The organism is Acidiphilium sp. C61 (assembly GCF_905116885.1).
Taxonomy (GTDB): Bacteria; Pseudomonadota; Alphaproteobacteria; order Acetobacterales; family Acetobacteraceae; genus Acidiphilium.
On the sequence record NZ_CAJHNI010000005.1, the window covers coordinates 172460 to 230130 of the forward strand.

The 57671-nt window shown below is 63.8% G+C and carries 43 protein-coding genes and 3 tRNA genes (2 of these 46 running past the window's edge); 12 read left to right on the top strand and 34 right to left on the bottom strand.

The genetic code is table 11. The annotated features are described in order from the left end of the window. From HUW10_RS03730 to mutS, 28 genes are all read right to left on the bottom strand, one after another. On the bottom strand, positions 1–1360 hold the 5' portion of the coding sequence (locus HUW10_RS03730; protein WP_174502274.1) for a ribonuclease J. The gene continues 287 nt to the left of window position 1, outside the view; the window shows 1360 of its 1647 coding nt (coding positions 1–1360); its start codon is at positions 1358–1360; its stop codon lies beyond the left edge, outside the window. A gap of 35 nt (positions 1361–1395) precedes the next feature. Beyond that, positions 1396–2196, bottom strand: a complete 801-nt coding sequence (locus HUW10_RS03735) for a type III pantothenate kinase (protein WP_174502275.1) — start codon at positions 2194–2196, stop codon at positions 1396–1398. A 23-nt stretch (positions 2197–2219) separates the two neighbouring features. Then, the gene (locus HUW10_RS03740) at positions 2220–2948 is read right to left on the bottom strand and encodes a biotin--[acetyl-CoA-carboxylase] ligase (RefSeq protein ID WP_174502276.1); all 729 of its coding nucleotides are present in this window, start codon (positions 2946–2948) and stop codon (positions 2220–2222) included. Continuing rightward, complete coding sequence (gene nuoN, locus HUW10_RS03745) at positions 2945–4381, bottom strand: NADH-quinone oxidoreductase subunit NuoN (protein ID WP_174504738.1); 1437 nt, start codon at positions 4379–4381, stop codon at positions 2945–2947. The genes HUW10_RS03740 and nuoN overlap by 4 nt, the downstream gene beginning before the upstream one ends. An 8-nt stretch (positions 4382–4389) precedes the next feature. Further along, positions 4390–5907, bottom strand: a complete 1518-nt coding sequence (locus HUW10_RS03750; RefSeq protein WP_174502277.1) for an NADH-quinone oxidoreductase subunit M — start codon at positions 5905–5907, stop codon at positions 4390–4392. 13 nt (positions 5908–5920) lie between these two features. Beyond that, positions 5921–7849 (bottom strand): NADH-quinone oxidoreductase subunit L, encoded by a 1929-nt coding sequence (gene nuoL / locus HUW10_RS03755; protein ID WP_174502278.1) that lies wholly within the window; start codon positions 7847–7849, stop codon positions 5921–5923. Positions 7850–7855: 6 nt separating this feature from the next. Next, a complete protein-coding gene (gene nuoK / locus HUW10_RS03760) occupies positions 7856–8167 on the bottom strand; it encodes an NADH-quinone oxidoreductase subunit NuoK (RefSeq protein ID WP_011941875.1) in 312 nt (103 codons plus the stop codon). After that, positions 8164–8814, bottom strand: a complete 651-nt coding sequence (locus HUW10_RS03765; RefSeq protein ID WP_174502279.1) for an NADH-quinone oxidoreductase subunit J — start codon at positions 8812–8814, stop codon at positions 8164–8166. The genes nuoK and HUW10_RS03765 overlap by 4 nt, the downstream gene beginning before the upstream one ends. Positions 8815–8820: 6 nt before the next feature. Further along, the gene (nuoI, locus tag HUW10_RS03770) at positions 8821–9309 is read right to left on the bottom strand and encodes an NADH-quinone oxidoreductase subunit NuoI (protein WP_174502280.1); all 489 of its coding nucleotides are present in this window, start codon (positions 9307–9309) and stop codon (positions 8821–8823) included. Positions 9310–9324: 15 nt separating this feature from the next. Continuing rightward, entirely contained in the window at positions 9325–10341 is a 1017-nt protein-coding gene (nuoH, locus tag HUW10_RS03775) for an NADH-quinone oxidoreductase subunit NuoH (protein ID WP_174504739.1), read from the bottom strand. Between the two features lie 5 nt (positions 10342–10346). Then, a complete protein-coding gene (gene nuoG / locus HUW10_RS03780; RefSeq protein ID WP_174502281.1) occupies positions 10347–12407 on the bottom strand; it encodes an NADH-quinone oxidoreductase subunit NuoG in 2061 nt (686 codons plus the stop codon). Positions 12408–12474: 67 nt separating this feature from the next. Beyond that, positions 12475–13770, bottom strand: a complete 1296-nt coding sequence (gene nuoF, locus HUW10_RS03785; RefSeq protein WP_174502282.1) for an NADH-quinone oxidoreductase subunit NuoF — start codon at positions 13768–13770, stop codon at positions 12475–12477. A gap of 1 nt (position 13771) precedes the next feature. Further along, positions 13772–14383, bottom strand: coding sequence for an NAD(P)H-dependent oxidoreductase subunit E (locus tag HUW10_RS03790; RefSeq protein ID WP_174502283.1), 612 nt, complete (start codon positions 14381–14383; stop codon positions 13772–13774). Positions 14384–14386: 3 nt separating this feature from the next. Beyond that, on the bottom strand, positions 14387–15607 hold the full coding sequence (locus tag HUW10_RS03795) for an NADH-quinone oxidoreductase subunit D (RefSeq protein ID WP_174502284.1): 1221 nt from the start codon (positions 15605–15607) through the stop codon (positions 14387–14389). Further along, positions 15604–16245, bottom strand: coding sequence for an NADH-quinone oxidoreductase subunit C (locus HUW10_RS03800; RefSeq protein WP_174502285.1), 642 nt, complete (start codon positions 16243–16245; stop codon positions 15604–15606). Before HUW10_RS03800 ends, HUW10_RS03795 begins: the two co-directional genes overlap by 4 nt. After that, the gene (locus HUW10_RS03805; protein WP_174504740.1) at positions 16238–16798 is read right to left on the bottom strand and encodes an NADH-quinone oxidoreductase subunit B family protein; all 561 of its coding nucleotides are present in this window, start codon (positions 16796–16798) and stop codon (positions 16238–16240) included. The genes HUW10_RS03800 and HUW10_RS03805 overlap by 8 nt, the downstream gene beginning before the upstream one ends. Before the next feature lie 76 nt (positions 16799–16874). Continuing rightward, the gene (locus HUW10_RS03810) at positions 16875–17240 is read right to left on the bottom strand and encodes an NADH-quinone oxidoreductase subunit A (RefSeq protein ID WP_174504741.1); all 366 of its coding nucleotides are present in this window, start codon (positions 17238–17240) and stop codon (positions 16875–16877) included. Between the two features lie 164 nt (positions 17241–17404). Continuing rightward, positions 17405–17481, bottom strand: a tRNA-Asp gene (locus HUW10_RS03815). Positions 17482–17815: 334 nt separating this feature from the next. Then, positions 17816–17887, bottom strand: a tRNA-Val gene (locus tag HUW10_RS03820). A 78-nt stretch (positions 17888–17965) separates the two neighbouring features. After that, positions 17966–18229 (bottom strand): HU family DNA-binding protein, encoded by a 264-nt coding sequence (locus tag HUW10_RS03825; protein ID WP_283770803.1) that lies wholly within the window; start codon positions 18227–18229, stop codon positions 17966–17968. 163 nt (positions 18230–18392) lie between these two features. Next, entirely contained in the window at positions 18393–20834 is a 2442-nt protein-coding gene (gene lon / locus HUW10_RS03830) for an endopeptidase La (RefSeq protein ID WP_174502287.1), read from the bottom strand. Between the two features lie 161 nt (positions 20835–20995). Then, entirely contained in the window at positions 20996–22252 is a 1257-nt protein-coding gene (gene clpX / locus HUW10_RS03835) for an ATP-dependent Clp protease ATP-binding subunit ClpX (RefSeq protein WP_174502288.1), read from the bottom strand. Positions 22253–22384: 132 nt separating this feature from the next. Then, positions 22385–23014, bottom strand: coding sequence for an ATP-dependent Clp endopeptidase proteolytic subunit ClpP (gene clpP / locus HUW10_RS03840; RefSeq protein WP_174502289.1), 630 nt, complete (start codon positions 23012–23014; stop codon positions 22385–22387). Positions 23015–23172: 158 nt separating this feature from the next. Then, positions 23173–24495 (bottom strand): trigger factor, encoded by a 1323-nt coding sequence (gene tig / locus HUW10_RS03845; RefSeq protein WP_174502290.1) that lies wholly within the window; start codon positions 24493–24495, stop codon positions 23173–23175. Positions 24496–24562: 67 nt separating this feature from the next. Beyond that, positions 24563–24644, bottom strand: a tRNA-Leu gene (locus tag HUW10_RS03850). Between the two features lie 118 nt (positions 24645–24762). Next, positions 24763–26625, bottom strand: a complete 1863-nt coding sequence (locus HUW10_RS03855) for an autotransporter domain-containing protein (protein ID WP_236656192.1) — start codon at positions 26623–26625, stop codon at positions 24763–24765. 277 nt (positions 26626–26902) lie between these two features. Continuing rightward, complete coding sequence (locus HUW10_RS03860; RefSeq protein WP_174502292.1) at positions 26903–29719, bottom strand: [protein-PII] uridylyltransferase; 2817 nt, start codon at positions 29717–29719, stop codon at positions 26903–26905. Between the two features lies 1 nt (position 29720). After that, entirely contained in the window at positions 29721–32369 is a 2649-nt protein-coding gene (mutS, locus tag HUW10_RS03865) for a DNA mismatch repair protein MutS (protein ID WP_174502293.1), read from the bottom strand. A 136-nt stretch (positions 32370–32505) separates the two neighbouring features. Between mutS and carA the strand changes: the two genes are divergently transcribed. The 4 genes from carA (at position 32506) to HUW10_RS03885 (ending at position 38853) form a co-directional block, all read left to right on the top strand. Next, entirely contained in the window at positions 32506–33849 is a 1344-nt protein-coding gene (gene carA / locus HUW10_RS03870) for a glutamine-hydrolyzing carbamoyl-phosphate synthase small subunit (protein WP_174502294.1), read from the top strand. A gap of 2 nt (positions 33850–33851) precedes the next feature. After that, entirely contained in the window at positions 33852–37097 is a 3246-nt protein-coding gene (carB, locus tag HUW10_RS03875) for a carbamoyl-phosphate synthase large subunit (protein WP_174502295.1), read from the top strand. 81 nt (positions 37098–37178) lie between these two features. Further along, entirely contained in the window at positions 37179–37652 is a 474-nt protein-coding gene (gene greA / locus HUW10_RS03880) for a transcription elongation factor GreA (protein ID WP_174502296.1), read from the top strand. A gap of 4 nt (positions 37653–37656) precedes the next feature. Then, positions 37657–38853, top strand: a complete 1197-nt coding sequence (locus HUW10_RS03885; protein ID WP_174502297.1) for a threonine ammonia-lyase — start codon at positions 37657–37659, stop codon at positions 38851–38853. 119 nt (positions 38854–38972) lie between these two features. On the opposite strand, the gene HUW10_RS03890 is transcribed toward HUW10_RS03885, so the two are convergent. The 3 genes from HUW10_RS03890 to HUW10_RS03900 are packed head-to-tail and all read right to left on the bottom strand — an operon-like array spanning position 38973 to position 41748. Further along, positions 38973–40178 carry an aminopeptidase gene (locus tag HUW10_RS03890; protein WP_174502298.1) on the bottom strand — a complete coding sequence of 402 codons (1206 nt, stop codon included), beginning with the start codon at positions 40176–40178 and terminating at the stop codon, positions 38973–38975. Next, positions 40175–40978, bottom strand: coding sequence for an MBL fold metallo-hydrolase (locus HUW10_RS03895; protein ID WP_174502299.1), 804 nt, complete (start codon positions 40976–40978; stop codon positions 40175–40177). Before HUW10_RS03895 ends, HUW10_RS03890 begins: the two co-directional genes overlap by 4 nt. Then, positions 40975–41748, bottom strand: a complete 774-nt coding sequence (locus HUW10_RS03900) for a TatD family hydrolase (protein ID WP_174502300.1) — start codon at positions 41746–41748, stop codon at positions 40975–40977. Before HUW10_RS03900 ends, HUW10_RS03895 begins: the two co-directional genes overlap by 4 nt. A gap of 96 nt (positions 41749–41844) precedes the next feature. Here HUW10_RS03900 and gpmI point away from each other — a divergent pair, with 96 nt between their 5' ends. The 8 genes from gpmI (at position 41845) to HUW10_RS03940 (ending at position 51302) form a co-directional block, all read left to right on the top strand. Beyond that, complete coding sequence (gene gpmI / locus HUW10_RS03905; RefSeq protein ID WP_174502301.1) at positions 41845–43362, top strand: 2,3-bisphosphoglycerate-independent phosphoglycerate mutase; 1518 nt, start codon at positions 41845–41847, stop codon at positions 43360–43362. After that, the gene (locus HUW10_RS03910) at positions 43362–44555 is read left to right on the top strand and encodes a murein hydrolase activator EnvC (RefSeq protein ID WP_174502302.1); all 1194 of its coding nucleotides are present in this window, start codon (positions 43362–43364) and stop codon (positions 44553–44555) included. The genes gpmI and HUW10_RS03910 overlap by 1 nt, the downstream gene beginning before the upstream one ends. A gap of 82 nt (positions 44556–44637) precedes the next feature. After that, on the top strand, positions 44638–45996 hold the full coding sequence (locus HUW10_RS03915; RefSeq protein ID WP_174502303.1) for a S41 family peptidase: 1359 nt from the start codon (positions 44638–44640) through the stop codon (positions 45994–45996). A 3-nt stretch (positions 45997–45999) separates the two neighbouring features. Then, a complete protein-coding gene (locus HUW10_RS03920; RefSeq protein ID WP_174502304.1) occupies positions 46000–46956 on the top strand; it encodes a divergent polysaccharide deacetylase family protein in 957 nt (318 codons plus the stop codon). Next, positions 46953–47447 (top strand): RNA pyrophosphohydrolase, encoded by a 495-nt coding sequence (locus tag HUW10_RS03925; RefSeq protein WP_174502305.1) that lies wholly within the window; start codon positions 46953–46955, stop codon positions 47445–47447. Before HUW10_RS03920 ends, HUW10_RS03925 begins: the two co-directional genes overlap by 4 nt. Before the next feature lie 2 nt (positions 47448–47449). Next, positions 47450–48115, top strand: coding sequence for a dienelactone hydrolase family protein (locus HUW10_RS03930; RefSeq protein ID WP_174502306.1), 666 nt, complete (start codon positions 47450–47452; stop codon positions 48113–48115). A gap of 72 nt (positions 48116–48187) precedes the next feature. Beyond that, entirely contained in the window at positions 48188–49750 is a 1563-nt protein-coding gene (gene guaA, locus HUW10_RS03935; protein WP_174502307.1) for a glutamine-hydrolyzing GMP synthase, read from the top strand. 295 nt (positions 49751–50045) lie between these two features. Further along, complete coding sequence (locus HUW10_RS03940) at positions 50046–51302, top strand: tyrosine-type recombinase/integrase (RefSeq protein WP_174502308.1); 1257 nt, start codon at positions 50046–50048, stop codon at positions 51300–51302. Here the strand turns inward: HUW10_RS03940 and HUW10_RS03945 are convergent. The 3 genes from HUW10_RS03945 to HUW10_RS03955 all read right to left on the bottom strand — a co-directional run. Beyond that, entirely contained in the window at positions 51256–51564 is a 309-nt protein-coding gene (locus HUW10_RS03945) for an AlpA family transcriptional regulator (RefSeq protein ID WP_174502309.1), read from the bottom strand. The genes HUW10_RS03940 and HUW10_RS03945 overlap by 47 nt on opposite strands. Before the next feature lie 197 nt (positions 51565–51761). Then, positions 51762–55094, bottom strand: coding sequence for a Swt1 family HEPN domain-containing protein (locus tag HUW10_RS03950; protein ID WP_174502310.1), 3333 nt, complete (start codon positions 55092–55094; stop codon positions 51762–51764). A 3-nt stretch (positions 55095–55097) separates the two neighbouring features. Continuing rightward, positions 55098–57671, bottom strand: partial view of a DUF1156 domain-containing protein gene (locus HUW10_RS03955; RefSeq protein ID WP_174502311.1) — the 3' portion only. 252 nt of this gene lie beyond the right edge of the window; only the last 2574 of its 2826 coding nucleotides appear in the window; its start codon lies off the right edge, out of view; it ends in the stop codon at positions 55098–55100.

Here is a 57671-nt window from a genome sequence, read left to right on the forward strand (position 1 = left end):
GCGCGGCCATGACGCCGCCCTGCATCGGCACGAGACGATCACCGTCCACAGCCAGCCGCCCGACGGGAACGCTGTCGACAATCTCGGGCGCTTGCGGCGCGAGGCGCAGCACATCACCGTCCTCCAGCAGCAGCGTGCGTATATTCTCGGATTCGGCGAGATCGGCCTGCGCGGCCATGTGTCGCCATTCCCCATGGGTCGGGATGAGATATTGCGGCCGCACCAGGCGGTAGAGCCGGCGAAGCTCGTCCCGCGCGGGATGACCCGAGACATGCACCATATGATCGTCATCCGTCATGATGTTCACGCCGGCACGCACCAGCTCGTCCTGCACGGCGCCGATCGCACGCTCGTTGCCGGGAATGACGCGCGCTGAAAAAATGACGGTGTCGCCCTCGCCCAGCTCGACATGGCGATGCGTATCAGCAGCCATCCGCGCGAGGGCGGAACGCTTCTCGCCCTGGCTGCCGGTGGCCAGGATCAGCAGATTGTCATCCGGGATCGACCCGGTATCGTCCTCCGGCACGAAATCCGGCAGGTCGGTAAGGTAGCCGCACTCCCGCGCAGCATCGACATATTTCGCGAGGCTGCGGCCAACCAGCGCAACATGCCGGCCAGCCGCCGCGGCCGCTTTCACGACAGTCTCGATCCGGGCGATGTTGCTCGCGAAGCAGGTCACCACGATCCGTCCCCGCAGCCCGGCGATAAGGCTGGTCAGACTGCGGCGCACGGTCGCTTCCGAGCCGGAATGACCTTCGACCAGAGCGTTGGTCGAATCGCAGATCATCGCGAGCACACCCGCATCTCCCAGCTCCCGCAGGGCGTCCTCGTCGGTCGGCGGGCCGATCAGCGGTTCCGGATCGAGCTTCCAGTCTCCGGTATGCAGCACGGTGCCGTATTTCGTGGCAATGACGAGGGCCTGCGACTCAGGCGTGGAATGGGCCATCCGGATATAGCGCAACCCGAACGGGCCGACCTCGAAACTGCCGCCGGGCTGGATTTCGGTAATCCGTACGCTGCGCAACAGACCGGCTTCGCCAAGGCGATAGCGGATCAGCGCCGCGGCAAAAGGCGTCGCGTAAACCGGACAGCGGAGCGCATCCCAGATCCGGGCGATACCGCCAATATGGTCTTCATGCGCGTGGGTGATCACGAGGCCGCAAATGCGCTCGCGGTTCGCGGCAAGAAAGGCCGGGTCGGGGACGAGCAATTCGGCCTCCGGGGCCTCGGGCCCGGCAAAGCCCATCCCGCAATCGACCACCAGAAAATCACCATCCAGCCCGTAGACGTTCAGGTTCATGCCGATCTCGCCGGTGCCGCCAAGCGGGGTAAAACTCAGCCCGTTGCTGATCTCGTTCATGAAGTCACCTTGTTGTTCAGTCGTATGACGCTTGTTCATTCGTGTTCGACATCGCGCGGCCGCAGCTGCGGCGCAGGATTGCGAAGGGCGAGCAGGCGCAGGCCCTCCAGCGTGAGATCGGGATCGGTGAAGCCGATGCTTGACGTGCCCTCGGCAATCAGCGGCGCAAGGCCGCCGGTGGCGATTGTTTTCATCTTGCCGCCGAAATCCGCCTCGATACGCGAGATCAACCCCTCGACCAGACCGACATACCCCCAAAAAATGCCTGAGCGCATGGCCGGGATTGTCGATTTGCCGATCACCTGTTGCGGCCGCCCGATACCGATGCGGGGCAGCCGGGCGGCGGCCTGATGCAAAGCCTCCATCGAGAGGTTGATTCCCGGCGCGATCACGCCGCCGACATACGCGCCGTTGCCGTTGACCACGTCGAAGGTCGTCGCCGTGCCAAAATCGATCACGATGAGTGGCCCTCCATAGCCATGATGGGCGGCCAACGCATTGAGAAGGCGGTCCGCACCGATTTCGGCCGGATTGTCCATCTCGATTGCAAATCCCCAGTCGAGTTCGGCGCGGGCGATCAAGGGTTCGATCCCGAACCAGTCACGACATAGCCGCCGCAAGTGGTAGAGCGCCGCCGGAACGACGGTACCAATCACCGCGGCGTCGATCCCCGCCGAGGCGATGCCGGCACGATCGAGCAGAAAGCCGAGCCAGACTCCGTATTCGTCGGAGGTGCGCTGCGCGTCGGTCGCTATGCGCCAGGCGCCGCGCCAGCGTTCGCCGTCATGAACAGCGAAGACGATATTGGTGTTGCCTGCGTCAATAACCAGTTTCATGTCATGCCGGCTCGGTTGGGCGATCAGATCAGCGAGACGTCGCCGCCGCGCAGCGCGACGACGCGTCCGTCCTCGCGGAGCAGCAGGGCGCCATCCTTGTCAAGTCCGGCATAGGTACCGCTGCGCCGGCCGCCATCGACCGTCAGCGCCGTGCCCTCCGGATGGGCACGGGCGATCCAGGCCTGGCGCAGAGGCTCGGAGTCGAACGCCAGTTTCCCCAGCCAGTGATCGAGCCGTGCACAGAGAGAAGGCGCCAGGTCCTCGGGGGTCATCGTACCGCCAAGCGATGCGAGGCTGGTCGTGGCGCGGCCGGGCACGTCAGGTGCTGCGGCGAGGTTGACGCCAACACCGATCACGAGGCTGGCGATGAGGCCGTTCTCGATTGTCGCGTCGAGCAGGATACCGGCGAGCTTCGCCCCCCCCGCCATCACGTCGTTCGGCCATTTCAGGGCGATCACCCCTGGGGTCGGGAGGGCGGGATCGAGTGCCTCGATCAGTGAAAGACCGGCAAGCAGGGCATACCATCCCCCCTGCCCCGCTGGCATGTTCGGCCGCAGCAGAACGGAGCCGTAAAAATTCCCCTCGGGTGAATTCCACTGACGCCCGGCACGGCCGCGTCCGGAGGTTTGCCGGCCGGCCAGCACCATCAACCCGGCAGGCTCGCCCGCTGCTGCCCGCAGTCCACAGACATCCGATGTCGAGTCCAGCGTATCGTAGCGTTCGATCCGCCAGTGCGTCACGCCTGCCGTCAAAAGCCCTGGCTCGCCATGACCGCGTGAGCCGCCATCGTGGACAGGGTCGTCAGCGTCGAGGGATGAAAGGCGAACAGCAACACGCCCGCCGACGCGATCCCGATGACCAGGCTGACCCCCGAATTGCGCGAGTCGAGACCAGGCTCACCGGCATCGAAATACATCACCTTGATCACGCGCAGATAGTAGAAGGCGGCCACCACGCTGGTAACGATGCCGAGCACGGCCAGGGGCGCAAGGCCGGCATTGATCGCGGCCGCGAAGACGTAGAACTTGCCGAAGAAGCCGGCGAGCGGCGGGACGCCGGCCATCGACCACATCATCACCGCCAGCGCGAAGGCAAACCGCGGATCATCCGTTGCCATGCCCGCGAGATCGGCGATCCGGTCGACCGGTTGCCGGCCGCGGCTCATCGCGATGATGCAACCGAACGTGCCGAGCGACATCACGACATAGATCGCCAGATAGATCAGCGCGCCGCTCACCCCGTCAGCAGTGCCTGCCGCAAGTCCCATCAAGGCGTAACCCATGTGGCCGATTGAAGAATAGCCCATGAGGCGCTTGATGCTGGTCTGCCGGATCGCGCCAACGGCACCGATCACCATCGATGCCGCCGCGAGGAGTTCGACGAGGTCTCGCCATTGCGCGATCGCGGGACCGAACGGCCCCAGCATCACCCGCAGCAGCAGGGCGAAGACGGCGATCTTTGGTGCCGTGGCGAAGAACGCCGTCACCGAGGTCGGAGCACCTTCATAAACATCGGGCGTCCACATATGGAACGGGGCCGCGGAAATCTTGAACGCCAGGCCGACGAGCACAAAGACCAGCCCGACCGTCGAGCCCATGGCGGCAGCCTGGTGGCTTGCCAGCGCACGGGCAATGCCCTCGAAGCTCGTGGTCCCGGCAAACCCGTAGACGAGCGAGATGCCATAGAGCAGCAGCCCGGACGACAGCGCACCAAGCACGAAATATTTCAGCCCGGCTTCAGATGAGCGCAGATTGTGCCGGGCAAAGGCTGCGAGAACGTAGAGCGCAAGCGACTGGATCTCGAACCCGATATAAAGGGTGATCAGATCGTTCGCTGAAACCAGCACGACCATGCCAGTGACCGCGAACAGGATCAGCACCGGGAATTCGAAACGGGTAATGCCGATATTTCGATTGAAGGTCACCGAAAGCGCAAGAGCGCCGATGGCGCCGAGCGCGACCAGCACGTCGGCGAACCGGGTGAAATCGTTTGTCTGATACAACCCATGCAGCACCGTTCCGGTCGGGGCGGCCACGAGCAGTCGCGCGGCGATGGCGATCACCACCCCGGTGACCGCGGTGATCGCAAAACTATGGTCGCGTCGGGCGAAAACGCCGGACATCAGCATGACCATTCCCGCAACCGCGAGAAACAGGATGGGCAGAACGGTGTAGAATGTCGACATTGCCTCGCTCACTGCTTGATCATGGCCAGCCGGGCATGGGCACCGGACGACAGGGCGGCGAGATGCGCATGAACAAGATCCTGCACGGCGCCGCCAAAGATGTGGGTAAGGGCACCAGGTGCGAACCCCAGCACGAGAACCAGCACCGCCAGCGGCGCGAGAAGCAGCCATTCGCGCGGCCCGATATCGGCGATGACCGCGTTGGCGACGCTGCGCGCCTGATCGAACAGTATGCGGCGGACCATCACGAGCATGTACATCACGCTCAGGATCATGCCGGTGCCGACGAGTAAGGCCACCCAGAAATTCGCCTGGATCGCGCCGATCATCACCAGGATTTCGCCGACGAAGCCGGAAGTGCCGGGCAGGCCGACATTCGCCATCACGAACAGCATCAGGAATGTGGCGTAGACCGGCATGCGCGAGGCCAGCCCGCCGAGTTGGTCGAGCCGCAGCGAATGCCCGCGTGCCAGCAGGATGCCGACGCAGAGGAACAGGGCGGCGATGACGAGGCCGTGCGACACCATCTGAAACAGCGCGCCCTCGATGCCGGCGACGGTCACGGTGAAGATGCCGACGACGATCAGGCCCATATGCGCGACCGATGAATAGGCGATCATGCGCTTGATGTCGGTCTGTGCGAGGGCGGCGAAGGAGATGTAGACGATGCCAATGATGCCAAGCGCGAACATGAAAGGTTCGAAATAGGCCGTCGCCTGCGGCAGCATCGGCAGCGAGAAGCGCAGGAAGCCATAAGCGCCCATTTTCGACAGGACCGCGGCAAGCATGATCGTGCCGGGCAGCGGCGCCTCGCCATAGGCGTCAGGCAGCCAGGTGTGCATCGGCCAGACAGCGGCCTTCACGCCAAAGGAAAGCAGGAAGGCGACGAAGAGCCAATCCTGGATGGTCGGCGAAATCGTCGTGTGCATCAGTTGCACCATGTCGGTCGTGCCGGCGTGGTGCCACATCCAGACCAGGGCGAGCAGCATCGGCAGCGAGCCCGCGAGGGTGAAGAGGAAGAACTTCACCGCGGCGTGGATCCGCCGCTCTCCCCCCCAGACGCCGATGATGAGGTACATCGGGATCAGAACGCCCTCGAAGAAGATATAGAACAGCAGGAAATCGAGGGCGGAGAACATGCCGATCGTCATGGTCTCAAGCAGCAGGAAGGCGGCCATGTAGTCGCGCACACGCCGGCTCTCGCGCCAGCTTGCCAGCACGGCGACCGGTGTCAGCAGCGCGCTGAGACCAACGAAGAACAGGCTGATGCCGTCGACGCCCATCCGGTAGCCAATGCCATAGGCCGGTATCCACTCGGCGCTTTCGATATACTGGAAGCCGTGAACCGAGGGATCGAAGCCGGCGATCATCACCACCGCGAGCACGAGCACCAGCAGGCTGGTCCACAGCGCAATCCAGCGCGCATTGCGGGCGGTGGTCGGGTTGGCGGAGTCACCCGTGAAATACATCATCACGGCGCCGGCCAGCGGCAGCCAGGTCATCAGCGAGAGAAGATGTAAATTCATGTGCCGCTCCCCCTCACCGCGCGACCAGGAAAACGGTCACCAGCACCATCAACCCGACCAGCATCACGAACCCGTAAACCGCGATCGATCCGCTCTGCAGCCGGCTGGCGACGCCGGAGGCATCGCCAGTGAGCCGCGCCAGACCTTCCGGCACGCCGTCGATCATCTCCTCATCGCCGATCCGCCAGATCGCGCGCGCGATTCGCAGTGCCGGGCGAACGAAGATCGCGTCATACAGCTCATCAAAATACCATTTGTTCAGCAGAAATGCGTGAAGCCCAGGCCAGGAAGCGGCCAGCCGCGCCGGCAGCCCCGGAGCGAGTTCGTAGAACCAATAAGCGATGCCGATGCCGGCAATGGCAAGCAGCAGCGGCATCTTCTCCGCCCAGGCGGGGATGCCGTCGCGCGCGGCCATTACGGCACCGCCATGCGGCAGAGCGATGCTGGAGCCCCAGAAATTGGCAAAATGCGCGCCGATGAAGGTCGGCCCGAGCAGGACGCCGGTGGTCAGCGCCCCGATCGCCAGGACAACCAGCGGCACCAGCATCACCAGCGGACTTTCGTGCGCGTGCGCCAGCGTCTCGCTGGAGGCGCGCGGCTTGCCGTGGAAGGTGAGCAGCATCAGCCGCACGGTGTAGAACGCCGTCAGCCCCGCGCCCAGCGTGCCGCACAGCCAGCCGAACACGGCCGTGTGCGAATGCGCGGCGAAGGCGGCTGACAGGATCGCATCTTTCGAGAAATACCCGGAGAATGGCGGAATCGCGACCAGCGCCAGGCCACCCGCCCACATGGTCACATAGGTGACCGGCAGCTTGCGCCACAGCCCGCCCATCTTGCGGATATCCTGCTCGTCGGCCAGCGCATGGATCACGGAACCGGCGCCGAGGAACAGCAGCGCCTTGAAGAAGGCATGGTTGATCAGATGGAAGATGCCGATCGGCGCCGCCCCCACGCCAACCGCAAGGAACATGTAGCCGAGCTGCGAGCAGGTCGAATAGGCGATGATGCGCTTGATGTCGTTCTGCACGCAGCCGATCGTCGCCGCAAAGAAGGCGGTGAAGCCGCCGATCACCGTGATCAGCGCGAGGGCGACGGGTGCTGCGTCGATCACCGGGGACATCCGCGCGGTCATGAACACGCCGGCGGTGACCATGGTCGCGGCATGGATGAGGGCGGAAATCGGCGTCGGGCCTTCCATCGCATCCGGCAGCCAGGTGTGCAGGAACAGCTGCGCGGACTTGCCCATCGCGCCGATGAAAAGAAGGATCGAGATCACCTCGAGCACCGGCAGGTCGGTACCGAACAAATGGTAGGCGTGCGGCGCAACCTTCGCCACGCCGGCAAAGATCGTATCGAAGTCGACGCTGCCGAACTCGTACCAGGTCAGCGCAATGCCGACTGCGAAGAACAGGTCGCCCACCCGGTTGACGATGAAGGCCTTGATCGCCGCCTCGTTAGCGCTGGCACGGTCGTACCAGTAGCCGATCAGCAGATAGGACATCAGGCCAACGCCTTCCCAGCCAAAGAACAGCTGGAGCAGGTTGTTCGCCGTGGCGAGCATCAGCATCGCGAAGGTGAACATCGAGATGTAGACGAAGAAGCGTGGCTCGGTGCGGTCCTCCGCCATGTATCCCATGCTGTAGACATGGATCAGCGCCGAAACCACGCAGACCATGCCAACCATCACGAGCGAAAGCGTATCCATCCGCAGCGCCCATTGTGGCGCGAAGGTGCCGACCGAGATCCACTGTCCGAGGACGACGAGATGGTCGGCGGCCCCGAGCACGAGATGGCGGTAGACCGTGCCGATCGCGGCGATGGCGGCGATGATCAGAGAGGCGACGCTGAGCCCGACGGCGGGGGCGCGGCCGAGCGTGGGGCGGGCGAGCCCAGCGAGCAGCGCGCCGGCCAGCGGCGCGAGAACGGCAATGGCAAGCAGCATGTCGGCTCAGCCCTTCATCAGCGTGACGTCTTCGACTTCGATCGAGCCGCGATTGCGGAAATACACCACAAGGATCGCCAGCCCGATCGCCGCCTCCGCCGCCGCGACCGAGAGCACGAACATGGTGAAGACCTGGCCTGCCATATCGTGCAGCGCCGAGGAGAAGGCGACGAAATTGATGTTGGCGGCGAGCAGGATCAGCTCGATCGACATCATGATGACGATGATGTTCTTCCGGTTGAGGAAGATACCGAAAATCCCGATCACCAGCAGCAGCCCGGCGACGACGAGATAGGGGCCGAGCCCGACTGCACTCATCGGATCGTCTCCTGACTGGCGGGCGCCGAATTTGTCATCTGCTTCGCTCCCTTGCCGATGCCGAGCTTGACCATCGTCAGCGTCTCGTCGATCGGCCGCTGATGCTGGGCGGAAATGTCCTGCCGGCGCGAGCGGCGCTCACCCGAATGAGTCAGCACGATCGCGCCGATCATCGCAACGAGGAGCAGCAGCGCCACCAGCTCGAAGGCGAACATGTAATGAGTGTAGATCAGGTCGCCGAGTGCCGCGGTGTTCGACAGATGCAGAGGCATTGGCACCTGGCTGGCAAGATGAGCAGCGGGGGTAATCGTCCAGCCCACCGCGACGGCGCCGATTTCAACCATCAGGATGAACCCGATCAGCAGGCCGAGCGGCGCATAGCGCTGGAACCCCTCGCGGAGTGCCACGAAATCGACGTCGAGCATCATCACGACGAACAGGAACAGCACCGCGACCGCGCCGACATAGACGATCACCAGCACCATCGCCAGGAATTCGGCGCCGGCCAGCACGAACAGGGCCGCGGCGTTGATGAAGGCGAGGATGAGGAAGAGTACCGAGTGCACCGGATTGCGCGCGGTGATCACCATGCAGGCGGAAAGCAGCAGGATCGCCGCGAAGACGTAGAATGCGAGGGTGACGATCATGATGCGTTACCGGTAGGGCGCGTCGAGTTCGAGACGCTTGGCCAGCTCGCTTTCCCAGCGATCACCGTTCGCGAGCAGTCTTTCCTTGTCATACATCAGCTCCTCGCGCGTCTCGGTCGCGAATTCGAAATTCGGCCCTTCGACGATCGCATCGACCGGGCAGGCTTCCTCGCAGAGGCCGCAATAGATGCACTTGGTCATGTCGATGTCGTAGCGCGTGGTCCGACGCGAGCCGTCCTCGCGCGGTTCGGCTTCGATGGTAATGGCCTGCGCGGGGCAGACCGCCTCGCAAAGCTTGCAGGCGATGCAACGCTCCTCGCCGTTCGGATATCGCCGCAGCGCATGCTCGCCCTTGAAGCGCGGGCTGATCGCGTTCTTCTCGAACGGATAGTTCAACGTCGCCTTGCGGGTGAAGAAATACCGCAAGGTCAGACGCATGCCGGAAAGAATCTCCAGCAGGAGAAACCGGTGCGCGATGCGATCAAGTCTGGCCATTATCCAATCTCCCGGTCACGCATGCGGCAACCAGCCGAAAATTTCGAGGGCGCTCGCGGTCACCACCAGCCAGCACAGAGAGAACGGCAGGAACACTTTCCAGCCAAGCTGCATAAGCTGGTCGTAGCGGAACCGCGGCAGGGTCGCTCTTACCCAGAGGAACACGAACAGGCAGAGCATGACCTTGAGCAGAAACCAGATAGGCCCCGGAACCCAGGTAAAGGGCGCAACCGGGATCGGCGACAGCCAGCCACCAAGGAAGAAGATGGTCGTCATGCCGCTCATCAGGATCATGTTCGCGTATTCGCCGAGGAAGAACAGCGCAAAGCTCATCGCGCTATACTCGACGAAAAACCCGGCCACGATTTCGCTCTCGCCTTCCGGCAGATCGAAGGGCGCACGGTTCGTCTCGGCGAGGCCGGAGATGAAGAAGATCACGAACATCGGCAGCAATGGTATGGCGAACCAGACATGCCGCTGCGCCATCACGATGTCGTTCAGGTTCAGGCTGCCGACGCAGACCAGAACCGACAGGATCACGAGGCCGATCGAAACCTCGTAGCTCACCATCTGCGCCGCGCTGCGCATAGCGCCGAGAAACGCGAATTTCGAGTTGCTCGCCCAGCCCGCGATGATGACGCCGTAGACCCCGAGCGACGAAATCGCGAAAAGATAGAGCAGGCCGACATTGATGTTGGCGATTGCCCAGTGGTTATTCACCGGAATGACGGCCCAGGCGATGATCGCAAGCCCGAACGTGATCATCGGTGCGAACAGGAACAGCAGGCGGCTCGCGCCATCCGGAATGACCGTTTCCTTGAAGAGCATCTTGATCGCATCGGCGAAGGGCTGCCAGAGACCGAACGGGCCGACCACGTTCGGCCCCTTGCGCAGTTGCATGGCCGCCAGCACCTTGCGCTCGGCATAGGTGAGATAGGCAACGCCGATCAGAAGCGGCACCAGAAGGGCCAGCGCGCGCAGCAGCGTGATGACGAGAATGCCGAGATCGGTCGAGAAGAAACCCGCCTCCATCACGCTCACTCCGCCGCCATCTGGCGCGGGAGGACAATTTCCTCGATGCATTTCGCCATGGTCGGGCTCGCGCGGCTGATCGGATCGGTCTGGTAATAATTCGCGAAGGCGCGGCCAAACGGCGCATCGCTCACCAGAGCAGGATCGCCTCCCGGAGCAGCGTCGCCGCCATAACCAAGGCGCCGCAGCGCACCAGCCTCGCCGAGGGCAGGATGCGCCTCGACCATCCGGGCACGCAAGGCGTCGAGATCATCATAGGGCAACGGCCGGCCGAGTGCGGCACTCGCCGCGCGCAGGATCGCCCAGTCCTCCCGCGCCTCGCCGGGCGGGAAAATCGCCCGCAGCGCGCGCTGCGCCCTGCCCTCGGTGTTCACATACGTGCCAGGCTTCTCGGTATAGGCTGCTCCGGGCAGGATCACGTCGGCCCGCGCCGCACCACGATCGCCGTGATGGCCCTGATAGACCACAAACGTCTCCGCACCGATCTGCGAAACATCGAACTCGTCGGCGCCGAGCAGCCACAGCACATCGACACCACCGCCCATCATGCCGGCGATGTCCTTGCCCTTGCCCCCCGGCAGGAACCCGAGTTCCAGCGCGCCCATTCGTGAAGCGGCATTGTGCAGCACGTTGAAGCCGTGCCAGTCGGCGCTCAGCATCCCGGTCTGGCGTGCGATCTGCCAGCAGGATGCGAGCACTGAAGCTGCATCCGCCCTGGCAAAAGCCTGTGGGCCGACAATGAGCATCGGCCGCTTCGCTGCCGCCAGACGTTTCGTGAGGGGGTGCTCCGGGTCGAGCAGCGCCTTCAGCGCATCGCCCCCCTCGCCAAGGTGTTCATGATCATAGGTGAGATCGGCCGGCGCGCCGATCAGCCCGGCGACGAAACCGGGGGTTTCGACCCAGCGGCGCCGCAGCCGCGCGTTCAGCACCGGCGCTTCCTGGCGCGGATTGGCGCCGACGATCAACAGGGCATCAGCCTCGTCGATCCCCTCGATCGTCGTGTTGAAACGATAGAATGCCGGGTTCGAAACGTCGAACAACGCCCCATCCTGCCGGCAGTCGAGATTGGCGGAGCCGAGCGCGCCCATCAGATCCTTCAGCGCCATCATGCTCTCGGCTTCGCAGAGATTGCCCGCAATAGCGCCAATCCGGCTCCCGTCGGTTCCCTTGATCCGGCCGGCAATGGCGGCAAAGGCCTCATCCCAACTCGCCGGGCGCAGCTTGCCATCCTCACGCAGCCAGGGCCGATCGAGCCGGCGGCGCTTGAGGCCATCGATCGAGAAACGCCCCTTGTCGGCAAGCCATTCCTCGTTCACCGCGTCGTTCAGCCGGGGCAACACGCGCAGCACCTCGGCGCCACGGGAATCAATGCGGATATTGGTGCCGACAGCGTCGAACACGTCGATACTGTCGGTCTTGCGCAGCTCCCAGGTCCGGGCGGTGAACGCGTACGGCTTCGAAGTCAGCGCGCCAACCGGGCAGAGATCGATGATATTGCCCGAAAGTTCGGACGATAGCCCGCGTTCGACATAATTGGTGATTTCCATATGCTCGCCGCGCTGCACGGCGCCGAGTTCCGGCACGCCAGCGACCTCGGCCATGAACCTGACGCAGCGGGTGCAATGGATGCACCGCGTCATCACCGTCTTGACCAGCGGGCCGAGATATTTGTCGTTCACCGCGCGCTTGTTGCCATCATAGCGGGTGTGGTCGCGCCCATATCCGACGGCTTCGTCCTGCAGGTCGCACTCGCCGCCCTGATCGCAGATCGGGCAATCGAGAGGGTGGTTGATGAGCAGGAATTCCATCACCCCGCGGCGTGCCTGGCGGACCTTCTCGTTGTCGGTATGGATGACCATGCCCTCGCCCACCGGCTGCCCGCAGGAAGCGACCGGCTTCGGCATCTTCTCGATTTCCACGAGGCACATGCGACAGTTCCCGGCGATCGACAGGCGCTCATGGTAGCAGAAGCGCGGAATTTCCTTGCCGGCCTCCTCGCAGGCCTGCAGCACCGTGTATCCGTTCGGAACCTCGATCTCGACTCCGTCAACCGTGACTTTCGGCATCAGACCCGCACCCCGCCGGTGGCGCGCGCGGCGCCGTTGATCCCCTTGTGCCGCATCGTCCCCTCCGTCATTCCGCCGCGAGGCGCGCTGCCGTGCGTGCCTTGTACTCGGCGATGCGTTGCTCGACCATCGGCCGGAAATGCCGCAGCAGACCCTGGATCGGCCAGGCCGCCGCATCGCCAAGCGGGCAGATCGTATGACCCTCGACCTGTCTCGTGACCTGTTCGAGCAGGTCGATATCGGAGATCTCCGCCCGCCCCTCGACTAGCCGGTTCATCATCCGCATCATCCAGCCGGTACCCTCGCGGCAGGGCGTGCACTGGCCGCAACTCTCATGCTTGTAGAACGCCGCGAGCCGCGCGATCGCCCGGATCAGGTCGGTTGACTTGTCCATCACGATCACCGCCGCGGTGCCAAGCCCGGTACGCTGCTCGCGCAGGCTGTCATAATCCATCAGAACCGTATCGCAGACCGATTTCGGAATCATGTGCACCGAAGAACCGCCCGGGATCACCGCCTGCAGATTGTCCCAGCCACCGCGCACGCCGCCTGCATGTTTCTCGATCAGTTCGCGCAGCGGAATGCCAAGCTCCTCTTCCACATTGCACGGCCTGTTCACGTGGCCGGAAATGCAGAAGATCTTGGTGCCGGAGTTTTTCGGCCGGCCGAGTGCGGAGAACCAGGCGGCCCCCCGCCGCATGATGGTTGCGACCCCGGCAATGGTCTCGACATTGTTGACTGTGGTCGGGCAGCCATAAAGACCGAGTGCCGCCGGGAATGGCGGTTTCATCCGCGGCATGCCCTTCTTGCCTTCAATGCTCTCGATCAGCGCCGATTCCTCGCCGCAGATATAGGCCCCGGCGCCCCGATGCACGGTGATGTCGAAAGCCCAGCCCGAACCGCAGGCATCATCGCCGATCAGCCCGGCCTCACGCGCCTCGTCAACAGCGGCCTGTAAATTCCTGTATTCGTTATAATATTCGCCACGAACATAGATGAACGCACGATGCGCGCCCATGGCGAAGCCCGCGATTAGCGCGCCTTCCACCAATTTGTGGGGCTCATGGCGCAGAATATCGCGATCCTTGCAGGTGCCAGGTTCGCTTTCATCGGCATTGATGACCAGATAACTCGGACGTCCGCCGGTTTCCTTCGGCATGAACGACCATTTCATCCCCGTCGGGAAGCCCGCCCCCCCGCGCCCGCGCAAGCCGGAGGATTTGATTTCCTCGATGATCGCATCGCGCCCGCGGGCCAGAATATCCTTTGTGCCGTCCCAGTCGCCACGCGCGCGGGCGCCGGCAAGCTGCCAGTCATGCAAACCGTAGAGATTGGTGTAGATCCGGTCGCGATCGCTCAGCATGTCATTCCGCTCCGCTCTCTTGCTTGCCGCCCCCCACGTTGAACAGTGTGGTCGGGCCTCCCTCGGGGGCCGAGTTCTGCCGGCCGATCATCGAGCCGCGCGGCGGCACGTCCCCGGCGCGCAGTCGGGCGAGCAGATCCTCGGTGCGCGGACCATCAAGATCCTCGTAGACATCGTCATTCACCTGCACGACCGGCGCGTTGACGCAGCAGCCAAGGCATTCGACCTCCTCGATGCTGAACATCTCGCCATCCGCTTCGGCAGCCTTGCGACAGGAAGCCATCACCTCATCCGACCCACGCAGCCAGCATGGCGTCGTGGTGCAAACCTGAAGGTGATACCTGCCCACCGACTTGGTATGAAACATCGTGTAGAATGTCGCGACTTCGTAGACGCGCATCGATGGCATCGACAGCCGTCTGGCGATCACATCCATGGCCGTCCGCGGCACCCAGGCATGCCCCGTCTGCCGCGCCATCTGCCGCTGGGCAAGGTCAAGCAGCGGCATGACCGCGCTTGCCTGTTTTCCCTCCGGATATTTGGCGATGATCGAGGGGATCAGCGCCTCGCTCGTTTCATCGAAGCTGAAAGCGGGTTCGGCCATGTCGTTCATCTTTCAGCGATCCACTTCACCGAACACGATATCGATCGAGCCGAGCACGGCGATGGCATCGGCTAGAAGATGGCCCTTCGACATCAGGTTCATAGCCTGGAGATGCGAGAAGCCGGTCGCGCGGATCTTGCAGCGATAGGGCCGGTTGCTGCCGTCGGCGACGAGGTACACCCCAAACTCGCCCTTCGGCGCCTCAACCGCGGTGTAGGTTGTGCCGGCGGGCACATGATACCCCTCGGTGTAGAGCTTGAAGTGATGGATCAGCGCTTCCATCGAGCGTTTCATCTCGGCGCGTTTCGGCGGTGTGATCTTGTGATCCTGCACCTTGATCGGGCCCTCCGGCATCGCCTTGAGCGCCTGGCGGATAATTTTCAGGCTCTCCACCATCTCGCGGATCCGCACGAGGTAGCGATCGAATGAATCGCCATGCCGCCCAACCGGAATGTCGAAATCAACCTCGTCATACTTGTCATAAGGCTGCGCCCGCCGCAGATCCCAAGCGACACCCGAGGCGCGCAGATTGGGGCCGGAGAACCCCATCGCCAATGCGTCTTCGGCCGAGATCACCCCGATATCGACAAGGCGCTGGCGGAAAATCCGGTTGTCATTCAGCAGGTTCTGCAGATCGTCGAGGAATTTCGGGAACCGCTCGCTCCATTCCCAGATCTGATCGGCCAGACCCGCAGGCATATCCTTCGAAACCCCGCCGGGGCGGAAATAATTCGCGTGGAAGCGCGCGCCCGACACAGCCTCGTGGAAGGTCAGCAGCTTCTCCCGCTCTTCATACCCCCAAAGGCTCGGAGATTGTGCGCCGATATCCAGCGCCAGATGAACAGCATTCAGCAAATGATTGAGGATGCGGGTAATTTCGGCAAACAGAACGCGGATCCACTGCGCCCGTTCAGGCGCTGTCACGCCGAGCAGCCGCTCGGTCGCCAGGGCGAAGGCATGCTCGCAGCACATCGGGCTGACGTAATCGAGCCGGTCGAAATACGGCACCGCCTGAAGATAGGATTTGTACTCGATCAGCTTCTCGGTCCCGCGGTGCAGCAGGCCAATATGCGGATCGGCGCGCGTCACCGTCTCGCCTTCAAGCTCCATGATCAGGCGCAGCACGCCGTGTGTCGCCGGATGCTGGGGGCCGACATTGACCGTATGACGGTCGTTGATGTCGATCACGCGGCGCTCGGTCTCCTGCGCGCCATTCTGCATCGCACTGCTCATGTGCCTGCCCCCCCGCGAGTCGCCTTCTCATCGCCGGGAAGCGTGTTCATCGCTTCCCACGGCGACAGGAAATCGAAATTCCGGAATTCCTGCGTCAGCGCGACCTTGTCATACACCACCCGCTTCTGTTCCTCGTCGTAGCGGAGTTCGACATGGCCGGTGAGCGGGAAGTCCTTGCGCATCGGGTGCCCCTCGAACCCGTTATCGGTCAGGATCCGCCGATGATCCACAAGCCCGTCGAAGCTCACGCCGAACAAATCGAAGACCTCGCGCTCCCACCACGTCACGCCAGGCCAGATCTCGCTGACGCTCGGCACCGGCGTTGTTTCATTGGTGGTCACGATCACGCGCAGCCGGTCATTCCGGCTAACCGACAGAAGATTGTAGACGACATCGAACCGCTCGGCCCGCTCAGGCCAATCGACACCGCACACGTCCATGCATTGTTCGAAGGCGAAGTGCGGATCGTCACGGAGCGCGCGCATGACTGAGGCAAGCGACTCGCGCACCACCGAAATGATGCGTTCATCACGCTCCAGCGTGACATGCGTTACGCCGGTGATCCCGCGAAGCCGGTCGCCGAAAATATCCTCTAGCGCCTCCGGAGCCGGCGCCTCGGTCTGGTTCTCTTCACTCACGGAAAATCGTCCCCGTCCGGCGAATTTTCTTCTGCAACTGGGTGATCCCGTACACCAGCGCCTCTGCCGTGGGCGGGCAGCCCGGCACGTAGATATCCACCGGGACAATCCGGTCGCAGCCACGCACGACCGAATAGGAATAATGATAATAGCCGCCGCCATTGGCGCAGCTGCCCATCGAGATCACCCAGCGCGGCTCGGGCATCTGGTCGTAGACCTTGCGCAGGGCCGGCGCCATCTTGTTGGTCAGTGTCCCGGCGACGATCATCACATCGCTCTGGCGCGGGGAATTGCGCGGGATGATGCCAAAACGGTCGAGATCCCAGCGCGGCATGTAAGCGTGGATCATCTCGACGGCGCAGCAGGCGAGGCCGAAGGTCATCGGCCACAAGCTGCCGGTTCGGGCCCAGTTCACCAGCCGATCGAGATTGGCCACGACAAATCCCTTGCCGGCGATTTCACCCGTGATGCTGCGGACCACCGCATCCTGATCGGCTCCAGGATCCAGGTGCTCACGATTCCAGGCAATGTCGGGTTGTTGCACGGCGTTCATGTCATGCCTTCCGCTTGGGCCAATTGCGGCCGGTTTATCACTCGTCTCATCCGGGTCAGGCACAGGCAGGGCAAGACTATTCCCAGTCAAGCGCTCCCTTGCGCCATTCATAGATAAACCCGATCGCCAGAATTGCCAGAAACCCCATCATCGACCAGAACCCCAGCGCGCCGATCCGCGACAGGCTCACAGCCCAGGGAAACAGGAACGCGATCTCGACGTCGAAGATGATGAAGAGAATTGCCACGAGGTAATACCGGACATCGAACTTGCGACGCGCATCGCTGAATGGAGCGAAGCCACATTCATACGCGGACAGCTTTTCGCCGTAGGGATTCTGTCTCGCAACAAGAAGCGAGCCGACAACGAAAGCGCCGCCAAGAAGACCTGCAATGCCGAGAAAAACCAGTATGGGGAAGTAGACCGACAGATCCGCATGCATCGCGATTGTCCCCTGCATATCCAGTATCAATGGTCAGGTTGCGGTGAACCGCAAGCCAGACCGTCGCAGGCAAGACACGCCAGAGCAACCCGAATATCTCAGGCTGTTACAGGGCATGTCCTCCTTATTTATTGTCTATCCACGTTGCCTGAAGAAAGGCAAAGTGGCGCGAGTGACGGGGCTCGAACCCGCGACCTCCGGCGTGACAGGCCGGCGCTCTAACCAACTGAGCTACACCCGCGTTGTGAGACGTTCCGTATAGCGACGGCCGATGCGCGTCAAGCTCTGGTCGCGAGGTTGTCCCGTGCGCAATCGGGGGACAAACCACTCTCGGGTCATGTCACCACCACCAGATCCCACGGCAAAGGCACAAACCTCCAGCCAAATCCGGCAAACATGGCCCAGCACGGGGCTCCACCCCTTTTCGAGAGTGCGACGACACGGCGTTTTCCTGTTTTCGGAGCCATTTACGCGACACTGCTATGCGCTGAGATGAAAGACGCCAGCTGCATAGAACCCGAATCGTATCGATTCGCTCAGGTTGTGCCGCAAAAGGGAAAGGGGACAGTTATGAATGGGCGGTGACGGGATCGAACCGCCGACCCTCTCGGTGTAAACGAGACGCTCTACCTCTGAGCTAACCGCCCGGAGCGGCGCCCTGCCAGTCAGCTGGCAGGGGCTTTGCAATCAATACAGGCCGACTTGGGGATCGACCAGTTTCAGTGTCAGTTCACGGCATCCTTCAGAGTCTTGCCCGGCTTGAACTTGACCGAGGTCGACGCCGCGATCTGGATTTCTTCCCCAGTGCGCGGATTGCGACCTGTCGCCGCCTTCCGTTCAGCCGTGCCGAACGTGCCGAAACCGACCAGGCGGACTTCTTCCTTGCGCTTCAGCGCATCCTCAATGGCAGCAAACACCGCATCCACCACTTCGGTGGCCTTGGCTTTCGTAAGGTCGGTCTTCTCCGCAACGTCTGCGACGAGGTCCATTTTGTTCACGGGTCAGTCTCCCAGTTGGTTTAAACGGAAGTGGCGGTCAAAAAACGAATCGGCTTCCGGCCACGCATTCCGCCGAACGCCGCACACTAAAGGGGCCGGTTTCCCTGCGTCAACGAAGACGAATGGAAACCGGCCGCAAAAAACACGCGATAGGCTAGTGAGGCAGGACTGCACCAGTGGTTGCACCGGGTTGAGCCGGCGCAACCGGCTCAACCGGTTCCGCCCACTCGATCGGCTCAGGTTTGCGCACCAGCGCCTGGGCGATGACCTCGTCAACATGCGAAACCGCGATGATCTTCAGCGATTTCTTCACGTTTTCAGGGATATCCGCGAGATCCTTCTGATTGTCCTTGGGGATCAGCACCGTGGTGATGCCGGCCCTGAGAGCAGCCAGCAGCTTCTCCTTCAGCCCTCCGATCGGCAGAACCCGTCCGCGTAACGTGATCTCGCCGGTCATGGCGATGTCCTTGCGCACAGGGATGCCGGTAAGCACTGAAACGATCGAAGTCGCCATCGCGATACCCGCCGAAGGGCCATCCTTTGGCGTCGCGCCTTCGGGAACATGGACGTGAATGTCACGTTTCTCGAAGATCGGCGGTTTGATTCCAAAGCTGATGGCCCGCGAACGAATGTAGGAGATCGCCGCAGACACGCTCTCCTGCATCACATCGCCAAGTTTGCCGGTCTGCTTGACGTTTCCCTTGCCCGGCAGCAGCACGCTTTCGATCGTCAAAATCTCGCCGCCGACTTCGGTCCACGCCAGACCGGTGACCACACCGACCATATCTTCGGCCTCGGTCTCGCCATAATGGAACCGCGGGACGCCGGCGAATTTTTCGAGATTCTTCCGGGTAACCGCAACCTTCGTCACTTTCTTTGTAACGATGTCCTTCACCGCCTTGCGGGCGAGATTGGCTATCTCGCGCTCGAGGTTACGAACCCCGGCCTCACGGGTGTAGGTGCGGATAAGTTCGCGGATCGCATCGTCCGAAACGCTCCACTCGCCGGCCTTGAGACCATGTGCTTCGGCCTGTTTCCCGATCAGGTGCCGCTTCGAGATCTCAACCTTCTCGTCCTCGGTATATCCGGGGATACGGATGATCTCCATACGGTCGAGCAACGGCTGCGGCATCCGCAGCGAGTTCGCGGTGGTCACGAACATCACGTCCGAAAGATCGTAATCGACCTCAAGATAATGGTCGTTGAAGGACGCGTTCTGTTCCGGATCAAGCACTTCGAGCAGGGCCGAGGTCGGGTCGCCACGCCAGTCAGCACCGAGCTTGTCGATCTCGTCGAGCAGGAATAGCGGGTTCGACGTCTTCGCTTTCTTCATCCCCTGGATGACCTTGCCCGGCATCGAGCCGATATAGGTCCGGCGATGGCCGCGGATTTCCGCCTCGTCCCGCATGCCGCCGAGCGACATCCTGACAAAGTTGCGTCCCGTTGCCTTGGCGATCGACTTGCCGAGCGACGTCTTGCCAACGCCGGGCGGCCCTACAAGGCAGAGAATCGGCCCCCGGAGTTTCGGGCTGCGCGACTGCACCGCCAGGTATTCCAGAATCCGCTCCTTGACCTTGTCGAGGCCATAATGATCGGCATCGAGGATGCGTTCTGCCTCGATCACGTCGTTCTTGATCTTGGCGCGCTTCTTCCAGGGAATGCCCAGCAGCCAGTCGAGATAATTGCGTACCACCGTCGCTTCGGCGCTCATCGGGCTCATGGTCCGCAGCTTCTTCAGCTCGGCCATCGCCTTGTCGCGCGCTTCCTTCGAGAGCTTGGTGGTCCGGATCTTTTCCTCGAGTTCGGCGGTCTCGTCCTTGCCTTCGTCGCCCTCGCCAAGCTCCTTCTGGATCGCCTTGAGCTGCTCGTTGAGATAATACTCCCGCTGCGTCTTCTCCATCTGCCGCTTCACGCGGTTGCGAATCCGCTTCTCCACCTGGAGTACGCCGATTTCGGATTCCATGTGAGCGAACACACGCTCCAGCCGTTCCGCCACGGAGCCGGTCTCAAGCAATTCCTGCTTGTCGGCGATTTTCAGCCCGAGATGGCTTGCAATCGTATCGGCGAGTTTCGACGGATCGTCGATCTGGTTAATGGAAACAAGGACTTCCGGCGCAATCTTCTTGTTCAGCTTGATATATTGCTCGAACTGAGAGACCACCCCGCGGGCCAGACCCTCGAGTTCCTTGCCGCCGATGACGACTTCATCGAGCGGCTCTGCGGTAACTTCGAAATGGCTGTCCACCTCGTGGAACTTGGTAATCCGGGCCCGGCGCACGCCTTCCACGAGCACCTTGACGGTGCCATCCGGAAGCCTCAGCAATTGCAGCACCGTCGAGATCGTCCCGACTTCGTAAATGTCACCTGGAGCCGGGTCATCCTGCTGGGCGTTCTTTTGTGCCACCAGCAGAATCTGTTTGTCTTCCTTCATCACCCCTTCGAGTGCGCGAACCGATTTTTCGCGGCCTACGAAGAGCGGCACGATCATGTGCGGAAACACGACGATGTCCCGCAGGGGAAGCACGGCCAGCCGCTCACCTTCGAGCGGCGCCTTCACAAGGGCGGCTTTGGTCTTTTTGGGATCGGTCTCTGACATCAGACTACCTTTCGATAAGCGGCGCGCTCTGCCCTGAATCGGCACAGTGCGCGGTGCCGGGCGATCCGGCCACAGGAGAGATATTGTGCCACATCGAGACAGCCGCAATGCCCCGGCACATTGCGGGTCTCACAAGAGCCGAACCCAACGGATCGGCCCGCTCAGGAACCTGTTTCAGCGCGTTCCTTGCCATGCAGAAACAGCGGGTTGGCCCGTCCCTCGGCGACTTCGCCGTTTATGACCACCTCTTCCACGGAATCGAGTCCCGGGAGATCGAACATGGTCTCAAGCAGGATGCTTTCCATGATCGATCGCAAGCCGCGCGCACCGGTCTTGCGCTGGATTGCGCGTGACGCGACCACTTTCAGAGCATCTTCCGTGAAGTTCAGCTTCACCCCTTCCATCTCGAACAGGCGGCCATATTGCTTCACGAGCGCATTTTTCGGCTTGGTGAGGATCTCGATCAACGCTGCTTCGTCGAGATCTTCCAAAGTGGCAACAACCGGGAGACGTCCGATGAATTCCGGGATCAGGCCGAATTTCAGCAGGTCCTCAGGTTCTACCTCGCGCAGGATGGCACCAGTGCGTTGTTCCGTAGGATCGCGCACATCGGCACCGAACCCGATGCCGGACCCCTTGCCCCGCTGGGCGATGATCTTTTCCAGCCCGGCAAACGCGCCGCCGCAGATGAACAGGATATTGGTCGTGTCGACCTGCAGGAATTCCTGCTGCGGATGCTTCCGCCCACCCTGCGGCGGCACCGAAGCAACGGTGCCTTCCATGATCTTGAGCAGCGCCTGCTGCACGCCCTCACCCGAAACATCGCGGGTAATCGAGGGATTATCGGATTTGCGGCTGATCTTGTCGACTTCATCGATGTAGACGATGCCGCGCTGCGCACGCTCGACGTTGTAATCAGCGGCCTGCAGCAGTTTCAGGATGATGTTCTCGACATCCTCGCCCACATAGCCGGCCTCGGTCAGCGTCGTTGCGTCCGCCATGGTGAACGGCACATCGAGAATCCGGGCCAGGGTCTGCGCAAGCAGTGTCTTGCCGGAGCCGGTCGGGCCAACCAGCATGATGTTGGATTTCGCGATCTCGATATCGTTGTTCTTCTGCGCGTGCGCGAGTCGCTTGTAGTGGTTGTGCACCGCGACGCTCAGGATACGTTTGGCGTGTTCCTGCCCGATCACGTAATCGTCGAGCACCTTGCAGATTTCGCGCGGTGTCGGCACGCCATCGCGTGTTTTCACGAGGTGCGTCCGGTTGTCCTCGCGAATGATATCCATACAAAGTTCAACGCATTCATTACAAATGAATACGGTCGGCCCTGCGATAAGTTTCACAACCTCGTGCTGCGATTTGCCGCAGAACGAGCAATACAGGGTGTTCTTCGAGTCTCCGGACTTCGTGCTCATCTATGCTCCAGCAGCGCCGGCAAGAAGACCGGCGCATCGATCAAGGGACTGAGACTAGACCTCAAGTCCCGCCGGCACAAGCATTGCGACGCCGCGCCACCGCGGACGGCTGCCGGGCGGCGCGGCGATGCTTTATTTCGTATCCTTCGCCGGCTGCTTCGTCACAACCTCATCGATCAGGCCGAACGTCTTTGCCTCGTCGGCCGACATGAACCTGTCGCGTTCCAGCGCCTGCTCGATCGCTTCGAGCGTCTGCCCGGTATGAGTGACATAGATATCGTTGAGACGGCGGCGCAGGGTAAGTATCTCGCGTGCCTGGATCTCGATATCGGCGGCCTGGCCCTGCGCACCGCCCGAGGGCTGATGCACCATGACCCGCGAATTCGGCAGCGCGAAGCGCTTGCCCTTTTCGCCCGCCGCCAGAAGCAGACTGCCCATCGAAGCTGCCTGCCCGATGCACACCGTCGAGACGGGCGACTTGATATATTGCATCGTATCGTAGATCGCGAGGCCGGCCGAAACAACGCCGCCCGGGCTATTGATATAGAAGGAAATTTCCTTTGACGGGTTCTCGCTCTCCAGGAACAGCAACTGTGCTGCGATCAGCGAGCCGACCTGGTCATAGACCGGGCCGGTGAGAAAGATGATCCGCTCCTTCAGCAGTCGCGAATAGATATCGTAAGCGCGCTCGCCTCTGGCGGTCTGCTCGACCACCATGGGCACAAGGCTGTTCATGTAGATCTCGGTGGGGTCGCGATCCATCGGCATCTGTCTCCAAGTCGGGGCCGGACGCACCGCACCCGCATGAAATCGTGTCCTGCCGGGAGCGACGGCCGCCGAATCACGGCCGGCGTCGCCCCCTCAGCCTTTTAAGATGAGCCGGGAACAGGGTTACGTCCACCCCCGGGGAGAAAAGAAGCTCAGTCGTCGGAGTCGGCGAACAATGCCTCGACGGTAACCTCTTCATCCGCGACCGTGGCAAGCTCGAGTGCGTAGTCCACCACCTTGTCCTCGAAGATCGGGCCGCGCAGGCGGTCGAGTGCTCCGGGGTTCTTCTGGTAGAACTCCATGATCATCTTTTCCTGGCCGGGGAAGCGCTGCATTTCGGCCATCATCGCGCGGCGCATGTCCTGCTCGGTGATCTGCACGTTGTTGGTGCGGCCGATCTCGGCAACCAGCAGGCCGAGACGCACGCGGCGTTCCGCAATCGCGCGATAATCAGCGCGGAGTGTCTCTTCGTCCTTCGCCGCGTCTTCCTCATCAAGACGACCGGCCTGCTTCTCTGCCTCGACCTGGCGCCAGATCTCGGCAAACTCGGCATCGACCAGGGAGGCCGGCGCCGGGAAATCGGCCTGCTCAGCCAGCTTGTCGAGCAGCGCGCGCTTGACCTTCAGCCGCGAGGCGCCGGCGCGGGACTGTTCCAGCCGGTCGGCGAAGAACTTGCGGAACTCGGCGAGATTCTCGAAGCCGTTGGTCTCGGCGAACGCGTCGTCGATCACCGGCGCCACGCGGCGCTTCAGCGCCTTGGCGGTAATATCGAACGTCGCTTCCTTCCCGGCGAGTTCAGCGGCGTGGTACTGCTCGGGGAAGGTCACGGTGATGACCCTGGTCTCGCCGACCTTCATGCCTTCCATCTGCTCGGCAAAGCCGGGGATGAAGCCCGAGCCGCCCAGTTCGATATCGGTGTCGGTGCCGGCGCCGCCATCGAAGGGCACGCCGTCGCGCTTGCCGAGGAAGTCGACCATGAGAATGTCGCCGGTCGCGGCCGGCCGGTCTTCAGTGACCACCTCGGCCTCGGCACGCTGTTCGGAGAAACGGGCAATCGCCTCGTCGATCTCGGCCTCGGTCACCGGCGCCTTCGGCCGGGTCAGGCTGATCGCCTTCAGATCGGGGATCGTCACCTCGGGCAGCACTTCGAGCTCGACAGTGAATTCGAGGTCGGAACCGGGATCGGCGCGAACCACCTCGACCTTCGGCTGCACCGCGGGGCGCAGGCTGCGGTCGTTGATCATCCGCTCGGTCGCTTCGTTCACCGAAGCTTCCATCACCTCGGCGGCCACCGCGTCGCCGAAGCGCTTGCGCACCATCGACAGCGGCACCTTGCCCGGGCGGAAGCCCGGCATCTGCATCGTCTTCGACAGCTCGGCGAGGCGCTTCTCGCGCTTCTCGTCAAGATCGCTGCCCGGCACGACGACGGTAAAGCCGCGCTTCAGCCCCTCGGTGAGGGTTTCGGTAACCTGCATGTCCAAACCAATCCTTACGTTACGCCATTTCCCACGCGCCGTGCGGGCACGGCAGATCAACCCCGTCTGCGGGCGGAGGGACTTGAACCCCCACGGCTCGCGCCACCAGAACCTAAATCTGGCGTGTCTACCAGTTCCACCACGCCCGCCCGAACCGGACCAAGCAGGCCATGCGCGTTCGATACCGCGTATGGCCGATCGGCGCGGACTAGCGCGCTTTGCCGTCCGCGACAAGCGAGAACGGCAAACTGCGTGCGCGTCCGCGGCTCAGAAGCGCCAGCGCAGCCCGGCGCTGACCATCCGCTGCTCTCCGGCACGCCGCGCGAAAGTCGTCGCAAGGTCGACCGTCGCCGAAAGCTGGCCTGCAAGCCGCGCTGTGACACCGGCATCCGCCACGCCCCACATCGTCGACAGCTGCGGATAGGTCGTGGTCAGGCCGACCAGCGGCTCGTCGGTGAAAACGCTGGCGAACTGGCCCGGAGCGCCGCCGATCGAGGCCTGCATCCCGAGCGAGCCATGCGGGCGAATCGCGAAGCCGCCCAGCCTGACCTGCGCCGAAGCGGCAAATCCGGCGTCGAACAGCACGCGCCCGAAATCCTGGCCGCCCACCGCCATGGTCAGCGCCGGGTCACCCTGTTCGCTATACGGGTCGACATGCGCGTCTGTCGCATCGATCCCTACGGTCGGGCCGAATTCAACGACACCGCGATGCAACACATAGCCGGCCTGCACGGTAGCACCCAGCGTATGGCCTCGTGGCGAGGCGGTGATCGGCGCCAGCACGCCTGGCCGGCTGATCCGGCCAAACCGGTCGATGCCGTAATCGACCTGCGCATCGAGATAGAGGTGCCGGCTATGCGCAGCGAGATAGGCTGCAAACTGGTAGGCATCGGCATTCAACCGCGCTCCCTCATTCACCGTCGCACTTTCGCGCGAATACCCGATCGCGATGCCGGCGGTGAGGTGGGGGGTGAAGCGGTAATCCGCGCCGGCAGTCACAGTGCCGATCTGGTCGTGAAAGCCGAGGCTGCCTGGTGCCGCCGCCCGGGCGCCGAACCCGTAGCCACCGGCGACGAAAACCGACAGCGCGTGACCGTTGCCCGGCAGTTCCATCGGGCCGGTATCGCCCGCCGCCGCATCCGCCAGCATCGGCGCGCCGGCAAGATCGACCGTCAGCCCCCCGGCACCGTGACGCAGCGCCTCCATCCTGGTGCTGATCGTCTGCGCGAAGGCCGCGGCGCCGGCATCCAGCAGGCGCGCCGGCACCGACAGCGACTGGAAGCCGTTCAACGCGCTGGCGACATAGGCCGCGATCACCTGGTGCCCGTGCGTGGTCGGGTGCACGTTCCACCAAAGATACTGGTTCTGCACCGAGGCTGGCGCAAAGGCGCAGGCCGAACTGGCCGAGGCGAAGCAGGCGTCGGTTACGTTGGTGAAGCCATAGGCCGCAGGATTGGCGCTGATCTCGGAGAAGATCTGCTGCTGGTTGATCAGCAGGATGTTGATCCCGAGTGAGGCATGCATCTGCCCGGCGAGGGTCGCAAGCCCCGCATTATGCGCCGCGATGATCTGGTCGCCGAGCGCAACAAGCTGCGGCGTGCCGTTCACCGTCGGCACATTGCCGAAGGGCACGAGATTTTGCAGCACGATCTGCCGCGCCCCCAGCGCGGCCACCTGCTGAATTGCCTGTCCGGTCTGGGCAAGTACGGTACTCACGTTCTGGCCGACGATCTGCTGCGCTTGGGCAGGGGCAGCGCCCACCAGCGCCTCCGTTGCGAAATAATTGTTTCCGCCGATCCAGATCCCCACCACGTCGGCCGGCGCGAAACGCCCGCCCGATGCGGCAAAACTCTGGATTTCCTGCAATTCGTTGGGCAGGCCGGGCAGCAATGTCGTCGGGAAATTGGCGAGATTGTTGTAGGTCACGCCATTGGCCACAAGCGGCCCGGCGAAGGCGCCACCCACCGCATAGTCGTTCGAGGGTTTGAAGTTCAACCCGGTCAGCCCCGGCAGATACTCCGCCCAGACCGGCCCGTTCGAAAACCGGAAACCGACATAGGGCGGCGGCGGATAGGGAACGCCGGTCAGGCGTGGAATATTGCCATTGTCGCTCAGACTGTCGCCAAACACGTACAGACTGCCTGGCGCCTGCGCCCTCGCTGGCGCAAGCCCCGTGAACGCGGCCACGATTGCGCCAATCGCCAGTCTTCGAAAGGATATCTCGAAGGTCATCTCGCTCCCCTTTGTTTATCCCGCATCCGGCTGCTTCAAGCCGATTTGGACAGGACATTTCCCATTACGGAGCAATTATGTCGCAGTCGAAATTTCCTGGTCAAATAAAAATTTCGCGCCCTAGAATTTTGTCCTCCCGGCAGAGCCGGGTCACATCAAGTTGGAGTTCAGCCGCTCAAGACGCTGCGGTGACCTCATAGGAGCGGCCGGCCAGCGCCTCGATGAGCGCGCTGCGCAGCTGGGCGAGCTTGCGCTCGTTCTGAACCTTCAGGCCGAACACATCCTTCACATAGAACACGTCGACCGCGCGGACTCCGTAGGTGGTGATATGCGCCGAGGCGATCTGCAGGCCCTGCGAGGTGATCGCAGCGGTGACGTCGTGCAGCAGTCCCGGCCGGTCACGGCCATTCACCTCGATGACGGTGTGGCGGTTGGACGCGCTGTTGTCGACAACGACCCGCGGCGGCACATGGATTGCCCGCATCCGCCCGCCGACAACGCTGTTCGTCGCCTTCTCGATTTCGGTGGCGAGGCGCAGCCGGCCGGACAGCACCTGCTCGATCACGGCGGAAATCTTGGCCAGCCGGTGCGGCGATTCGAGCGATCCGCCGCCGGCATCCTGGATCCAGAACGTGTCGAGTGCCATGCCGTCCGTCAATGTGTGGATGCGCGCATCGACGATCGTCGCCCCGGCGACCGCGAGCGCTCCGGCGATACGGCTGAACAGACCAGCATGGTCAGCGGTATAGACAACGACTTCAGTCACCGAGCGCGCGGGCAACGGTTCCGCGGCAACGGTCAGGGGAGCATCCCTGTGCCGCGCATCGCGGATCATTCGGCCGTGCCGCGCTATGCTCTCGGGGTCGAAGCCAAGCCAGTAGCCCGGATATCCCATGTTGAGGAAATCATCGCGCTCGGCATCCGGCCAGTCGGAAAGCAGTTCGGCCACCATCTGCTTGACCCGCGCCACCCGGGTATCGCGCTCGGTCGTGGCCAGCCCGCCCTCGAGCACTTCGGCAACACGGGCATAGATTTCGCGCAGCAAGGTGGCCTTCCAGCCGTTCCAGACCTTGGGCGAAACCGCGCGGATGTCCGACACCGTCAGGATCAGCAGCAATCTCAGCCGCTCGGGCGACTGGACCACATCGGCGAGGTCGAGGATCGTCTTGGGGTCGTCGATGTCGCGGGAAAACGCGGTCTGGCTCAGCAGCAAGTGATGCAGCACGAGCCAGGACACCATTTCGGTTTCCTCTGGATCAAGGCCAAGCGCCGGACCGATCGTCAGCGCCAGTTCAGCACCGATCTCGGAATGGTCGCCCCCCCTGCCCTTCGCGATGTCATGCAGCAGCAGCGCGACGTAGAGCGCCCGGCGCGACTGCACGTGATGCGCGAGCCCGCTGGCCACCGGTACGATCTCCGAAAGCTCGCCGCGTTCGATCGCGTTCAGCACCCCGATCGCGTGGATCGTGTGCATGTCGACCGTGTAGACATGGTAGGAATCGAATTGCATCTGCCCGACGATGCGCCGCCAGTCGGGCAGATAGCGGCCCAGCGCGCCGGTTTCGTTGAGTATCGCGAGCCACTGGGCGCCATCTTGCCGGGCCTCCCCGTCACCGCAGAGCAGGTCGAGGAATAGTGCCGCGGCGCGGGGATCGGTACGCAGTTCCGCCGTACGACGTGCGCCGCGGATCATCGCGCGAAGCGCAAGTGGATGCAGTTTCAGTCCCCGGTCGCGCGCGACCTGCAGGATCCGCAGCAGCTGGATCGGCTCGGCCATCGGCTCGCGGCCGGTGACAAACAGGACCTTGCCGTCTGCCAGCACGAACCCGGCATCGAGCAGTGCCGCGTCGGTCGCCGGCGCGATCGCGGGCGGCCCCAGCGCCGCGCGCACCACGGCGGGTTCCAGCACCCCTGTCACCCGCGCGACCTCGCGCACGACCAGGAAATAGTGCCGCATGAATCGCTCCACCCCATCCTGCCGCCCATGCCGCGTATAGCCCATGCGCGCGCCGATCACCGGCTGCAGATCGAAGGTCAGCCGTTCCTCGGCACGGCCGGCGACATAATGCAGATGGAAGCGCACGCTCCAGAGATAGTCCCATGCCCGCTTGCAGGCGCGCGCCTCGGTGGCGCTGAGAATGCCGCCACCCGGCGCGCCGGCGCCGACCAGCTCGGTCATGGCGAATGTGCCGAACACGTAGCGGGCGAGCCAGTAGAGGGTTTGCAGGTCGCGCAGCCCGCCTTTGCCTTCCTTGATGTTCGGCTCGACCATGAAGGGCGTATCGCCGAAACGCCTGTGGCGGGCGGCGCGTTCGGCCTGTTTCGCGGTAATGTAGCCCGCCGGGCTGCCGGCGGCACAATCGTGGCGGAAGGCCTGCTGGAAATGCGCGAACAGCGCCCGGTCGCCGGCAATGCAGCGGGCATCGAGCAAGGATGTCCGTATCGTGCTGTCGCCCTGCGACTCGGTCAGGCAATCGGCTGTCGAGCGGGTGGCGTGCCCGACTTTCAGCCCGAGATCCCACATGAAATACAGGATGAATTCCACCGCGCGGAGCACCCGGGCGGAGGGTTCGCTGTCGGTCAGGAACAGCAGGTCGATATCGCTGAAAGGCGCGAGAGTGGCGCGGCCGTACCCGCCGGTCGCGGCAACAGCGAGGCGATCTCCCTCTTCGACCGGCAGCAGATCGACCGCGTAGCCGATCAGGGCGGCGAGCAGCTCGTCCATAAGCCCCGAGAGAAGACGGGCGGCCGCAAGGCCGGACATGTCGCCCCGCTCGAAGCGGGTCTGCACATGGGTTTGCAGCCGGGCGAGCTGGCGGCGAACGATGCCGAGCGCGTGATCCCGCGATGGCGGATTGCCGCGCGGCAGCGTGCGCGCGAGCTCGGCGCCGATATCGGGGCGACCGATGACCGCGTCATGCGGCGGCGGCGGACTCACGGCCGCTGGCATGACGGGCGGAAAATCGCGCGACGGCTGGCTGGTGTTCGACATATCACTTCTTCTCTACCGCGCCATCCGCCTTGTCGCCAAGGAAGTTTCGCCGCCACGCGTAGATCAGTTCCAGCGCTGCGCGTGGTGAAAGCTGGTCCGGATCGGCCTCGGCGAGCGCCGCATGCCAGCCATCCGCAGACGGCAGTTCAGCGGATGGCGGCTGGTCGTCTCCCGCCGCCGCGAAAAGCGGCAGCGCGCCCGCCTCGCTGCCGCCGCGCTCGGCCGCGCGCAGCAGCGCCTCGGCCCGGCGGATCACCGGCTCTGGCAGCCCGGCGAGTTTCGCGACATGCACGCCCCAGCTTCGCTCCGCCGCGCCCTCGATCACCTCGTGCAGGAACACGACGCTGCCCCGCCACGACTTCACCCGCATCGTGCACGGCCGCAGCCGCGGCAGCGCCGCGCCAAGCTGCACCAGGTCGTGAAAATGCGTGGCGAAGATGCTGCGGCAGCGAATTGACCCGTGCAGCGCCTCCAGCACCGCCTGGGCGATCGCGAGCCCGTCGCGCGTGCCGGTGCCGCGGCCGATCTCGTCGATGATGACGAAGCTGCGCGGCCCGGCCTGGTTGAGGATGGACGCGGTCTCGATCATCTCGACCATGAAGGTCGAGCGACCGGCGGCAAGGTCGTCGGCAGCACCCACGCGGGAGAACAGCCGGTCCACCAGCCCGATCCGCGCCTGGTCCGCCGGCACCGGCAGCCCGGCCTGGGCAAGAACGATCACCAGCGCGTTCTGCCGCAGGAAGGTGGATTTGCCGGCCATGTTCGGCCCAGTCAGCAGCATCAGCCGCCGCTCGGGCGAAAGGTCGGCATCGTTGGCGATGAAGCGCGCCCCGGCGGGCAGCGCCGCCTCGACCACCGGATGCCGCCCGGCGACGATGCTGAACGCCGCGTCCTCGGAAAGCTCGGGCGCGCACCAGCGCCCGCTCTCGGCCAGCGTCGCGGCCGATTGCAGCGCATCGAGCCGCGCCAGCGCCGCCGCACAGTCCGCGAGCGCCGCCTCTTCGCGCATTGCCGCGGCGAGCAAATGATCGAGCACCAGCGCCTCCCGCGCCGCCGCCCGCTCATGCGCCTCGGCGATCCGCCGGTCGAGATCCGACAATTCGGGATGGGTGAACCGCGCCGCCGAAGCCAGCCCCTGCCGCAGGATCAGCTCCGGATACGCCCGCAGCGCCTCGACCGCCGCCGCCGGCGCCTCCAGCACATAGCCAAGCTGACTGTGATGCCGCACCTTGAGGCTGGCGATGCCGTAGCGCGAGGCAAGTTCGGTCTGCAGCGCCGCGATCACCTGGCGGGTGTCGTCGCGCAGCCGGCGCTCGCCGTCGAGCTCGCCGTCGAACCCCGCGCGGATCGCCGGCGCATCGCCGATCCGCGCGGGTGGTGTTTCAACCAGCGCGGCCGCCAGCAGCGCCGCCAGCTCCGGCCCGGCGGCGAGCTTCGCCACGTCCTCCGCCAGCGGGTGCATGGGGTCGGCGGCGACCGCCGGCGCAAGCCCCTCGGCCACCGCGCGCGCGGCAGCGAGTGAATCCCGCACCTGGCCCAGATCGCGCGGGGACAGCCGGCCCGCCTTCCGCCCCGCGAGGCCGAGCCGCACGAGTGCGCGGGCCAGGTCCGGCGCGCCGCGCAGTGCGCCGCGCAGTGCGGCAAGTGTGCCCGGGGCGTCGAGCAGGCTCTGCCAGCCCGCCTGCCGCGCCTGCAGCGGGCCGATCGCGTCGAGCGGTGCGGCGATCCAGCCGGCGAGCATCCGCGCGCCTGCGGCGGTCACCGTTCGGCGTACCGCGCCGAACAGGCTGCCGGCCTCACCGCCATCAGCCGTGCGCAGCAGATCGAGGCTTGCGCGGGTCGCGGCGTCCATTGCCAGCAGGCCGGTCTCGCCCGCGCGCACCGGGCGGGCGATGCGCGGCAGCGTGCCGGCCTGGCTGCGCTCGACATAGCGCAGCGCCGCCGCTGCCGCCTGTGCCTCATGATCGGTAAAGGCACCGAAGGCGTCGAGGGAGGCAACATCGAACAGCCGCGCGAGATCGCGCCGGGCCAGCTCCGCAGGCGGCGGCGGGCCTGGGTCGGTCCGCCGGCTTTCATGCGGCCCGAGTTCGATATCTGCCGCGGAAAGAATTTCCGCCGGGTCCAGCCGGCCGAGCAGCGCGGCGAGTTCGGCTTCTGCCAGATCGGCGGTTTCGAACAATGCTGTCGAGACATCGAGCCAGGCGGCACCGACCCGGCCGGCCCGCGGCACCAGCGCCAGCAGAAGGCTGGCTCGCCCCGAGTCGAGCAGCGCTTCCTCGGTGATCGTGCCGGGGGTGATGAGCCGGACCACGGCGCGGTCGATCAGCACCTTGCCACCCCGCGCCTTCGCTGCCTCTGGTGCCTCGACCTGCTCGGCTACCGCGACGCGGAATCCCCGCCGGATAAGCCGGGTGAGATAGGTATCGCGCTGCGAGACCGGCACACCGCACATCGCGATCGGCTCGCCCTGATGGGTACCGCGTGCGGTCAGCGCGATGTCGAGCGCCGCCGAGGCCGCCTCGGCATCCTCGAAGAACAGCTCGTAGAAATCCCCCATCCGGAAGAAGATCAACGCGTCCGGGTAGTCGGCCTTCGCGCGGAACCACTGCGCCATCGCGGGGGTTGCGCCGGCGGCGCGCTCTGAATTCATTCATTCTTTCTAGCCGAGGACACGGTAGGCGAGGAAGAGCGCGGCAAAATGTCGAGTGCCGGAAATAATTTCCATCCCTATTCTCGTCAGGAGAAATCCGGTTGAACTCGGAGGAAAAATCCGGCATGAGACCGTCATGCCCAAGACGACAGACGAGATCATCGACCTGCTGGGCGGTGCCGATGCGGCAGCCCGGCTGACCCAGGTTTCGACCGAAGCCGTGCGCAAGTGGCGCAGCGCCGGGGCGATTCCGGCGCGGCACTGGCCGGCGGTGATTGCCGTCACCGGTCTGTCCCTGGCCGATCTTTCAGGAGAGATTGCAATGGAATCCGAAACCACGAAGCCGGACGGGGCGACTGCGGCGCTGGTACTGGGCGACGGGCGCGTGTTCTGGGGAAGCGGTTTCGGCGCGCATTCCGCCGGCAGCCCCGCGGAACTCTGCTTCTCCACCGGGATGACCGGCTATCAGGAAACCCTGACCGACCCTTCCTTCGCCGGGCAGATCATCACCTTTACCTTCCCCCATATCGGCAATGTCGGCGCCAATCCCGAGGATATCGAGGCAAATACGAGCTTCGCCCGCGGCCTTGTGATCAACCGTGACATCACCCAGCCCTCCAACTGGCGCGCCGCCGAAGGGCTGGCCGCCTGGTGCCGCCGCATGGGATTGCCGGGCATCGCCGGGGTCGATACCCGCGCCCTCACCCGCACCATCCGCGACGACGGCCCGCCCAACGCGCTGATCGCCTATCCCGAGGATGGCCGCTTCGACATTCCCGCCCTGATCGAGCGGGCCCGCGCCTGGCCGGGGCTCGAGGGCATGGACCTCGCGCGCGAGGTGTCCTGCACCCAGAGCTACGAGTGGACCGAGACGCTTTGGGATCTTGCGCACGGGTTCGGCCGGCAGGATACGCCCAAATTCACTGTCGTTGCCGTGGATTACGGCGCGAAGCGGAACATTTTGCGCAATCTCGCGAGCGCCGGCTGCCGGGTCATCGTGGTCCCCGCCACCGCTTCGGCCGAGGATATTCTCCGCCATCAGCCTGACGGCGTGTTCCTCTCCAACGGCCCCGGCGATCCGGCGGCGACAGCCGAATACGCCGTATCGGCGATCCGCGGCGTGCTCGATGCCGGCAAGCCGCTCTTCGGCATCTGCCTCGGCCACCAGCTTCTCGCCCACACGCTCGGCGCACGGACCTACAAGCTCGCCCGCGGCCATCGCGGCGCCAATCAGCCGGTGCAGGAACTTGCGACCGGCAAGGTCGAGATCACCAGTCAGAACCACGGTTTCGCGGTCGACGAGGCGAGCCTCCCCGACGGCGTCACGGTCACCCATCGTTCGCTGTTCGACGGGTCGAACGAGGGCATCGCCTGCCCGGCAAAGAACTGCTTCTCCGTGCAATACCACCCCGAGGCCAGCCCTGGACCGTCGGATGCCAATCACCTGTTCCGGCGCTTTGTCGCGATGATGGAGGGCTGACCATGCCGAAACGTACAGACATCAAATCGATCCTGATCATCGGCGCCGGCCCCATCGTCATCGGCCAGGCCTGCGAGTTCGACTATTCCGGCGCCCAGGCCTGCAAGGCGCTGCGCGAGGAAGGCTACCGGGTGATCCTGGTGAACTCCAACCCCGCCACGATCATGACCGATCCCGAACTGGCCGATGCAACCTATATCGAGCCGATCACGCCGGAGATGGTCGAGAAGATCATCATCAAGGAACGGCCGGATGCGGTGCTGCCCACCATGGGCGGGCAGACGGCGCTGAACACCGCGATGTCGCTCGCCAAGTCCGGCACGCTGGAAAAGCACGGCGTCGAGCTGATCGGCGCCCGCGCCGAGGTGATCGACCGCGCCGAAGACCGGCTGAAATTCCGCGATGCGATGGCCGAGATCGGCATCGAGAGCCCGCGCAGCGCCATCGCCCACACGATGGACGAGGCCCGCGCCGCACTCGACCTCGTCGGTCTGCCGGCGGTGATCCGCCCCTCCTTCACCCTCGGCGGCACTGGCGGCGGCATCGCCTACAACCGCGAGGAGTTCCTCGAAATCGTCGCCGGCGGGCTCGACGCCTCGCCGACCACCGAGGTGCTGATCGAGGAAAGCGTGCTCGGCTGGAAGGAATACGAGATGGAGGTGGTCCGCGACCGGGCGGACAACTGCATCATCGTCTGCTCGATCGAGAACATCGACCCGATGGGCGTGCATACCGGCGATTCCGTCACCGTCGCTCCCGCGCTGACCCTGACCGACCGCGAATACCAGCTCATGCGCGATGCCTCGATCGCGTGCCTGCGCAAGATCGGCGTTGATACCGGTGGCTCTAACGTGCAATTCGGCGTCAATCCGGCCGACGGGCGCGTGGTCATCATCGAGATGAACCCCCGCGTCTCCCGCTCCTCGGCGCTGGCCTCGAAGGCGACCGGCTTTCCCATCGCCAAGATCGCGGCGAAGCTCGCCGTCGGCTATACGCTCGACGAGTTGCGCAACGATATCACCCGCGTCACCCCGGCGAGCTTCGAGCCGACGATCGACTATGTCGTCATCAAGATCCCGCGCTTCACCTTCGAGAAATTCCCCGGCACACCGGCGCTGCTGACCACCTCGATGAAGTCGGTCGGTGAGGCGATGGCGATCGGCCGCTCCTTCCCCGAGGCGCTGCAGAAGGGGCTGCGCAGCCTGGAAACCGGCCTCGCCGGACTCGATCCGGTCGAGAAGCCGGGCGATGGCACGCGCGATGCCTTCCGCGCCGCGCTCTCCACCCCGCGGCCGGACCGGCTGCTGATCGCCGCCGAGGCGCTGCGCGCCGGCCTGACGGTCGAGGAAATCCACGCCGCCTGCAAGTTCGACCCCTGGTTCCTCCGCCAGATGGAGGACATCGTCGAGGCCGAACGGCGGGTGGCCGCCGAAGGCCTGCCCGGCGACGAGCGCGGCATGCGCGCGCTCAAGGCGCTCGGCTTCTCCGACCGCCGACTCGCGGGCCTTACGGGTCAGAGCGAGGCGGATGTGAGCAAGGCGCGCCTCGCCCTCGGCGTCACCCCGGTCTACCGCCGGATCGACAGCACCGGCGGCGAGTTCGCCTCGGCAACCTCCTACATGTTCGCCACCTATGAAGGCGGATTCGGTGCGCCGGTCTGCGAGGCCGAGCCAAGCGAGCGGCGCAAGGTGGTCATTCTCGGCGGCGGCCCGAACCGGATTGGCCAGGGAATCGAGTTCGATTATTGCTGCGTCCACGCCGCCTATGCGCTGCGCGAGGCCGGGTTCGAGACCATCATGGTCAACTGCAACCCCGAAACGGTTTCGACCGACTACGACACCTCCGACCGGCTCTATTTCGAGCCGCTCTTCGCCGAGGACGTGCTCTCCCTGCTCCATCGCGAGCAGGAGCGTGGCACGCTGCTCGGCTGTATCGTGCAGTATGGCGGGCAGACGCCGCTCAAGCTCAGCCAGGCCCTCGCCGAGGCCGGCATCCCGATCCTCGGCACCTCGGCCGACGCGATCGATGCCGCCGAGGACCGCGAGCGCTTCCACGACCTGCTGCGTTCGCTTGGCCTGCGCCAGCCGGAAAACGGCCTGGCCCGCTCGGCCGAGCAGGCCGAGGCGATCGTCGAGCGGATCGGCTTCCCCGTCGTCATCCGCCCTTCCTACGTGCTTGGCGGCCGGGCGATGGAGATCGTCTATGACATCGCGAGCCTGCGCCGTTACATGCGCGAGGCGGTGGTGGTCTCCGGCACCAACCCGGTGCTGATCGACCGCTACCTGAACGACGCGATCGAGGTCGATGTCGACTGCATCGCCGACGGCCAGACCGTCTACGTCGCCGGCGTGATGGAGCATATCGAGGAGGCCGGCATCCATTCCGGCGACTCCGCCTGCTCGCTGCCGCCCTACTCGCTGTCGCCCGCCATCGTCGCCGAACTCCGCGCCGAAACCGAGGCGATGGCGAAGGCGCTCAACGTGATCGGGCTGATGAACGTGCAGTTCGCGATCCAGGGCGAGAATGTCTACGTCCTCGAGGTCAATCCGCGCGCCTCGCGCACCGTGCCCTTCGTCGCCAAGGCGACGGGCGTGTCGGTGGCGAAAATCGGCGCGCGGGTGATGGCCGGCGAGGCGCTGGCCTCCTTCGGGCTGGATGACAGCGTGATGCGCAGTCACGTTGCGGTGAAGGAGGCGGTGTTCCCCTTCGCCCGCTTCTCCGGCGTCGACGTGCTGCTTGGCCCCGAGATGAAGTCCACCGGCGAGGTGATGGGGCTCGATGTCAGCTTCGCCCGCGCCTTCGCCAAGGCGCAGCTCGGCGCCGGGGTCAAGCTGCCGCAGGCCGGCACGGTGTTCCTCTCGGTGCGGGATTCCGACAAGCCGGCGATCCTCGCGATCGCCCGACGCTTCGTCGATCTCGGCTTCGAGATCATGGCGACACGCGGCACCGCCGCGCATCTCTCCGAGGCCGGCATCGCCGCGCGGGCGGTGAACAAGGTGCTGGAAGGCCGCCCGCACTGCGTCGACGCGATCCGCTCGGGTGAGGTGCAGCTCGTCATCAACACCGCCTCCGGTGCGCAGACCGTGTCGGACAGTTTCGACATCCGCCGCCAGGCTCTGAACCACGGGGTGCCGCACTACACGACCATAGCCGGGGCGCGGGCGGCATCGCACGCCATCGCGGCTCTCGCGGCGGGCAACCTTGAAGTTGCGCCGCTTCAGTCGTATTTTCCGCAATCGTTTCGATGACCGCGGTGCCGGGCCGTCCCGGCCCGCGCCTTTTTCGCTCATCCCCACGCCGGATGGCTTAACCTGACTGAAGGAACTGCCGTGCAAAAATTCCCGATGACCGGGCCCGGACTGCAGAATCTCGAAGCCGAGCTGCGCCACCTCAAGTCCGTGGAGCGGCCGGCGATCATTCGGGCGATTGCCGAGGCGCGCAGCCACGGCGACCTGTCGGAAAACGCGGAATACCATTCCGCGCGCGAGCGTCAGTCCTTCATCGAGGGGCGGATTGCCGAGCTCGAGGAGATCGTTTCCGCGGCCGAGGTGATCGATCCATCCACCTTGTCCGGCGATACGATCAAGTTCGGCGCCCATGTCGAGCTCGTCGACGAGGAAAGCGACAAGGAAGTCACCTACCAGATCGTCGGCGTGCATGAGGCGGACATCAAGGCCGGGCGGATTTCCGTCACGTCGCCGCTGGCCAAGTCGCTGATCGGCAAGAAGCCGGGAGACACCGTCTCGGTGCCGGCTCCCGGCGGCGACCGCAGCTACGAGATCCTCGCTGTCCGGTTCGGCTGACGCCTTGGTTACGCTTGCCGATATCGAGGCGGCGGCCGATCGGATCGCCGGCGCGGTATTGCGCACCCCGCTGGTCCGCGCGGACTCGCTCTCGCGCGCGACCGGTGCGGACGTCCATCTCAAGCTCGAAAACCTGCAGGCCACCGGCGCGTTCAAGGAACGGGGGGCTGCGAACCGCATCGCGCTGCTGACGGAGGCCGAGCGCAAATCCGGCGTGATCGCGATGTCGGCCGGCAACCATGCCCAGGCGGTCGCGCGCCACGCCCAGCTCGCCGGCATCCGTGCCACCATCGTGATGCCGCGCTTCACCCCGACCACGAAGGTCACCCGCACCAGGGCCTGGGGGGCGCAGGTGGTGCTGCATGGCGAAACCCTCGCCGAAGCGGCCGCCCATGCCCATGAACTCGCCGCTCGCGAGGGGCTGGTCTTCGTCCACCCCTATGACGACGCCGACGTGATCGCCGGCCAGGGCACCCTTGCCCTTGAAGTCCTCCAGGAGCTGCCGGACCTGGACGCGCTGATCATCCCGACCGGCGGCGGCGGCTTCATTTCCGGCTGCGCGGTGGCAGCCCGGGCGCTGCGGCCCGGCGTGGAAATCCTCGGCGTCGAGGTTGAAAGCTATGCCGGCTTCGCCCAAGCCTTGGCGGGCCAGGAGGTCAAGGTCGGCGGCGCCACGATCGCCGAGGGCATCGCGGTGCGCGATATCGGTCAGCTGCCGCTCGGGCTGCTGAAGGAACACAAGGTCGAGGTGCTGGTTGTGCCGGAAGCGGCGGTGGAGCAGGCGATTGCGATGCTGGCCGAGAATGGCAAGATCGTCGCCGAAGGTGCTGGTGCCGCGGCTCTCGCCGCGGTGCTGACCTTCCCGCAGCGCTTCGCCGGCCGCCGCATCGCCCTGCCGATCTGCGGCGGCAATATCGACACCCGCGTTCTCGCCAACACGCTGCTGCGCAACCTGATGCGCGACGGACGGATCGTGAAGGTGCTGATGGAAATCCCCGACCGCCCCGGCGTGCTGGCCGACATCGCCAGCCGCATCGGCGATCAGGGCGGCAACATCATCGAGGTCGTCCACCAGCGCCAGTTTGCATCACCGACCGTGCAGGCCGCGCATCTCGAAGTGATGTTCGAGGCGCGCGACGCTGCTCACGGCCGGTCGATCACCGAGGCGCTGGAAGCCGCCTACACCGTCCGCCGGCTCTAGAGCGTCATCCGATCAGACGGGGTCACCTGATCGGATAAAGATGCTCTAATTATCAACATGATAGAGCACGATATCCGATACTGATGGATGGGAATGTGCCCTCATCGCGCCCCCGGCGCTCAGATCACGAACGCGCCGGCGCGCATCACCGGCGTCACTGAACCATCGGCATTCACGCCATCGACGTTCATCAGCGCCGAGCCGATCATCCAGTCGACATGGATGAGGCTTTCATTGGCGCCGCGGGCGGCATCGCACCCGCCCTCCATGTTGAGCGCCAGCGCCTGGCCGAGCGCGATGTGGCTCGCCGCGTTCTCGTCGAACAGCGTGTTGCGGAAAATCAGTCCCGAGCGCGATACCGGCGATGCATCCGGCACCAGCGCCACCTCGCCGAGGCGGCTCGCCCCCTCGTCGGTCGCGATCAGGGCGCGGAACACGTCCTCGCCTCGTTTCGCCTTCGCTTCGACGATCCGCCCCGCCTCGAAGCGCACCTCGATCTCCTCGATCAGTGCGCCGCCATGAACGAGCGGCTTGCTCGCCCGGACTTTGCCATTCACCCGCTCACGATGCGGCATGGTGAAGACTTCCTCGGTTGGCATATTGGGCATGCAGGCTGTGCCATCCTTCGATGTCGCGGATCCGCCCGCCCAGAGATGTCCGTCGGCGAGGCCGACCTCGAGGTCGGTGCCCGGTCCGCTGAAGCGCAGCGCGGCAAAGCGGCGGGCGTTCAGCGCGTCGCACCGTGCCCGGAGGGACGCGACATGGGCGTGCCAGGCGGTGACCGGATCGGCCTCATTGATGCGGCTGACCTCGAAAATCGCGTCCCACAAAAGCGCGACCGGGTTCGCTTCGTCAGGGAAGACCGATTTCGCCCAACCCGGCGTGGCGAAGGACAGGGTCGACCAATTGGTGGCGAAACTGCTGATCAAGCCGCGAACCGGCCTCATCGCCTGCGCCATCGCGCGCTGGGCGCGGCCGATCCGCGCCGGGTCGCAATCCGCGAGCAGCATCGGGTCGGTACCGACAACCGTGAGCATCGCCGCCCCCTCGCCGATCGACTTCGCCACCCCCTCGTAGAGCCAGGAAGGCGCGAAATCGAAACTGTCCTCGCTCGCCTCGTGGAAGCGGGCGCGCTGGATCAGGTCATCGGCGAAGAAGGGGATCACCAGCGCCGCGCCGGCGCGATAGGCATGGGTCGCGATCCGGTCGACGAGGTCACGCGCCTCGATCGGCGCGTTGATGATGAGTTCCTGGCCAGGCTGCACATTGACGCCGATGCGAACGGCGACCTCGGCCAGCCGGTCGAGCTTCTCTTCATGCGTCATGGCGCGTCTCCCTCGATGATCATGCCGTCAAAGGCGGGTTCGATGCCGGGCGGCAGCGTATCGCACAACGTGCGATAATCCATGTCGAGTCCCATATGGGTCAGGATGGTGCGGCGGGGGCGCAGCGCCTTCGCCCAGTCGATCACCTGGTCGAGATAGGCATGGGTCGGGTGTGGTCCCTGTCTGGTAAAACAGTCGACGACCCAGGTGTCCACACCTTCGAGCAGAGCGAACTGATCGGGCGTGAAACGGACCACGTCCGGGCAGTAGGCAACATTGCCGACACGCAGGCCGAGCGAGGGGATGAAGCCGTGATCCTGCCGGATGAAACGCACGGGCAGCCCGGCGATGGTCCGCGTTTCACCGGGATGGACCGTGTGGGTGTGCAGCACCGGGCGGAAGAAGCGAGGCGGCTCCCACGGGCGAAACGCGTAGTCGAAGCGCTGGCGCAGTTCCACCCATGTGCGCTCGTCGGCATAGGTATCGATCGGTGTGCCGCGCAGGCGGTTGAGGATGCGGATATCGTCGAGACCGGCAATATGATCCGCGTGCGAATGGGTGAAGATGACCGCATCGATCCGGTCGATCCGGTGATCGGTGAGCTGCAGGCGGATTTCCGGCGCGGTATCGACGAGGATCCGCTGCCCGTCGGCGGCGGTGAAAACCACGCTGGCGCGGGTGCGGCGATTGCGCGGCTCCGCCGGGTCGCATTGCCCCCAGTCACCGGCCCCGTCCGGGCCGCCGATCTGCGGCAGCCCGGCCGATCCGCCGGTGCCGAGCAGTGTGAGTTTGAACTTCATGAAGCCTTGGCGAACAGGCGCTGAAAATTGGCCGTGGTGAGATCGGCCAGCTCGGCCATCCCCATGCCCTTCACCTCGGCCAGCACCTTGGCGGTGTGGATTGTGTGCGCCGGCTCGTTGCGCTTGCCGCGGAACGGCGCCGGGGCGAGGTAGGGCGAATCGGTTTCCACCAGCAGCCGTTCTGGCGGAATATGCCGGGCGATCTCGCGCAGTTCGGCTGATTTCGGGAAGGTCAGGATTCCGGAGAAGGAGAGGAACCCGCCAATCGCCAGCGCCCGCTCGGCCAGCCTCTGGCCCGAGGAAAAACAGTGCAGCAGGAACGCGAAGGGCGCCTTTGCGTGTTCGTCCTCCAGCATGGTGGCAACGTCGTCATCCGCATCGCGGGCATGGATGGCCAGCGGCAGGCCGGTCATTTGCGCCGCGCGGATATGGACACGGAAATTCTCCGCCTGAACATCGCGCGGTGCCTTGTCATAGAAATAGTCGAGCCCGGATTCGCCGATGCCGATCACGCGCGGATGCAGCGTCATCTCGGCGATCGCCTCAGGGCTGGGCACGCCCGCCTCGCCACCGGCATTGTGCGGATGCACGCCGATGCAGGCGAACACGCTGGGATCGCTCTCGGCGATCGCGATCGCGGTTTCCGACTGGTGCATCGAGGTGCCGATGGTCACCATGCGCTCAACCCCGGCCTCGTGGGCGCGGGCGATGACGGCCTGGCGTTCGGCCTCGGTGAAGTAGTCGAGATGGCAATGAGAATCGATCAGCATACGGCCTATATAGAGGTGCCGGCGCCGGATCGGAACCGCGCTTGACCCATACAAGCGGCTCGGTCCATCTGCGGGCGGCAGATGATGGAGAGTGCGATGACCAGGCCGGTGATGCTGACGATACTCGACGGGTTCGGCTGGCGCGAGGACCGCGCCGACAACGCCGTGGCCCAGGCGAAAACGCCGCATTTCGACCGCCTCTGGCGGGAGTCGCCGCACGCCTTCCTCAGCGCCTGCGGCCGCGATGTCGGCCTTCCCGAGGGGCAGATCGGCAATTCCGAAGTGGGCCACACCAATATCGGCGCCGGACGCGTGGTCATGCAGGAGCTGCCGCGGATCGACAGCGCGATCGAGGACGGCTCGCTGGCCGAGAACGCCGATCTGCGCCGCTTCGTCGACGCGCTGCGGGAATCGGGCGGCGCCTGCCACCTGCTCGGCCTTGTCTCGCACGGCGGGGTGCACGCGCATCAGCGCCATGTCGCGGCCCTTGCCGGCGCGGTCGCGCGGGCCGGCATTCCCGTCTTTGTCCACGCCATCACCGACGGGCGGGACACGGCGCCGGAAAGCGCGCCGGACAGCCTCGCCTGGCTGCACGACGCGCTGCCGAAAGGGGCGGAAATCGCGACCGTGATCGGCCGCTATTACGCGATGGACCGGGACAATCGCTGGGAACGGGTTCGCCTTGCCTTCGACCTGTTCACCGAGGGCAAGGGCAGCCATGCCGACGACCCCGTCGCCGCGGTGAAGGCGAGCCACGCGGACGGGGTGACGGACGAGTTCGTCAAGCCGGTGGTAATCGGCGGTTACAAGGGCATGCGCGACGGCGATGGCCTGCTCTGCGCCAATTTCCGTGCCGATCGTGTGCGCGAGATCCTGGCCGCCCTGCTCGATCCAGGCTTCGACGGCTTTGCACATGACCGGCACATCCGGTTCGCCGCCGCGCTCGGCATGGTCACCTATTCCGACGAACTCGCGCATTTCATGCACACGCTGTTCCCGCCGCAGCGGATGGACGACCTGCTCGGCGAGGTGGTCGCGCGTGCCGGCAAGCGTCAGCTGCGCGCGGCGGAAACCGAGAAATACCCCCACGTCACCTATTTCCTGAACGGCGGACGGGAGACGCCGTTCGCGGGCGAGGAACGCGTCCTCGTCGCCTCGCCCAAGGTCGCGACTTATGACCTGCAGCCGGAAATGTCCGCGCCGGAACTGACCGACAAGGTCGTCGCCGCGATCGAATCGGGCAGCTTCGACCTCATCGTCCTCAACTTCGCCAACCCCGACATGGTCGGCCATACCGGCTCGCTCCCCGCCGCGATCAAGGCGGTAGAGACGGTCGATGCCGGGCTCGGCCGGATCGATGCGGCGATCCGCGCCCAGGGCGGAGCGATGATCGTCACCGCCGATCACGGGAATTGCGAGCTGATGCGGGATCCGGAGACCGGCGGCCCGCACACCGCCCACACGCTCAACCGCGTGCCGGTGCTGCTGACCGGCGGGCCTGGGGAAGCGAAACTGCGTGACGGCCGGCTCGCCGACCTCGCCCCCACACTTCTCTGCCTGCTCGGGATTCCCCAACCGGAAGCAATGACCGGCCGGAGCCTGATCGGCGCCTGATGCCACAGGCCGCCCGCCGCCTCATCCCGACCGCCGCGCTGCTGGTTGCAGCACTCGCCGCAGGCGCGGCGCGGGCCGACCAGCTCGGCACGGCACGCAACCGGCTCGATCAGGCGAACGCGGCGGCGCAACGCCATCGCGCGGCGGCGGCGGCGGCGGCAAGGGCGGAGGCCGCGGCGGCGTCACGGCGGCAGACGCTGCTGGCCCGCGAGATCGCCGCGAATGCTGCCTTGCGGGCAGCGGAAGACAAAACCGCCCAGATCGTGAGCCAGTTGGCTGACCTCGGCACCAAAACCGAGGCGGCACGGGCGGATATCGAAGCATCCTCCGCAGCCATCGCGCCGTTGCTGCCAATCATCATCAGGCTCGCGCGGCGACCGGCGGCAACCCTCATTGCCGCCGGCTCGGCGCCCGGCAAGGCTGCCGAGGGCGCCCTGGCGATGCAGGGCATCACCCGCCAGATCGCTGCCAGGGCGCGGGAATTGCTCGCGGCACAGCAGCGCTACGCGGTATTGTCCCTGCAACTTCGCGTGCAAAAAGCCAGGATGATTGCGGCCGTTGCTCAACAGAAAGCCGGAGATGCGGCGTTGCAGGCGGCCATCGCCGCCACCGCGGCAGCCGAAAGCCTCGCCGAACGCCGCCGCTACGCCGAAGCCCGGCAGGCCGCCAGCGCCGCAAGCCAGGCGCATGACCTCGTCGGGGTGATCAATCGCCTTGAGCGGGCCCGCGCGGCGGCAGCGCGCGCGGCAGCAGCGCGGGAAGCTGCTGCGCGGATATCTCCTCCCGCAGCGCCGAAAATCCTTGCCGGCGCGCCTGTCGCTGGCCGGCTGATCCGGGCGTTTGCCAGCACCACGGCGACCGGCCCTGCGACCGGCGATACGTTTGCCGCTTCGCCCGGCGCCGTGGTCAGCGCGCCTTGCAGTGGCGGGGTGGTGTTCGCCCGCCCCTTTGCCAGCTACGGCAAGCTGATGATCATCGACTGCGGCGGTGGCTACGATTTCGTGATGGCGGGGTTCCAGAAGTTCGATGTATCGGTGGGCCAGCATGTTCAGCCCGGCCAGCCGGTCGGGCGCATGCCGGCATTCGACACGCACAATCCCGGAAATCAGCCGCGCCTTTATGTCGAGTTGCGGCACGACGGAAAGGCGGTCGATCCGGCGGCGCGCCTCGGTGCCGGAACAGCGAACCGCTGACCCGCCCATCTCCCGCAACGTCGGGCTCTGGACTTCCGGGCCAGCCGCATTAATGGTGGCGTATCTGATGAGGATGGCGTAGATGAAGCTGAGGACTTCCCTGTTGATCATGACGACCTTCGCGGTGGGGGTCGGTGTTGGAATGGTGGAACCTGTAATCCACGGCGCTGTCGCCGGCACACCGCAGAACGACGAAACCTATCGTCAGCTCGGCCTGTTCGAAAACATTTTCCAGCGCATCAAGGCCGACTATGTCGTGCCTGAATCCTCGAAAAAACTGGTCTACGACGCGATGAACGGCATGCTGACCGGGCTCGATCCGCACAGCGCCTACATGAACGCCCAGCAATACAAGGACATGACCGCGGAGACGTCCGGCCAGTTTGGCGGCCTCGGGATCGAGGTTTCCGAGGCGGGCGGCTTCATCAAGGTCATCAGCCCGATCGACGGTACGCCGGCGGCCAAGGCCGGGATCAAGCCCGGTGACCTGATTGTCGCGATCGACGGCAAGCCGATGATCGGCATGACGCTGGACAAGGCGGTCAACCAGATGCGTGGCCCGGCCGGCAGCAAGATCAAACTCACGATCAAGCGCGCCGGCGTCGACAAGCCCATCCATGTCACCCTCACCAGGGCGATCATCCATGTCCATGCGGTCAAGACCGCACTCTATGGCAATGTTGGATACATGCGCCTCGCGAGCTTCTCCGAGAACGCGAATCGAGATATCCGCCGCGGGGTGGCGAAGCTGAAGGCCGAAAGCCACGGCAAGGTGGGCGCCTACATCCTCGACCTGCGCAACAATCCGGGCGGCCTGCTCGACCAGGGCATCGCGGTGGCCGATGATTTCCTCAATACCGGCGAGATCGTCTCCACTCATGGCCGGCACCAGTCCGACGACCAGGTCTGGTACGCGCATGAAGGCGACATCACTGACGGCAAGCCGATTGTCATCCTGGTGAATTCGGGCACCGCCTCGGCCGCCGAAATCGTCAGCGCGGCGCTGCAACAGAACCGCCGCGCGGTGGTGATGGGCACCCGCACCTTCGGCAAGGGCTCGGTGCAGACCATCTTCACCATTCCCGGCCACGGCGCGCTGCGAATGACCACCGCGCTCTATTACACACCCTCCGGCAAGTCGCTCCAGGATTACGGTGTCGAGCCCGATCTGGTCGTGCATGAAACCAACAACCCGAAGGATCATTTCCCGAAGATCCGCGAATCGAACATGCCGCACGCCTTCCGCAACCCCTCCGGTATGAAGGCGCCGATCCTGCCGCCGAAGCTGGTGCTGCCGGCCGCTGCGAAGACGATCGCAGCGCGGCCACCCGTTGGCTGGCCGAAGCTTGAGCCAAAGAAGCTGGGAACCGACTACCAGTTGCAGATGGCTCTCAAGCTCGTCCGCGCCATGGCGGCGCCGAAGAGCGGCGCGACGCACTAACTCATGCGCGCGATCCGCATCGCGCGCTCGGTCGGGCGTTTCTGGGCGGGCGTTGGCCTCGCGACCGTTATCGGCGGCGCGACCCTAGCCGTGCTGGGATCGCCGCTGCCGGCAAAGCCGCCTCGGACAACGCTTCTGCGTCACCTCTATCATGGCGCCATTCCGCCGCCGGACCCGAAATTGCTGGTGGGATCCCCAGCCAATCCGGCATGGATGATCCCGCAGCAATCCGGCAAGACCAGTCCGATGACGTATTACGCCGCCCCGGCACACATTGCTGATGGCCTCCATCGCGTGGCCATTCTTGTCGGCGGCATCGGCGAGGCGCTCACGCCCAGCCTCGATGCCGTAACATCGCTACCGCCCTCGGTTTCACTGGCGCTCACGCCCTATGGCCCTCATCTGCAACAGGTCGCAATTGCTGCCCGCAAGGCCGGGCACGAGACCCTGCTGGGGCTGCCGATGGAGACCAGCCGGGAGCCCACGGTGACCGAAGGCGATGAGGCACTGCACGGCAGTGAGCTGGATTCGGTCAATCAGAAGCGGCTTGACTGGGCGCTTTCCCGTGTGGCGGGCTACGCCGGCGTTACCGACGAAATCGGAATGGCGACCGACGAGACATTTCTCTCGCAAGCAATGAACAGCCAGTGGCTCGGCAAGCATCTGCAACCCGCCGGCCTGTTCATGGTGACTGCGTCGAGGGGGGTGAAGCTCCCGCCCGGCATACCTGGCCGTCGGGCGGACGTGGTCATTGATCCCGAGACGAGCGGGGTCGACCAGTTGCAGTCCCTGAACCAGCTGGCGGGCGTCGCCGTGGTTCAGGGCAGCGCTCTTGGCGTCATTTCATCGCCCACGGAAGGTGACATCGATGTGCTGGCGAAATGGTGCGCCGGCCTGAAGGCGCAGGGGCTGGTTCTCGTGCCGGTAAGCGCACTGATCGCGCCACGGAACGCGAAATGACGGAGACGACCACCCTGCCCTACCGGCACAATGTCGGCGCCGCGGTGTTCAACCGCGCCGGTCTGGTGCTGGTTGCCCGCCGGGCCGACCTTGGCCGCGATGCCGCCTATCAGTGGCAGCTGCCCCAGGGCGGCATTGACGACGACGAGGATCCGGCGACCGCGGTGCTGCGGGAGCTGGACGAGGAAATCGGCACCAATGCGGTCGAGGTGATCGGCGAGATCGGGGACTGGCTCACCTATGACTTCCCGCCCGAAGTGGTGGCGAAATTTGGCGCTCGGCATCGTGGCCAGAAACAATGGTGGTTCGCGCTGCGTTTTGTCGGCAGCGACGAGATGATCCGCCTCGATGCCCATCAGCATCCCGAATTCGACGAATGGCGCTGGATCGAACTTGGGGCCATTCCCGCGCTGGCGGTGCCGTTCAAACGGCCAATCTATGAGCGTCTCGCGCAGGATTTTGCGCAATTCGCCAACACGGACGGAGCATGACAATGGGTGAAATGATCAACCTGACCGCCTCCTGTGGGCACAAATTCAAGGCCTATGCTGCCGGCGACACCGCCGCGCCGCGAGGCATCGTGATCGTGCAGGAAATCTTCGGCGTGAATTCGCATATGCGGCAGATCTCGGACCACCTGGCCTCGTTCGGCTACCGGGTGATCACACCGGCGCTGTTCGACCGGGTCGAGCGCGGCGTCGAACTCGGCTACGACGCCGTGGGGCGCGACAAGGGGCTCGCCCTGCGTGCAGAAATCACGGAGGAGGCCGTGATGCGCGACATCGAGGCCTCGGCCGCCGCCCTGTCGCCGCGGCCCACCGGGATCATCGGCTATTGCTGGGGCGGCACCATCGCCTGGTGGGGCGCCACACGGAGCAAGAGCTTCAAGGCGGCGATCGGCTGGTATGGCGGCGGCATCGCAGCCACGCGGACTGAGAGGCCCGGCTGCCCGGTGCAGCTGCATTTCGGCGCCGAGGACAAGGGCATTCCGCTGACCGATGTGGAAGCGATCCGCAAGGCGCAGCCCGAGATCGGGATTTTCGTCTATCCAGGCGCCGAGCACGGCTTTGGCTGCCACGATCGCCCGAGCTTCAACCCCCGCGCCAACGAGATCGCCGAGCATCGCAGCCTCGCCTTCTTCGCCGAACACGTCGTCTGACGAGCGGCTGCCGTGAACGCGGCGCGGCCCGGAGGGATTGAACCCGGCCGCGTTGCGTGCTGTTGAGGCGAGATGTCCGACGCACCCTCCGCAGACCGCATCCTCATTCTCGATTTCGGCAGCCAGGTAACGCAGCTGATCGCGCGCCGCCTGCGCGAAACCGGCGTCTATTGCGAAATCTGGCCCTTCGACGCCGACCCGTCGCGTATGGCGGCCTTCGCGCCGAAGGGCATCATCCTCTCCGGCGGGCCGGCGAGCGTGATCGAGGCGGTGGCACCGAAACCTCCGGCCGGCGTGTTCGGCGCCGGCGTGCCGGTGCTCGGCATCTGCTACGGCGAGCAGGCGATCTGCGATGCGCTGGGCGGCGCGGTGGAAGGCTCAGACCACCGGGAATTCGGCCGGGCCTTCATCGACGTCACCGAGGACTGCGCTCTGTTCGAGGGCGTCTGGACCAAGGGCCAGCGCGCTCAGGTCTGGATGAGCCATGGCGACAGGGTGACGGCGCTGCCCCCGGGCTTCCGGGCCGTTGCGGTGAGCGAAGGCGCGCCCTTCGCTGCCATCGCCGACGATACGCGCCGAATTTATGGCGTGCAGTTCCACCCCGAAGTCGTCCACACGCCAGACGGCGCCCGCCTGCTCGCGAATTTTGCACACAAGGTCTGCGGCCTTGCGGGCGGCTGGACGATGGCGAATTTCCGCGAGACGGCGCGCGATGCGATTCGCGTGCAGGTCGGAACCGGGCGGGTGATCTGCGGCCTGTCAGGCGGCGTCGATTCCTCGGTCGCGGCCGCGCTGATCCACGAGGCGATCGGCGACCAGCTTGTGTGCATTTTCGTTGATCACGGCCTGCTCCGCGCCGGCGAGGCCGACGAGGTCGTGCGCGTCTTCCGCGACCGCTTCAACATCCGCCTCGTGCATCGCGACGCGTCGGACCTGTTCTTCGCCGCCCTTGAAGGCGTCACCGATCCGGAGGTGAAGCGCAAGACGATCGGCCGCCTGTTCATCGAGGTGTTCGAGGAAGAGGCGCAGAAGCTCGGCGGCGCCGATTTCCTCGCCCAGGGCACGCTGTATCCGGACGTGATCGAAAGCGTCTCCGCGCGCGGCGGGCCCAGCGCCGTCATCAAGTCGCATCACAATGTCGGCGGCCTGCCGGACCGGATGCGGATGAAGCTGGTCGAACCGCTGCGCGAATTGTTCAAGGATGAAGTCCGCGACCTCGGCCGTGAACTCGGCCTGCCCGAGACCATCGTCGGCCGCCATCCCTTCCCCGGCCCTGGCCTTGCGATCCGCATTCCCGGCCCGGTCGACCGCGAGAAGGTCCGCATCCTGCAGAAGGCCGACGCGATCTACCTTGAGGAGATTCGCAACGCTGGGCTGTATGACGCGATCTGGCAGGCTTTCGTGGCCCTGCTGCCGGTACGCAGCGTCGGCGTGATGGGCGACGGTCGCACCTACGACTTCGCCTGCGCCTTGCGCGCCGTCACCAGCACCGATGGCATGACGGCGGATGTCTATCCATTTGACATGAGCTTCCTCACCCGCGTTGCAGGTCGGATCGTAAACGAGGTCCGCGGCATCAACCGTGTAACCTACGATATCACCAGCAAACCGCCCGGCACGATCGAGTGGGAATGATTTAGGGTCTGCCGAGAAGGTTCGGGGACTATCGCCAATTCCTAAATAAGTGATTGAATTAAAATAATATATTTGCCGCAGCCTATCAGCATCTTTCGCTGGGTAGCGGTTCCGAACGACGGCTCGGATGACGGTCTTGTCTTCACTTGCCGCCAGCCCGAAGACGAGATACCGTCAGCCCGTAGAGACTGGCTGACGGTATTTTTTCTCTCTTATCGTGATGATAAATAAGGAGAAATTGTCCTGACGTTGGCCTCAAATTGCCTGACGGTATTTTGGGTCGAGGGGACGGGAAATGCTGACCGACACCGCGCTGAAGAACCTAAAGCCCAAGGGGAAGCCTTACAAAGTCAGCGATCGCGATGGGATGTATGTCGTTGTGGCACCGTCGGGGACGGTGACCTTTCGGCTGGACTATCGCTTGAATGGCAGGCGAGAGACCGTGACTCTTGGCCAGTATGGGCCGGCCGCACTCTCGCTGGCCCGCGCGCGTGAAAAGACGGTAGATGCGCGTCGAGCCGTGATGGAAGGCAACTCGCCCGCCCATGAGAAGCAGCGTGCGAAGCGGCGGATCAAGGAGGCGAAGAACTTCGGTGAATTCGGTGAGCGGTGGCTCAAGGATGCCCCGATGGCGGACAGCACCCGAGCTATGCGCCGCGCCATCTTCGAACGAGAGCTCTTGCCCGTCTGCAAAAATCGTCTTCTCCACGAGATCAGGCCTGACGATCTGCGTGCGCTCTGCGCGAAGATCGTTGATCGGGGCGCGCCCGCGACCGCGATCCATGTGCGGGATATCTTGAAGCAGATTTATGGTTTTGCGATTTTGCATGGCGAAAAGGTCGCTAACCCGGCCGATGAGGTCGGCCCAGCATCCATCGCCACTTTCGTGCCGAAGGATCGATCGCTTTCACCGACTGAAATCCGCGTGATGCTTAAGCAACTTGAGCATGTCGCGACGCTTCCGACTATCAGGCTCGGTATGCGGCTTTTTCTAATGACGATGGTGCGCAAGAGCGAATTGCAAGACGCGACTTGGGACGAGGTGGATTTCGAAAATGCCGTCTGGAGCATTCCCAAGGAGCGGATGAAGCGATCGAAGGCGCACAATGTTTATCTGTCGCGTCAATCCATGGATATCATGATCGCGCTCAAGACCTGCGCCGGGAATTCCCGCTACCTACTGCCGTCCCGTTACGATGCGGATGCACCCATGTCTCGCGCGACATTCAACCGGATCACCTATTCCGTCGTCGAGCGAGCGAAATCGGAGGGGCTGCCGCTCGAGCCTTTTACCGTCCATGACCTGCGCCGCACGGGATCGACGCTTCTCAACGAGCTTGGATTTAACAGCGACTGGATCGAGAAATGTCTGGCCCATGAGGATGGAAGATCGTCTCGAGGCGTTTACAACAAGGCGGAGTACGAACCTCAGCGGCGTCATATGCTGCAAGAATGGTCGGACATCATCGACGCGTGGGTTGAGGGTCGAAAGCACGTCCCGGTCCTCACTCCACCGTCGATGCCGCTCCTGGTTCTCGACTCTGCGGTCTGACAGGTCGTGTTCGGCGCTGCCGGACGTCCGGGTGCGGAGCACGGGGGGTTGAAGCGCTGTCCGATGCCCTGCGGCGTTCCGCCAACCAGGCCTCTATTTCGGCGAGGTCCCAGACGACGCAGCGGGCCGTTAGAGCAAAGCGGCGTGGAAATTCTCCGCGCTGCTCCATCTCGTAGATTGTTGTATCCGCAAGCGGTACGATCTGGCGTAGTTCACTGCGGCGGATCGTGCGCTTGATCGTTTGCTCAACCTTGAAGGCCATGATTTCTCTTCCAATGTCGGCGCTTGATAGAGAACGAAGCGGATAGTCCGCGACGATTGGAAGGGGTGAAATGGTCGAGTAGGGTTATGGGCTAGCGCGGCGTACAAATCGGAGGGTTTGTTAATCTGAGGTAAACCACCAGCGTCGCCATGACGGAGTGGAGTCACCGTCGGACTTCCAGCAAGCGATTTCACATTTTAGTCCTCCTCGAAGCCTTGGCTGGTGAACTTCAAGGTGCGGCTGTTCTCGGTCACCGTCCTGACGACGTTGTCCGGCGCACCGGAGGGGATTCTGGCCTCGATCTCAATGGTGACGGTGACCTCGGAGCCCACCAAGCCGACGAGGTGGGAAATCACCTCGTCTGCTATGCGGCCGGCGTCGCGGCCAACACGCGCTGAATCAACGACCACCGTGCCATGGAACCGCTTTGGCGTGCGGGCAACCGGCTTGCCTGGGGCGGGACTGTCGCCAGGCCTTGTCGGCCCTCCGCCGGGTTGGTCCTGCGTATCTCCCCCGTTCGAGGGTCCCGGCTTCGGTACTGCGTCGGCCGCTTGCTGTCGCACGGCGACATCTGGCTTAACCAGAACGCCGGCTAAGCCATCGACCGACGCGATGATCTGCTGGCCGCAACGCAGGCCGCGATAACGGTGCGCTACGTCGTCGAAGCTGTCAGCGTAGGCGAAAGACTCACTTTGCCACAGTAGTAGACTGAGCCCGTCCTGCACTGCCGCGGCGAGGACCTGGGAGTCTTTCAGCCGAGGTAGATACAGATATCGCGCGAAATCCTCTGCGAGCTGCTTGATCGGGACGTCATCGCCTCGCCAAAGTGGAATCCGGTCGAGCTCCATCCGCAAGCGGGTTCCGGCCAATGCCGGTACGAGAAGCTCCTCGTTGCGAAGCCGTTTGCTGGCGCGGACGGCAAGCGCGTCCTGGCCTGAGAGACGATAGGCGTGCCATTCGACGGGGGATTGCGGGCTACTTTGCGCCGGAACCAAGAGCCACTGGTAGGTTTCGGGAAGCCGGGCGACAACAGCGCCATCGGCGGACTTCAGCTGAGTTTCCGCTTGCTTCAACTGTTGAGGGTCGAGGTTCAGAGCTTCCTTTTCCAGGGTGATGGACTCCCAGGCGAGGTATCGGCGAACCGCTTCGTCAAGATCTTGCAACCGCGTTTGGTCGACCGCCAGGAAGGTCAGCATGTTTCTGAACAGTCGCGGCGCTGTACCGCGCGACTCCAGGATGGCCGTGGCTGCTGCTTGGGCTTTGTTCGCCGGATCCTTGCTGTAAGGGTGGTCGATGCTCAGCACCACCAGGCGAGCATCCATGTCGTCGGGCACATCAGCACCGGACTGCGGCAATGGATGGATTCGGCGGAACTCACCGGCGGAACGCAGATCGAGTCGCAGCCGGCGATCAATCTCCTGCACCACCGCGTCCGGATTCCGCTTCAGCTGCTCTGCGCGGTCATCCGCGAGCTTGGTGACCGTCGGTTGCGTCGAGTACCAGTACCGATTGCCGTCGTGATACAGATAGGTGGCGACCCCGCTCAGGCGTCGAAGTGCATCGCCAAACACAGCCGGCGACTCTCCTGGCATGACGCAGCCGAGTTTAACGCGCCGGTCTTCCAGGCCTCGGTGCGCCGCCTGCGTGAGCGGGGCCGAGCCTAAGTAGATAGCGCGCGCGACGCGCCGGCACGCCGCGAACTTGCCGAGATTGGGTACTTCGCCATCGAGACGAAGTGGCAACGAGCTTGGACCATCCACGTCCTTCTCGATAACGGGCACCCAGTTGTCCGAAAGATAACGCGTCAGCTCGAATTGGACCCGCGGATCATCGATCGAGATGTTTGCCGGCAGGATCATCGGGTTTCGGTCGCCCTTCTCCCAAAGGCTGTGGATCACTGCGGCCATGAGGCGCAGCACGCCACGCGTGCGTTGGAATTTCACCAAAGTCGACCAATCGGTGTAAAGCCGGTCGAAGATCTCAGGATGGATTGGGTAGGCGGCCTTGAGCCGCTTTTCGTACTCTGCATCGCGGCACTCAGTCGGGAATTCCTGATGTTGCGTCCGGTACAGATCCGCGAAGGCGCGCGCCACCACGTCTCGGTCTTTGAATTGCGCTGGATCTGTCATCGGCTCGAACAGCCGTCGCCGCACAATCTCGAAGCCTTCCTCCGCGCTGGCCGGCCGCCATGAAGACTCGACGCGGCCGACAACATTGCGGAGCCGATCAAGCGCCTCGCGTCCGCGCTGGCCGCCTACCTCGACATCGTCGGCTTTCGTGTGAGGCGACCCCGACGTATCCGAGGCGGGAAGGCTGATGACGAGCAAACAGTTATTCGCCAGCTTCGCCGACTCGGTCAGAACCTGGGCGAAAGTGAACTGGGTTTCGAAGCCGCCCGCTGGCAAGTCGGATTGATCGTGGAGCTGGCGTGCGTAGGCAACCCACTCGTCGATCAAGATCAGGCATGGCCCATATTCGACGAACAGCTCGCGCAGGACGTCGCCCGGGCTCGTTGCCTTCTCATCGTCGGCTTGGATTCGTGCAAACGCCTTTTTACCCCCTAGCTGCCAGGCCAGTTCGCCCCAGAGCGTGCGTACTACCGTGCCATCAGGCTTCGTTGAAGGGTTGCCGGGCGAGATTTTATTGCCCACCAACACAACGCGTTTCGCGGTCGGGAGCTTGGTGGCTCCCGCTTGGGTCATCACCGAGTCGATACCGGCGAGCTCCGTTGGCGCAATGCCCGAAAATAGGTGATAGAGCGCCAACATCGAGTGCGTCTTGCCGCCGCCGAAGTTGGTTTGGAGTTGCACTACCGGATCGGCGCCGTTACCCGAGAGCCGCTGCACGGCGCCAACCAGCATTCCCCTGAGACTCTCGGTCAGATATGTGCGGCGGAAGAATTCGACCGGGTTCTTATATTCGTCAGTCCCTTCGCCGAGATGAACCTGCCAGAGATCGGCAGCGAATTCGGCTTGTTGGTAACGCCCGCTGGCGACGTCCTTGTGCGGTGTTACGACCTCGCGCCAAGGCTTCAGGCTCCCGGTCACCTGGCTCTCGATGGCGGTCCCGGCACTCTTCCGCTTTTCACTCCGCATCTGCTCGTCGAAGATCAGGCGGCGTAGTTCCATTTTCATCTTGCCGACTTCGTCCGCCTGCGAGGCGGAAACGGCCGTGAGAAGGCGCGCGATTGAATCCAGAGCCCGATCAGCGTCATCACCGGAGAATGGCTCCTGATGCGCCCAGCGATTCCGATAGCCACGAGCTTCGCCGACGAGACCACGCTCAGCTGGGCCAAGGGTTTTGCGGAACACATCGTTCCAGCCATCCCACATAAGCTTCAACAGCAGCGCAGAATCCCATTGTGTGATGGGCTTGTCGCGAACGATCGGGTCTTCGGCCATTGCCTGAACAGCCGGGACAGCCTGACCGTTCTTCATGGCGCTCTTAACTTCACGCTCAACGAACGGCGCCAACCCGGCTTTAAGAAGCTCCAAGGCTTTGCCAACGCGCTCCTGATTTGTGATCGCCATGGCCTAAGCCCTCCCGAACATGTCAGGTTGTGTGGGTGACGGAACTGCTCTCTCCTCGCGAGCAAGTCGGGCGATTTCAGGCCACCCAAGGACGAGCGCGTTGTAGCCGACCGCCTCCTGAGAAAGCTTCTTTTTTTCGCTCAGTTTGAATAGGCGGTAAGCAAGGTCTCGCGCCGCGTCGCCGTTGGAACCCAATTGACGCAATAGTGCGGCGGTTGCCTCATCACCGGCGCCGAGGTGATGGTACAAACGGAGTAGGTGATGGGTCATACTCCAGACACTTATGCGGCGATCGCTCTGCGGATCCCATTCAGCTGATAGCTCATCGGGCCGAAGTAAACGAACATTTCCCGACCTGGAGAGCAGGATCCCTGCCTGCTGAAGACCAGACACCGACGTGACTTTAGCCTTGCTGAGTATTTCGGCATCGCCAAAATCTCCTTCTGAAAATCCGTATTGTTCATACCAAGCGATTGACCACCTGGTATCTGAATCAAATTCGTCTTCAACCTCGCTGAGCACCTCTGTTAGCGTCTGGTTAATAATATTGATTGCTGCTCTGATCGAAAGCTGCGTTCCCGAGCTTTCTAGAATGCGGCTGTAGCGGGAGTAGATGGCCATACCTGGACCAAGGGCGGCTTGGGCAAAATCGACGGGAGCGATGTTGCCTTGCTGCAGATGCCGCAATGCCGCCGGCAGCGTTCGCTTAAGTTCGTTGCGGAACTGGCTGCTCGCCGTTTGAGGTGCATCGCCTGGGCGGGGACGGCAAGCGAGTACAATGTAAGAGGCCAACGAGTTTGTACCCATCGACACCATGCGCCATTTTTGCGAAGCGCGCACTGGCCAAGTGCCTGTAATTTGAAACCCGCTTGAAATCAAAGCTTCAAGGAGCGTTTCCCAGCCGGTCGTGAGGTCGATGACACCGGAATCATTCAACTCTGCCTCTCCGTCATCGTCATCCTGCTTAAACGCATAGTAGACTGTCAGAGGAAAATTGTGATCCATGCGCGTCTTTAATTCTGTGAAAGCTTTCTTAAACCCCCCCTCGAAGTGCTCTTTAGCCTTGGTTTTATCACCTGCATACCGTTCAGCAGCAGCAGTTAGTTCCGTCATCTTTGGCACTAGTAACGTTGAAAACAGCTCTTTATAGAGCCCGCCGACGGTCTGACGCAGCCATACGTAAAAGAAGTCGCTTAGCGAAGCATACCCAATGTTATCATAATAAGGCGGGTCTGTACTGACCAGAAGGTTTGTAAATTTAAGTGCGCCGGATGCAGCGTCTATCTGATCGGCCGTGCCTGTCGTATTATTCACGACAGGAATCGTTTCGACGCAGTCCGCTACGTAATTTACGCACGTAATCCAACTGCCGATACCATCTCCCAGTAGGTTTGCCTCGGCAAAATCCCAAACCATCGGAATCGCTTGCCGCCCAAAAAGATTCATCACTTTTTGATTTGAAGGACTCCATCTGCAAAGAGAATTATTGAAATCGGCGGAACGGTCTAAGCCTAGACCTAAAAACGTAATAACGGCGTTGGAATAGGCGACAGCATCACCGTCCGATAAGCCGCCACGCAGCGCGTCTCGTCTAATGTTGTCTGCCGTGTCTCTAATTATGTTGCAGAGACAGCTTAGTCCAAGAAGCTGGCGGTTGGTGTAGTATCGCCTAAATTGGTCGAACCCATATGGTAGCCCGACTGCGTTGCCCGCAAATGTTCCCGAGGCGGGTTCAATTAGGATGTCTTCAGGTGGCTCTACTTGAGAAACATCAACATGTGCCTGGGTAGCAGGTAAATATATCCGTCCTCGCCGACCTTCACCAATAATTGCAACTAACCGATACTCGATCTTGTGCTCTTCCGCTTGCTCGTTGATATACCGATTTCCGATGATATCGCGTGTAAGAAGACACTCAAATGTGGCGCGTCCGGCTTTCAAACCCTTCGTTATGCCTGTACGGTCTTTTGGTTGACCTCGTCTTATTTCAAAGCGCCAACCTTCATTCTCGATAACAGGTTCAAGCCAGACCTCCGCACCCTTCTTGTTTGATAGCCAATAGGTGCTGCACAACGGAACATGCTTTCCCCGCACAGCCGGGTTCGGGCTAGCAACCGTACGCACCCATATCCATGCGATCACGTTTGCTTCGCCGCCGCCAAAATCCTTGGGCAGGCCGATTTTTGGATATAGATGTCCGATCCGTTCAACTGCGCGCTCACGAATAGTCGCGCCATAATGTCGGATGTCGGCGGCGAGGCCCTGTGTTCCCCGCCAAGCCTCGCCTCCGCCAATTCGATTGCGATCTTCTGGATTGGATGGCGGGTGGTCAAACCATCTCGGCGCAATCTCGAGATTGCACTTGTTCAAGAGCACCGCGACGGGATTTAAATCGCCAGCATGGGCTTCAAAGCCCAACCGATTGGCTTCTAGGGGTATTGATCCTCCGCCAGAGAACGGATCAAAAACGGCAGGCAGTTTCCCACCGCAGTGAGCCAGCATTTCTGCGGTAGCCTCGGCGTAGACCTCCGGAGCCGTGTGCAGTTTTTTCGCCATCATCCGACGCATAATGTCGAA

Coding starts and splice junctions, on each gene's coding strand:
- HUW10_RS03860 (WP_174502292.1), bottom strand. CDS start 29,719: ATGTCGAACACCAGCCAGCCGTCGCGCGATTTTCCGCCCGTCATGCCA.
- HUW10_RS03925 (WP_174502305.1), top strand. CDS start 46,953: ATGACGGAGACGACCACCCTGCCCTACCGGCACAATGTCGGCGCCGCG.
- HUW10_RS03810 (WP_174504741.1), bottom strand. CDS start 17,240: ATGCATGCGGATCTGTCGGTCTACTTCCCCATACTGGTTTTTCTCGGC.
- lon (WP_174502287.1), bottom strand. CDS start 20,834: ATGTCAGAGACCGATCCCAAAAAGACCAAAGCCGCCCTTGTGAAGGCG.
- nuoH (WP_174504739.1), bottom strand. CDS start 10,341: ATGGAGGCGGGTTTCTTCTCGACCGATCTCGGCATTCTCGTCATCACG.
- HUW10_RS03735 (WP_174502275.1), bottom strand. CDS start 2,196: ATGAAACTGGTTATTGACGCAGGCAACACCAATATCGTCTTCGCTGTT.
- nuoI (WP_174502280.1), bottom strand. CDS start 9,309: ATGGCCAGACTTGATCGCATCGCGCACCGGTTTCTCCTGCTGGAGATT.
- HUW10_RS03750 (WP_174502277.1), bottom strand. CDS start 5,907: ATGAATTTACATCTTCTCTCGCTGATGACCTGGCTGCCGCTGGCCGGC.
- nuoG (WP_174502281.1), bottom strand. CDS start 12,407: ATGCCGAAAGTCACGGTTGACGGAGTCGAGATCGAGGTTCCGAACGGA.
- HUW10_RS03940 (WP_174502308.1), top strand. CDS start 50,046: ATGCTGACCGACACCGCGCTGAAGAACCTAAAGCCCAAGGGGAAGCCT.
- nuoK (WP_011941875.1), bottom strand. CDS start 8,167: ATGAGTGCAGTCGGGCTCGGCCCCTATCTCGTCGTCGCCGGGCTGCTG.
- HUW10_RS03895 (WP_174502299.1), bottom strand. CDS start 40,978: ATGAAGTTCAAACTCACACTGCTCGGCACCGGCGGATCGGCCGGGCTG.
- guaA (WP_174502307.1), top strand. CDS start 48,188: ATGTCCGACGCACCCTCCGCAGACCGCATCCTCATTCTCGATTTCGGC.
- HUW10_RS03945 (WP_174502309.1), bottom strand. CDS start 51,564: ATGGCCTTCAAGGTTGAGCAAACGATCAAGCGCACGATCCGCCGCAGT.
- HUW10_RS03795 (WP_174502284.1), bottom strand. CDS start 15,607: ATGAGCAGTGCGATGCAGAATGGCGCGCAGGAGACCGAGCGCCGCGTG.
- gpmI (WP_174502301.1), top strand. CDS start 41,845: ATGACCAGGCCGGTGATGCTGACGATACTCGACGGGTTCGGCTGGCGC.
- tig (WP_174502290.1), bottom strand. CDS start 24,495: ATGCAGGTTACCGAAACCCTCACCGAGGGGCTGAAGCGCGGCTTTACC.
- HUW10_RS03930 (WP_174502306.1), top strand. CDS start 47,450: ATGGGTGAAATGATCAACCTGACCGCCTCCTGTGGGCACAAATTCAAG.
- nuoF (WP_174502282.1), bottom strand. CDS start 13,770: ATGCTGAGCGATCGCGACCGGATCTACACCAATCTCTACGGTTTGCAT.
- HUW10_RS03900 (WP_174502300.1), bottom strand. CDS start 41,748: ATGCTGATCGATTCTCATTGCCATCTCGACTACTTCACCGAGGCCGAA.
- HUW10_RS03915 (WP_174502303.1), top strand. CDS start 44,638: ATGAAGCTGAGGACTTCCCTGTTGATCATGACGACCTTCGCGGTGGGG.
- mutS (WP_174502293.1), bottom strand. CDS start 32,369: ATGAATTCAGAGCGCGCCGCCGGCGCAACCCCCGCGATGGCGCAGTGG.
- HUW10_RS03765 (WP_174502279.1), bottom strand. CDS start 8,814: ATGATCGTCACCCTCGCATTCTACGTCTTCGCGGCGATCCTGCTGCTT.
- HUW10_RS03890 (WP_174502298.1), bottom strand. CDS start 40,178: ATGACGCATGAAGAGAAGCTCGACCGGCTGGCCGAGGTCGCCGTTCGC.
- carA (WP_174502294.1), top strand. CDS start 32,506: ATGCCCAAGACGACAGACGAGATCATCGACCTGCTGGGCGGTGCCGAT.
- HUW10_RS03910 (WP_174502302.1), top strand. CDS start 43,362: ATGCCACAGGCCGCCCGCCGCCTCATCCCGACCGCCGCGCTGCTGGTT.
- clpP (WP_174502289.1), bottom strand. CDS start 23,014: ATGGATCGCGACCCCACCGAGATCTACATGAACAGCCTTGTGCCCATG.
- HUW10_RS03825 (WP_283770803.1), bottom strand. CDS start 18,229: ATGGACCTCGTCGCAGACGTTGCGGAGAAGACCGACCTTACGAAAGCC.
- HUW10_RS03805 (WP_174504740.1), bottom strand. CDS start 16,798: ATGAACGCCGTGCAACAACCCGACATTGCCTGGAATCGTGAGCACCTG.
- HUW10_RS03920 (WP_174502304.1), top strand. CDS start 46,000: ATGCGCGCGATCCGCATCGCGCGCTCGGTCGGGCGTTTCTGGGCGGGC.
- HUW10_RS03950 (WP_174502310.1), bottom strand. CDS start 55,094: ATGGCGATCACAAATCAGGAGCGCGTTGGCAAAGCCTTGGAGCTTCTT.
- nuoL (WP_174502278.1), bottom strand. CDS start 7,849: ATGCTGCTTGCCATTGCCGTTCTCGCGCCGCTGGCCGGCGCGCTGCTC.
- clpX (WP_174502288.1), bottom strand. CDS start 22,252: ATGAGCACGAAGTCCGGAGACTCGAAGAACACCCTGTATTGCTCGTTC.
- nuoN (WP_174504738.1), bottom strand. CDS start 4,381: ATGTCGACATTCTACACCGTTCTGCCCATCCTGTTTCTCGCGGTTGCG.
- HUW10_RS03790 (WP_174502283.1), bottom strand. CDS start 14,383: ATGAACGACATGGCCGAACCCGCTTTCAGCTTCGATGAAACGAGCGAG.
- carB (WP_174502295.1), top strand. CDS start 33,852: ATGCCGAAACGTACAGACATCAAATCGATCCTGATCATCGGCGCCGGC.